Source organism: Terrabacter sp. MAHUQ-38 (assembly GCF_014518425.1).
GTDB lineage: Bacteria > Actinomycetota > Actinomycetes > Actinomycetales > Dermatophilaceae > Terrabacter.
The window spans coordinates 230,116-286,440 of sequence record NZ_JACVCU010000005.1; the positions used below are offsets into that span (position 1 = coordinate 230,116).

Genomic DNA, 56,325 nt, shown 5'->3' on the forward strand with positions numbered 1-56,325 from the left:
GGAGTCGCTGCAGCGACTCAACGGCTACAAGAACGTCCTGGCCCTCGTCGTGAACGTCGTCGCTGCGGCCGTCTTCGTGCTCTTCGCGCGTGAGCACATCGACTGGCTCATCGTGCTGCTCATCGGCGGTGGCGCCTTCCTGGGGGGCATCATCGGCGCCCGGATCGGGCGGCGCATCCCTCCGAACGCCCTGCGCGCCGTCATCATCGCGATCGGCCTCCTCGCGATCGTCAAGCTCGTCTGGTTCCCCTGAGGCAACCTCGCCCCCGGTCGCGACGGCACCGCGACGGCACCGCGACGGCACCGTGGCGGACGACGCTGCGGCCGGCACTACCCTGACGGACGTGCCGATCGAGATCACCGACCCCGCAGACCCGAGACTGGCCGACTACGTGTCGTTGACGGACGTGGTTCTGCGTCGGCGCACGGAGCCCGAGCGTGGCCTCTACATCGCCGAGAGCCAGAAGGTGATCCGGCGCGCGCTGCGGGCCGGGCACCGGCCGCGCTCCTATCTCATGGCGCGCCGGTGGCTGGACGACCTGGCCGACATCGTCGCCGACGCCGAGGCCGCCCAGATCCCTGTCTACTACGGCGAGCACGACGTCATCGAACGACTGACCGGCTTCCACCTCCATCGTGGCGCGCTGGCCGCGATGCAGCGCCCCGTCCTGCCCGACGTGCGTTCCCTGCTCGAGGGCGCGCGCCGCGTCGTCGTCCTGGAGGACGTCGTCGACCACACGAACGTGGGAGCCGTCTTCCGTAGCGCGGCCGCACTCGGCGTTGACGCCGTCCTCATCACCCCGCGGTGCGCGGACCCGCTGTACCGTCGCTCGATCCGGGTCTCGATGGGCACGGTGTTCCAGGTGCCGTGGACTCGGATCGACCCGTGGCCCAAGGGGATCGACCTGCTGCACGAGGCCGGCCTCACAGTTGCAGCGATGGCGCTGTCGGACGACTCCGTGTCGCTGGACGCACTGGAGACCGAGCCGCCGGAGCGCCTTGCGCTCGTGGTCGGCACCGAGGGGGACGGCCTGTCGCATCGCACCGTTGCGGATGCGGACCTGACGCTGCGCATCCCGATGGCCGGCGGCGTGGACTCCCTCAACGTCGCGGCGGCGAGTGCCGTCGCCATGTGGGCGCTCCGCGCGCGCTGAACCCACCCGGGGGAGGGCTCAGGGTCGGACGAGTCGGTCGAGGAGCCGTTGCAGCTCGGTGGCGGGATCGTCGCACAGCCCGCCGTGCACGGGGCCCGGCTGCACGACCGTCGACCGTGGTGCGATGATCCAGCCGAAGCGCTGGCCCGGCTTGTCGAGGGTGGGCAGCCCTCGCCCGGTCTCGCCGCGGCACACCGCCCGTACGCGCTCGAGCATCGAGCGCACACCGTCGAGGTCGCACGTCGGGGCCAGCGCCGCGGCGCGCGACTCGTCGAGCTCCCACGCCGCGTCGAGGAACCCGGCGTCCTGTGAGTAGAGCACGACGCCGACGTTGATGAACTCCTCACGGTCCACGCGTGGCACGAGCCGTAGGAGGACGTACTGGTACCCGTTCACGCGGCGACTCCCATCGGTACCCACGTGAGGGGCCCGTCGAGACGCGCGCGCAGCATCTCGGCGTATGCCGTGCGCACCGCGCGTGCGTCGGCGAGGAAGGGCGTCGGTTCGATCCACTCATCCGGCACGTCCGCCAGGACCGATGCGACTGCCTCGGGGGTCACGAGTGCGGCGAGCTCGTCGTGGCGACGGCCGACGTCACCGGCGACGTCACGCAGGACGTGCCTGCTCGCGTCGAACGGCTGCGCCGCGAACCGTTCGGGAGCGGGTGCCTTGCCCGGCCACGAGTGGTGGAAGTAGAGCGCGGCGCCGTGGTCGATGGTCCACGTGCGGCCGTGCCAGACCAGCAGGTTCGGGTTGGACCAGGTGCGGTCTACGTTGGCCGTCAGGGCGTCGAGCCAGATGATCCGTTCGGCGAGGTCGGCGTCCGGCGGGCGTGACCCGTCGTAGCCGAGTGAGCCGGGCAGGAAGTCGACGCCGAGGTTGGTGCCGACGGAGGCCGTGAGCAGGTCCTGGACCTCCTCGTCGGCCTCGTACTTCGCGATGCGCGGGTCGAGCCGGACGACGGCCAGGTCCGGCACGGGCACCTCGAGCAGGCGGGCGATCCCGGCGACGACCACCTCGGCGACGAGGACCTTGAGCCCCTGGCCGGCGCCGCGGAACTTGAGGACGTACGTCCCGTCGTCGTCCGCCTCGACGATGCCCGGCAGCGAGCCACCCTCCTTGAGCGGCGTCACGTAGCGGGTGGCGGTCAGCTCGGGAAGCACGCGGTCAGCCTAGTGGCCGCTCCCGGTCGAGCACCGTGGCCCGGCCCCACAGCCTGCCGAGCAGCGTCGCCGTCGCCCCGTAGAGACACGCGAACGCCACGAGCGGCCACCACGCGAGCCCGGTCGCGGGCAGCACGATCGCGCCGAGCGCCGCGGCGGCCACCATGCCGGCGTTGTAGACGACGTCGTACGCCGAGAAGGCGCGTCCGAGGAGGTGGTCGTCGACGTGCGCCTGCATGAGGGAGTCGACGGTGATCTTGACGCACTGCGATGTGAACGAGACGACGAACGCCACCGCGATGATGCTCCACGGCGTGAGGAACGGGCCCAGCACCGCGCAGACGAGCGCCCCGATCGCAAGCATGCGGCCGGCATACGGCACGGCGGTGAGGCGGGGCGCGAGCCACGGTGTGACGAAGGCGGCCGAGGCGAAGCCCACGGCGGAGGCGCCGGCCGCGATGCCGAAGCCCACCGGCCCGTGTCCGCCCTCGAAAGGACCACGGAAGAGCAGCAGCGTCTGGAGCAGCAGGAACCCGAAGGGGAGCCGGGTCACGAACACCAGCACGAGCAGCAGGCGCGCCTTGCGCGGCAGGGTGCGGACCGCCTCGACGAGGCCCGCCACGACGGACCGTGAGATCTGGCCCAGCGATGGTGCCCCGCTCGTGTCGTCGGGCCCGATGAGAGGTAGACGCGTCGCCGCCCAGGCGGCGACGAGCACGCCGCACACCGCGAGGAGCACGTCGACGACGTCGCTGCCGCCGAGGGCGCGCACGCCCGTGCCGACGGCTCCGCCCAGAAGGTACGCGAGCGAACCGCAGGTCGGCGCAACGGAGTTCGCGCTGACCAGCTGGTCCCGCGTCACGACGTGCGGCATCGCGGCAGCGAGGCCGGCGAGGATGAAGCGGTTGACGGAGAACACGAGCAGGACGAGCGCGAAGAAGGCCGGGCCCGTCTCCGCGCCGGTGACCAGTCCCGTGACGCCGAGGATCGCCGCCGCCCGGACGAGCTGGCTGACGACGAGGACCCGGCGACGGGGCCAGCGGTCGAGCAGCACTCCGACGAAGGGACCGAGGGCCGTGTAGGGGAGCAGGACGATCGCGAACGCGATGGCGATGCCGCGCGCGTCAGCCGCCTTCTCGGGGTTGAAGAGCACGTGGCTGGCCAGTGCGACCTGGAAGATGCCGTCGCTGAACGACGACGTGACGCGGCTGACGAACAGGCGCCGGAATCCGCGGCCCCGGAGCAGGGTCCACAGGGCGCGCAGGAAGGTCACGCGGCACAGCGTACGGTCAGGCAGTCCGCGCGAGGGAGGAGGGCGTCAGCGGGCCAGGCGTCCGATGAGGGCCGCGGCGCAGACGATCCCGGCGACCGCACTGCCGACGAGGACTCCGGCGTCGACCCAGTAGTTCGTCGGCGTGCCGAGCAGCAGCCCGCGCAGGGCGGACACCTCGTAGGTGAGGGGGTTGACGTGGCTGATGACCTTGAGCCAGCCCGGCATCATCTCGATGGGGTACAGCGCGTTCGAGGCGAAGAAGAGCGGCATGGTGATGGCCTGCCCGATACCCATGAGCCGGTCGCGGCGCAGGGCGACGCCGGCGATGCTGAGCGACAGGCAGGAGAAGAACGCCGCACCGAGCATGACGACGACCAAGACACCGAGCAGCCGCAGCGGGTTCCACGTCAGGGCGACTCCCATGACGGCGGCGACGACGATGACGATGACGGCCTGAGCCACGGACCGGACTCCCGCCGCGAACGCCTTGCCGGCCACAAGAGCGGCACGCGGCGTCGGCGTCACCAGCAGCTTCGTCAGCACGCCGGCATCGCGCTCCCAGATGATCTGGATGCCGTAGAAGATCGCGACGAACAGGGCCGACTGCGCGATGACCCCCGGCGCGAGGAAGTCGAGGTACGGGATGTCGCCCGTCGGGATGGCTCTGACCCGGCTGAAGGTGGTGCCGAAGATGACGAGCCAGAGGACCGGCTGGACGGCGCGGGTGACGAGCTCGCTGCGGTCGTGGCGAAGCTTCTGCAGCTCGACGAGGCAGAACGTGCCGATGCGCGCGACGAGCAGCCCGGCCCGCGAGCGGGTCTGCCGGTCAGCCCAGACGGCGGGCGGTTCGACGCGTGGCTCGGACACCGCGCAGGCCTCCCTTCTCGGCGTCGGCCTCGTCGAGGGTCTCGCCGGTGTGGTGCCGGAAGACGTCCTCCAGGGTTGCGTGGACGCCCGCCGCCGCCTTGAGGTCGTCGGGCGCGCCGAGGGCACGCAGGGCGCCCTTGTGCATGAGCGCGACGCGGTCGCAGAGCGCGTCGGCCTCCTCCAAGTAGTGCGTCGTGAGCAGGACCGTCATGTCGTGGTCCCTCTGCATCTGCGCGACCCGACGCCACACGCTGTCACGCGCGACGGGGTCGAGCCCCACGGTCGGCTCGTCCAGCACGAGCAGCGCCGGGCGGTTGACGAGTGCCTGCGCGAGCTCGAGACGGCGGACCATCCCCCCGGAGTACGTCGACGCGAGCCGCGACTGGTCGCCGCGGAGGTTGACCATGTCGAGCACCTCGTCGACGCGTGCGTTCCGCTCGCGCCGCGGCACGTCGAAGAGCCGGGCGAACCACTCGACGTTCTCGCGGCCCGTCAAGTCACCCTCGATCGAGAGCTGCTGCGGCACGTAGCCGATCAGGCGCCGCACCAGCATGGCGTGGGTGCGCACGGAGCGCCCGAAGATCGCGACGTCGCCGGCCTGGAGCGGCAGCAAGGTGTTGAGCAGGCGGATCGTGGTCGTCTTGCCGGCGCCGTTGGGCCCGAGCAACCCGAAGCACTCACCCGGCTCGATCGCCAGGGCCAGGTCGTCGACCGCGCGGTGCGACCCGAAGCTGTAGGACAGCCCTCGGATGTCGACGGCCGACGTCACGGCCGCATCACCGGCTCGGGCTCGGCACGCGGCCCTGACCCATCGGACTCGTGGACGACGGCGTCGGTCGGCTCAAGCAGGTCGGCGGCGATGCGGGCGATCGTCGGGAGGGCCGCCGCAAGGCGTGAGCGCTCCGCACTGGTGAGGCCCGCCAGCGCGCTCGCGGTCGCCTGGGCGCGTCGGTCCCGCCACTGCTCGAGCCCGCTCCGGGCCGACGGGGTCAGGTCCAGCCTGGCCACCCTGCGGTCCTGGTCGTCGCGCTCGCGCTCGAGCACCCCGAGTGCGAGGAGCTGCCCGACGAGCGTCGAGACCGTGTTGGGAGCGAGGCCCAGCACGCGTGCCGCCTCGGCGACCGCGACGCCGGGGTTGCGTCGCACGACGCGCACCAGCTCCAGCTGCGCACCTGAGAGCGCCAGCTCGGGCAGGGGAGCGCCCACGAGACGCCGCGACCGGCGCCGGAGCAGCCCGATCACGTCGTAGAGGTCGTCGGCCAGGTCCACCACGCTGTCATCGTCCACGCTCGAAGATTACGTCTGTCGCAGAGGTGTGGCTAGCTGCGAGACCGATTCGGCAGACGTCCAGCCGCGGCCGCGCGCGTGGTGCGACCTCAGGGAACGAGAAGACCCCCGGGCTCCTGACCTGCAGGAACCCGGGGGTCTCGTGGTGTCGAGGGGGGGACTTGAACCCCCACGCCCGTTAAGGGCACTAGCACCTCAAGCTAGCGCGTCTGCCATTCCGCCACCCCGACAAGGTGTGCAAAGGGCTCCTGGGAAACCCTTGCGGCGAGGCGAAACGTTAGCACGGAGGCCGACCAAAAGACCAAACGGCAGGTCCTGCCGGCCCAGCCCTGCGACCGCCCCGCACGGACGACGGGCGGCCGTGGCGGCATACGCTGATCCGCATGAGCCACGACGACGCAGACCGGTCCGTGAACCCCGCACCGACCCCGGAGGACGAGGTAGCGCGGATCTGCGCCGAGCTCATCCGCATCGACTCGTCCAACTACGGGGACGGGTCCGGCCCGGGGGAGCGCAAAGCGGCCGAGTACGTCATGAACGAGCTCGCCGAGGTCGGCCTCGAGGGCACCCTTCTCGAGAGCGAGCCGGGCCGCGCCACTGTCGTCGTGCGGCTGGAAGGGAAGGACTCGTCCCGACCCGGGCTCGCCGTCCACGGCCACCTCGACGTCGTCCCGGCGAATGCGGCCGACTGGCAGGTCGACCCGTTCGCTGCCGAGGAGCGCGACGGCTGCATCTGGGGTCGGGGTGCGGTCGACATGAAGGACATGGACGCCATGATCCTTGCGAACATCCGACACTTCGCCCGCTGCGGCACGAAGCCCGCGCGCGACACGACCTTCGTGTTCTTCGCCGACGAGGAGGCCGGCGGCACGTTCGGCAGCCACTGGCTCGTCGACCACCACCCGCATTGGTTCGAGGGCGTCACCGAGGCGATCAGCGAGGTCGGCGGCTTCAGCGTCACGGTGCCGACAGCCCAGGGTGACCAGCGCGCGTACCTCCTCCAGACCGCCGAGAAGGGCATCGCCTGGCTGCGTCTGCACGCCCACGGTCGTGCCGGGCACGGCTCGGTCCCGAACGACGAGAACGCGATCGTCCGCCTCGCGGCCGCGATCGGCCGGATCGCCGCCCACGAGTGGCCGCGCGAGTACATCGCGTCGGTGCGCGAGCTGCTCGACTCGCTCGGCACGATGAGCGGCATCTCCTCCGCGGGCGATGACCTCGAGCCCCTCCTCGCGGCCCTCGGCGGTGCCCAGGGCTTCGTGCGCGGCACGCTGCGCGACACCGCCAACGTGACGATGCTCGAGTCGGGGTACAAGCACAACGTGATCCCACAGTCCGCGACGGCTGCCGTCGACTGCCGCTTCCTGCCGGGCCACGAGGACGTCCTCATGGACACGATCCGAGAGCTCGCCGGCGAGCACGTCGAGGTCGAGGTCGTCCACCGCGACGTCGCCCTGGAGGCGCCCTTCTCGGGCGACCTCGTGGAGGCGATGAAGCAGTCGCTGCTGCGCGAGGACCCGACCGCAGCCGTCCTGCCGTACTGCCTCTCCGGGGGCACCGACAACAAGGCGCTCGGTCGTCTGGGCATCAACGGCTACGGCTTCGCCCCCCTTCGCCTGCCTGCCGACCTGGACTTCGCGCCGATGTTCCACGGCATCGACGAGCGCGTCCCGGTCGACTCGCTGCGCTTCGGGGCGCGGGTGCTCCGCGACTTCCTGCGAACCTGCTGACCAGCCCGGCCGGCGTCAGGCCGTGCGTTCGACGCGCATGATCCTGCGGCGCAGCCACATCCGCCGCACCCCGCCCTCGTAGATCACGGTCCGGGCGAGCTCCCAGCGGCCGTACTCGGCGTGCTCACGCACCGCCTGCCGCGCCTGGGCCTTGGACGTGTGGCGGTCGAACGTCAGGACCCGGTACTCGTAATCCGTCATCGCGATCCATTCTGGCACCAACCGTGACAGCAAAGAGACCGTATGCCGTGTGTCGGCGTCAGGTCGTCACGGTACCGTCGAGGCGTCATCCGACCGCCGCCGCCAACCGCCAGGTGCTGCGGCGCGTCGTGCAGGGGGAACCGCCTGGCCCAGCCCGGCGTCGAGGGCCCAGGAGGTCACACACATGAAATGGAACATCCGCCGTACCGCGGCAGCGGTCATCGTCCTTCCGGCCGTGCTCGGCATCGCCGCCTGCGGGAAGAGCGAGACCCCCGCCCCCGCGGGCCAGACCCAGTCCAGCGGCGCCACCACGACGAGCGAGGCCCCGGCTGCCGGACAGCCGTACAAGGACAAGGCGTCGTTCGTCGCCGCGATGAAGGCCGCCGGCAAGAATGCGACGACGGCGCACGTCACGATGGCCATGGACGCCGCCGGCCAGAAGATCAACATCAGCGGTGACACCAAGGTCGACGCGAACAACCCGGCCATGAAGATGAGCATGGACATGGGCTCGTCCATGAAGCTCGACATGATCCTCGTCGGGAAGAAGGTCTACATGAAGGGCTTCCCCGGCATCGCCGCCGGGAAGTGGGCCGTCATCGACAGCAACTCCACGATGGGCAAGCAGCTCTCCGAGGCGCTCGACCAGGCCGACCCGACCAAGATGTACGACCAGTTCGGGGCAGCCCTCACCGACGTGAAGTACGTGGGCGAGGACACCGTCGACGGGGTCAAGGCGTACAAGTACGACCTGACGCTCGACACCAAGGCGATGGCCGACCAGCTGCCCACCGACAGCGGCACCAAGCTGCCCGACACGATCCTCTACACCGCGTGGCTCGACGAGAAGGACCAGCTGCGCAAGGTCACCTTCAAGCTGTCGGGGGTCACGGCGGAGATGACGATGAGCAAGTACGGCGAGCCCGTCGACATCACCGCTCCCGCGGCTGCCGACACCGTCAAGGCGCCGATGTGACGCACCCCGTCCGGCGCGGGTGAACGACCCGCCAACCACGCGTGAACGGTCCCGCAGCGAGCTCGGCTCGCTGCGGGACCGCCACGTTCCGTGGGCGTTTCGCCGTGCCCAATCGGTTCTCTGGTTCGCGTGGGTCGACTACGGTCGATACATGACCGTGGACCCGCGCTCCGCCCTCGAGCAGCTCATCGCCGCCCTCGAGCGCCACTTCGAGGCCGCGAACGCGAGCCGAGACCCAGACCACCCGATGGTGATGGCGGCCGCGCAGGACCTCGCGGAGGCCTTCGACGACTACGACGAGGCGCTCTACGAGGCGACCGAGGTCGCGACCCCGCTCGCGATCTACGGCGACGACTTCGACGGCCACGAGGACGAGGACGGCACGGAGGGGCGCGTCTACGCCGGGCTCGACTCCGACGACTACGTCGAGGACGACGACGAGGACGACGAGGACGACGAGGACGACGAGGACTACGACGACGAGGACGACGACGACGAGGACGACGAGGACGACGAGGACGACGAGGACGACGACATCGACTTCGACGACGACGTCACCGACGGAGCCGGCGCCCGCACCTGAGAGCCGGCTCGTCAGGCGGAGACGTCGTCCAGGGCCGCCACGATCTCCGCCGGCAGCAACAGCTCGAGGCTCGCGAGGGCTGACCGCAGCTGCGCCGAGGTGCGCGCACCGACGATCGGGGCCGCCACGCCCGGGCGGTCACGGACCCATGCGAGCGCGACCTCTGCGGGCTTGGCCCCGAGGCCGCGCGCGGCCATCGTGACCGCATCGGTCACGCGCGTCGTGTGCTCGTCGAGGAATCGCTCGGCGAAGCCGGGGAAGTCGGGCGAGGCCGCCCTCGACCCCGACGGGATGCCGTTGCGGTACTTGCCCGTCAGCACGCCGCGTCCCAATGGCGACCACGGCAGCAGCCCGAAGCCCAGGGCCGTCGCGGCCGGGGCGACCTCGTCCTCGGGGTCACGGCGTACGAGCGAGTACTCGATCTCGTTGGCCACCAAGGGGATCCGCGCCGACTCGAGCAGGCTGAAGGCGCGCGCCGACTGCCACCCGGAGTAGTTGGACACCCCTACGTAGCGGGCCCGGCCCGACGTCGCCGCCCACTCGAGAGCGGACAGCGTCTCGGAGAGCGGAACCTCGTCCGACCACGTGTGCACGAGCCACAGGTCGACGTGGTCGGTGCCGAGGCGGCGCAGCGACGTGTCGAGCTGGGCCATGAGTCCGCGTCGTGACACGTCGACACGCCGCTCGCCCCCGGCCCGGGAGATCCCGGCCTTCGTGCAGATGACGATGTCATCCCGGGGGATCGTGCCGTCGAGCAGGCCACCGAGGATCGTCTCGGCGTCGCCGCCGCCGTAGCCGTATGCCGTGTCGACGAGGTTGCCGCCCGCCTGCACGAAGGCGCGCAGGTGGTCACCGGCCTCGTGACGGTCCACGGCGTTGCCCCACAGCATGGTCCCGAGGGCGAGCGGTGTGACCGTGAGACCGGACGAGCCGAGACGCCTGCGCATGCCCCGAACGGTAGTGGCCCATGTCGCGTCTCGCGCCGCCGCCACGTCGGTCGGGGCGCCGATAGCCTGCGCTCCATGAGGATCGGCGTGAATCTCGGCTACTGGGGACGTGGAACGACGGGGCCTGACCAGGTCGCGGTGGCGCAGGCCGCCGACCGGCTGGGCTACGACAGCGTGTGGGTGGCGGAGGCGTACGGCTCCGACAGTCCGTCGATGCTCGCCTGGGTCGGAGCGCTCACCGAGCACGTCGGCCTCGGCTCGGCGGTGATGCAGATCCCTGCCCGCACGCCGGCGATGACGGCGATGACGGCGGCGACCATCGACACGATGTCCGGTGGGCGTTTCCGGCTCGGACTCGGGGTGTCGGGCCCGCAGGTCAGCGAGGGTTGGCACGGCGTGCCGTTCCGCAGCCCGCTGGCCCGTACTCGCGACTACGTCGAGATCGTGCGGGCCGCGGTGCGCCGCGACACGGTGAGCCATGCCGGTCCCCACTACCCGCTGCCATTGCCCGGAGGCCCCGGCAAGGCGCTCAAGCTGTCGGCGCGGCCCGTGCGGCCCGACATCCCCGTCTACCTCGCCGCCGTGGGGCCGAAGAACCTCGAGCTCACCGGTGAGATCGCGGACGGCTGGCTCGCGATCTTCTTCAGCCCCGACCACGCAGCAGACCTGCTCTCGACGCTCGAGACGGGTCGACGCCGCGGGGCGCGAGGACCTGTCGACGACCCGATGGCCGGTTTCGACGTCGTCGCCACGACCCCGGTCGTCCTCGTGGAGGACGTCGAGGATGCCGCGAACCACGTGCGCGACTACTGCGCCCTCTACATCGGCGGCATGGGCTCGCGTGAGCAGAACTTCTACAACCAGCTCGCGTGCCGGATGGGGTTCGAGGAGGACGCCGCGCGCATCCAGGACCTCTACCTCGCCGGTCGCCACCGCGAGGCGGCAGCGGCGGTGCCACTCGAGTTCATCGACGAGACGGCGCTGCTCGGCTCGCCGGAACGTGTTGCGAAGCGTCTCGGTCGCTACGAGGCCGCCGGCGTCACGACACTCGCGGTCGCGGTCGGCGGGGGTATGACCCGCGACCAGGCGCTCACCACCCTGCAGGTCGTGGCGAGCATCGGGGGCCTCCGGCCTCCCAGCGAACGGTCCGGATAGGGTGCGACATTGTGCCGAGTGGCCGCGGACCCGTCGGGGGAGCGGCCGGTCCCGTCCCCCGCGCAGAAGGCTCACCTGACCCATGCCTGACCTCAGCTACCTCGACGCCGTCATCCTCGGCGTCGTCGAAGGTCTGACCGAGTACCTCCCGGTCTCGTCGACCGGCCACCTGACCATCACGGAGAAGCTGCTGGGGCTCGAGGTGAGCGACCTCGCCGTGACGGCGTACACGGCCGTCATCCAGCTCGGCGCCATCGCGGCGACGCTCCTCTACTTCTTCAAGGACATCGTGCGCTTCGCCGCCGCGTGGTTCCGCGGTCTCCTGAGCCCGGATGCCCGGGAGGACCCCGACTACGGGCTCGCATGGGCCGTCGTCATCGGCTCCCTCCCGGTCGGCGTCGTCGGCTTCGTCGGACGTGACCTCATCTCGGGGCCGCTGCGCAGCCTGTGGGTCGTCGCCGGCGCGCTGGTCGCGTGGAGCGTTGTCATGGTCGCGGCCGAGCGGGTGCACACGCGCTACGAGCGCCGTGGCGAGCTGCGTGGCGAGCACTCGGTGAAGCCCGTCGACGGCATCGTGCTCGGCCTCGTCCAGTGCTTCTCGCTCGTCCCCGGCGTGTCACGCTCGGGCGCGACGATCTCCGCCGGCATCGCCCGCGGCATCGACCGGGTCACGGCCACCCGCCTCAGCTTCTTCCTCGCCATTCCCGCGCTCACGGCCGCCGGGCTCTTCCAGGCGGCCGAGGAGAAGGACGGACTCTCCGCACTCGGCATCGGCCCGGTGGCCGTGGGCCTCGTCGTCGCCTTCGTCGTCGCGTACGCGTCGATCGCGTGGCTGCTGAGGTTCGTCGCGAGCAACAGCCTGCTGCCGTTCGTCTGGTACCGCGTCGTCCTGGGTGTGGTGCTCGCCGGCGTCCTCGCCGCCAACCTCATCACCGCGACCTGACTCTCGGGCACCGGCCGCGGCGCTACAGCCAGCCGGACCGCTTGAAGGCGCGGTAGAGCCCGACGCAGGCCGAGGCCATGACGGCGAGCACGAGGAAGTAGCCGTACTGGAACTCGCCGCTGCCGACGTGGATGCTCGCCGTCAGCTCCGGCATGTGCTCGAAGTTCATCCCGTAGATGCCGGCGATCATCGTCGGCACGGCCGCGATGGCGACCCAGGCCGAGATCCGGCGCATGTCGGCGTTCTGCTTGACCGACACGCTCGCCAGGTGCGCGGAGAGGACATCCGTGAGCAACCGGTCGTAGGACTCGACGTGGTCGTTGATGAGACGCAGGTGGTCGGCGACGTCGCGGAAGAACGGCATGATCTCGTCGGCCAGTGCGCGTCCGCGACCGCGCTCCATGAACTGGGCCAGCGTGTCGGCGAGCGGCTGGCTCGCCCTCCGGAACTCGAGCACCTCACGCTTGAGCCGGTAGATGGTGTTCGCGTCGCCGCCCAGCTCGGAGGCGAAGACCTCCTCCTCGATCTGCTCGAGGTCCTTGCGGACCTCACGGTCGACGACGAGGTAGTTGTCGACGACCGAGTCCATGACGGCGTGCAGCACGGTCATCGGGCCGTGGTCGAGCCGGGCGGCGTCGCCCTCGAGCCGCTGGCGCACGCCTGCGAGCGGGTTGCCCTCCCCGTGGCGCACGGTGACGACGAAATGGTCGCCGATGAAGAGCATCACCTCGCCCGTGACGATGTCGCTCGTGGCATCGACGTAGCGCAGCGTCTTGAGCACGACGAACGTCGACGTCTCGTACTGCTCGATCTTCGCGCGCTGATGCCCGTTGACGGCGTCCTCGACGGCGAGCGGGTGCAGGTGCAGCTCCTCGTTGACGAGGTCGAACTCCTCGTCCGTGGGGTCCTTGAGGCCGATCCACAGGAACCCGTCCTGGGCCAGCCGGAGCACGTCGAGCTCGTCGCTGAGGTCGCCGCATCCCTGGCGTCGGCCGTTGCGGTAGATGGCCTTGTCCACGATCACACCCCCTACTTCACCACGCCCGGCTGGGAGCCGTCGGTTGCTGCCCGTCGACGCGGCGGATGCCGCCCGGCCGGGCTCCGCGTCTAGGCTGGCGGCCGTGCCCACCGTGATCTTCGTGCGCCACGGCCGCTCGAGCGCCAACACAGCCGGCACTCTCGCCGGCTGGATGCCCGGCGTCTTCCTCGACGAGACGGGCGAGGCGCAGGCTGCCGCCGTCGGCCACCGGCTCGCCTCAGCCGTCCTGCCGATCGCCGAGGTCGTCAGCTCCCCGCTCGACCGGTGCCTGCAGACCGCCGACCTGCTCGCCGCCCCGCTCCCGGAGCACGTGCGCCGCAGCGTGCACGCCGGCCTCGGAGAGTGCCACTACGGCGCGTGGACCGGGCGCCCGATCGCCGAGCTGGCGAAGGAGGAGCTCTGGAAGGTCGTGCAGGACCGGCCCAGCGAGGCGCGCTTCCCCGACTCGGCGGCATACCCTGCGGAGTCGATGGTGGAGATGCAGGACCGCGCCCTGCGCGCCGTCCGCGAGATCGACGAGCGGATCCTCGCGGCGCACGGCAAGGACGCCGTCTGGGTGGCCGTCTCGCACGGCGACGTGATCAAGTCGATCCTGTCGCACGCCACGGGAGCACACCTCGACGACTTCCAGCGGATCAACGTCGACCCCGCCTCCGTCAGCGTCGTGCGCTACACGAGCCGCAAGCCGTTCGTGCTGCGGCTCAACGACGTCGGGGGCGACCTCGGCGGGCTGCGGCCGCCCGAGAGGCCCACGGCAGAGGAAGGCGACGCCGTCGTCGGCGGCGGCGCCGGCACGTCCGAGACGCCGGACGTCGTCGGATAGGGTCGACGCATGACGGTCCAGGACTTCGATCCCGCTGACCGGTTCGTCACCGGGACGGTCGGCCCCGCCGGCCAGCGGGCCTTCTACCTGCAGGCGATCTCGGGCCCCGTCGTCGTCACCGTCGCGGTCGAGAAGCAGCAGGTCTCCATCCTCGCCGACCGCATCAACGACGTGCTCGACCAGCTCGCGCCCGCCGCTGCCGTCGAGCCCGGCGAGCCCGGGGGAGCCCCGGAGGACACCGACCCCCTCCAGACGCCGTTCGACGAGGACTGGCGCGTGCAGACGCTGTCGCTCGCCTGGGACGAGGACCGGCAGAAGCTCGTCATCGAGTGCCACGACCACGACCCGGACGAGGTCGACGAGGACACCGACGAGGTCGGCCCGCTCGCACGCAACTCGATCCGCGTGGCGCTGGGCCCGGCGGACGCACGTGCCTTCGCGCGACGCACCAGCGCGCTCGTCGCCGCCGGGCGCCCGCCGTGCCCGTTCTGCGGCAACCCGCTCGACCCCACGGGCCACATCTGCCCGCGGGCCAATGGCTACAAGCGCTGACGCGACCCCGTCGCCGGTCGACCTGACCGGCGAGATCGAGATCCTCGGCCGCATCACCGACTCCTCGAACCTCGCGGTCGTCGCGCGGGTCTCGACACTGCCCGGTGGCCACGTCATCTACAAGCCGGTTCGGGGCGAGCGGCCCCTCTGGGACTTCCCGGACGGCACCCTGGCCGGCCGCGAGGTGGCCGCCTGTGTCGTCTCCGAGCTGGGCGGCTGGGACGTCGTGCCTCCCACGGTGATGCGCGACGGCCCACTGGGCCCGGGGTCGGTGCAGCTGTGGATCGGTGACCCGTTCGACCCCGTGGCCGACGACGTCGTCGTGGACCTCGTGCCCGAGGGGCGCACGCCCGACGGCTGGCGAGCCGTCTTCGACGGCGAGACCCCGGGAGGGGCCGTGACCGTCGTCCACTCCGGCGCCGACGACGTGCGCTCGCTCGTCGTCCTCGACGCGGCGCTCAACAACTCCGACCGCAAGGGGTCGCACTGCCTGCGCGACGGCACCGGGCGGCTGTGGGCCATCGACCACGGGGTGACCTTCTCGCCGACCCCGAAGCTGCGCACGGTGCTGTGGGGTTGGGCGGGGGAGCCCCTCGCCGAGGCCGACGTCGCTCGCCTCACGCGGCTGCGGCGCGCGCTGGCCGAGGACGCGTCCCGCGACCGCCTGCTCGCGCTGCTTCCCGAGGCCGACGTCGACGCCCTCGGGGCCCGGGTCGCCCGGCTCCTCGCCGAGGGCGTGCATCCCTTCCCGAGCCACGACTGGCCGGCGGTGCCCTGGCCGCCCCTCTGACCACGCCGCTGACCGGTCGAAACCTGCGTCCCCACGCCGGGATAGAGTCTGCGCGTGAGAAGCTGGCCGATGCCGTTCATCCCGCAGGTTCCCGGCACTGCACCCGAGGTGCGGGTCCGTGACACGGCATCGGGAGAGCTCGTCCCGGCCGCGCGCAGCGAGGTCGTCACCCTCTACGTCTGCGGCATCACGCCGTACGACGCGACGCACCTCGGTCACGCCGCCACGTACGTCACCTTCGACCTGCTCGGGCGGGTCCTGCGCGACAGCGGCCACGTCGTCCGATACGTCCAGAACATCACCGACATCGACGACCCGCTGCTCGAGCGGGCCGACCGGGACGGCATCGACTGGCGTGACCTCGCGACGCGCGAGATCGCGCTCTTCCGCGAGGACATGACGGCCCTGGCGGTCATCCCGCCCGACGAGTACCTCGGTGCCGTCGAGAGCATCCCGACGTTCGTCGGACCCATCGAGAAGCTCGTCGCCGACGGCTTCGCGTATGCGGTGCCGGCTCCCGACGCGTCACGACAGGGTGCGCACGACTACTACTTCGACGTCTCGATGGACCCGCGTTTCGGGACCGTCAGCCACCTCGACGAGGCGGCCATGCTCGAGGTCTTCGAGGAGCGCGGCGGCGATCCCGGCCGCGAGGGCAAGCGCAACCGGCTCGACGCCCTGCTGTGGCGCGCCCACCGGGAGGGCGAGCCCGCGTGGGACGGCGGCTCGCTGGGGTCCGGGCGGCCCGGCTGGCACATCGAGTGCTCGTGCCTCGCCCTCGACCACCTCGGGGTCCCCGTCGACGTGCAGGGCGGTGGCACCGACCTCATCTTCCCGCACCACGAGATGAGCGCCGCCCACGGCCGCGCGGTCAGCGGCTCGCCCTCCTTCGCCGGTGCCTTCGTGCACCAGGGCATGGTCGGGCTCGACGGCGAGAAGATGAGCAAGAGCAAGGGCAACCTCGTCCTCGTCTCACAGCTGCGCCGCGAGGGCGTGGACCCGATGGCGATCCGCCTGGCCCTCCTCTCACGCCACCACTCGCAGGACTGGATCTGGGACGACGACCAGCTCATGCTCGCGCAGCAGCGGCTCGAGACGTGGCGAAAGTCCTTGTCCGGCAACGGCGGCCCCGTCGCAGACCAGACCGTCGACGACATCCGCGCCGCCCTCGCCGACGACCTCGACAGCCCGCGGGCGATCGAGGCGATCGACCGGTGGGCGAGCCAGGCGTTGACGCGCGGCGGTGACGACCCGGGCGCACCGGGCGTCCTCGGGAGGGCTCTCGACTCGCTGCTCGGGATCCGCATCTAGGTCTGCGGCGCCCGAAGGCCCCCTCGCACCACTGACGGCCCGTGGGACGGGCCACACGGCATACGACCTCGGTGCAGGGTCAGCGGCCGGTCTGGTCGTCGTCGCGGCCGCGCAGGTAGCGCTCGAACTCGCGCGCGATGGCGTCGCCGCTCGCCTCGGGCAGCTCGGCGGTGTCCTGGGCCTCCTCGAGCGACTGGACGTACTCGGCGACCTCCTCGTCGGACTGCGCGAGCTCGTCGACCCCACGCTCCCAGGCACGGGCGTTCTCCTCGAGCTCGCCGTGCGGCACCGTGACGCCGAGCAGCGACTCGATGCGGCGCAGCAGGCTCAACGTCGCCTTCGGGGAGGGCGCCGCGCCGGCGTAGTGCGGGACCGCCGCCCATGCCGACACGGTGGGGATGCCGGCGTCGGTGGCGGTGTGGCTCAGCACGCCGACGATGCCCGTGGGGCCCTCGTAGCGTGAGGCCTCGACGTCGAAGCGGTGGATCGCCGCCTCGTCGTCGGCCGTGGCCGTGACGGGGATCGGCCGGGTGTGCGGCACGTCGGCGAGCAGGGCGCCGATGGTGAGGACGGTCGTCACGCCGAGCTGCTCGGCGAGCTCGAGAAGCTCGATGGAGAAGGCGCGCCAGCGCATGGACGGCTCGATGCCCTGCACGAGGACGACGTCGCGCTCGAAGCCGGTCTCGGTGGCCACGAGGATGCGCGTCGTCGGCCAGGTGAGCATGCGCCGGCCGTCCTCGAGCGAGACACGAGGACGGTTGACCTGGAAGTCGTAGTACTCCTCGGGGTCGAAGGCCGCGACGACCTCTGCGTCCCAGACCTCCGCGAGGTGACGGACGGCACTCGTGGCCGCCTCGCCCGCGTCGTTCCAGCCCTCGAAGGCAGCGATGAGCACCGGATCGTTCAGCTCCGGCACGTCCTCGAACTCCAGCACGTCGACTCCTTCACCGTGGGTGCCCTCGCACCCACCCCTTCAGCCTAGGACCTGCGGGTCGCGGCGCGTCGCAGTTGCCCCGCGGGACACCGTGAGGTGACCGGAGTGCGGGCGGCGACGCGCTCGGCGCGTGGGGTCCGTAGAATCGGGCCGGTCCCGTCACACGGCACCTCGTGCCGCCGAGAGGAGCCACGTTGTCCCTGTCGCCGCAACAGCGACCCGACGCCACCGAGAGCCTGACCACGACCCTCGGTCAGCGCATCATGATCCTCGACGGCGCCATGGGCACGGCGATCCAGCGTGACCGTCCCGATGAGGCCGGCTACCGCGGCGAGCGCTTCGCGGACTGGCCGACCGACGTACAGGGCAACAACGACCTGCTCACGCTGACGTCGCCCGAGATCATCGCCGGCATCCACCGCGAGTACCTCGAGTCCGGCGCCGACATCATCGAGACCAACACGTTCAACTCCACCGCCATCTCCCTCGCCGACTACGGCATGGAGGAGCTCGCCTACGAGCTGAACTTCGAGGCGGCCGCCCTCGCCCGGCGCGAGGCCGACGCGATGACCGAACGCACCCCCGACCGGCCGCGCTACGTCGCGGGCGCGCTCGGGCCGACGACGCGTACGGCCTCCATCTCGCCCGACGTCAACGACCCCGGGGCGCGCAACGTCACCTACGACCAGCTCGTTGCCGCCTACCTGGAGGCGGCGCGCGGCCTCGTCGACGGCGGCAGCGACCTCATCTTCATCGAGACGATCTTCGATACGCTCAACGCCAAGGCCGCGATCTTCGCGGTCGAGACGCTCTTCGAGGAGCAGGGCCGCCGCTGGCCCGTCGTCGTGTCGGGCACGATCACCGACGCGTCCGGGCGCACGCTGTCGGGCCAGGTGACCGAGGCGTTCTGGGACTCCATCCGGCACGTGTCGCCGCTCGCCGTCGGGCTCAACTGCGCACTGGGCGCCAAGGAGATGCGGCCGTACATCGCCGAGATGGCCCGTCTCGCAGACTCGTTCGTGTCGTGCTACCCGAACGCCGGCCTGCCCAACGCGTTCGGTGAGTACGACGAGGCGCCCGACGAGACGGCCGCGATCATCGCCGAGTTCGCCGACGCCGGGCTCGTCAACCTCGTCGGCGGCTGCTGCGGCACGACACCCGAGCACATCGCCGCGATCGCCAAGGCGGTCGACGGCAAGGAGCGGCGGACGTTCGGCGAGCTCGCACCCGCGATGCGGCTCTCCGGCCTCGAGCCCTTCGCGATCACCGATGACAGCCTCTTCGTCAACATCGGCGAACGCACCAACATCACCGGTTCGGCCAGGTTCCGCAAGCTCATCAAGGACGGCGACTACGACACGGCGCTCTCCGTCGCGGCCCAGCAGGTCGAGAGCGGTGCCCAGGTCATCGACGTCAACATGGACGAGGGCATGATCGATGGGGTCGCGGCCATGGACCGCTTCCTCAAGCTCGTCGCGAGCGAGCCGGACATCAGTCGGGTGCCCGTCATGGTGGACTCCTCGAAGTGGGAGGTCATCGAGGCCGGCCTCAAGTGCGTCCAGGGCAAGGCCATCGTCAACTCGATCTCCCTCAAGGAGGGCGAGGAGGCGTTCGTCGAGCACGCCCGCCTCGTGCGCAAGTACGGCGCCGCCGCAGTCGTCATGGCCTTCGACGAGGACGGACAGGCCGACTCCCTCGAGCGCCGCAAGGAGATCTGCTCACGGGCGTACCGCATCCTCACGCAGGACGTCGGCTTCCCCGCCGAGGACATCATCTTCGACCCCAACGTCTTCGCCGTCGCGACCGGCATCGAGGAGCACGCGTCGTACGGTCTCGACTTCATCCAGGCGACACGGTGGATCAAGGAGAACCTCCCCGGCGCGAAGGTCTCCGGCGGCATCTCCAACGTGTCGTTCAGCTTCCGGGGCAACAACCCCGTGCGCGAGGCGATCCACGCCGTCTTCCTGTACCACGCGATCGCGGCCGGCCTCGACATGGGCATCGTCAACGCCGGAGCGCTCGCCGTCTACGACGAGGTCGACCCCGAGCTGCGCGAACGCATCGAGGACGTCGTGCTCAACCGTCGGCCGGATGCTGCCGAGCGCCTGCTCGAGATCGCCGAGGAGTACAACAAGACAGGGCAGGCCGCCGAGGTGAGCGAGGAGGAGTGGCGTGCCCTTCCGCTCGGCGAGCGGATCACGCACTCGCTGGTGAAGGGCATCGACGCGCACGTCGAGGCCGACACCGAGCTGCTGCGTGCGGAGATCGCGGAGCGTGGCGGCCGACCCATCGAGGTCATCGAGGGGCCGCTCATGGACGGCATGAACGTCGTCGGCGACCTCTTCGGGTCCGGAAAGATGTTCCTGCCGCAGGTCGTCAAGAGCGCGCGCGTCATGAAGAAGGCCGTCGCCTACCTCATCCCGTTCATCGAGGAGGAGAAGGCCAAGGACCCTGAGCTGGCGAAGCAGAAGGACACCAACGGCACGATCGTCATGGCGACGGTCAAGGGCGACGTCCACGACATCGGCAAGAACATCGTCGGCGTGGTGCTCCAGTGCAACAACTACGAGGTCATCGACCTCGGCGTCATGGTGCCCGCCCAGAAGATCCTCGACGCGGCCAGGGAGCACGACGCCGACATCATCGGCCTGTCCGGCCTCATCACGCCATCGCTCGACGAGATGGTCGGCTTCGCCGCCGAGATGCAGCGTCAGGGCCTGACCATCCCGCTCCTCATCGGCGGCGCGACGACGTCGCGGGCGCACACGGCCGTCAAGGTCGACCAGCGCTACGACGGCCCCGTGGTGTGGGTCAAGGACGCGTCGCGCTCGGTCCCGACCGCGGCCGCGCTCCTCAGCGACGAGCTGCGCCCGAAGCTCATGGCCAAGGTCAAGGAGGACTACGACGCGCTGCGTGCTCGCCACGCGACCAAGCACGACCGACCGATGGTCCCGCTCGCGCAGGCCCGTGAGCGGCGCACCGAGATCGACTGGTCCGGCTACCGGCCGCCGCACCCGCACCTGCTCCTCCAGCAGGACCGCGACGTCTCGTCCATCACCCGGTCACGCCGGGCGTCCCAGCACGTCAAGGTGTTCCGTGACTATCCGCTCGGCGAGCTCCGCCGCTACATCGACTGGCAGCCGTTCTTCAACGCGTGGGAGATGAAGGGCAGCTTCCCCGACGTCCTCAACAACCCGGCCAGCGGCCAGGCCGCGCGCAAGCTCTACGACGACGCGCAGGCGATGCTCGACCGCATCGTCGAGGAGCGGTGGCTGCAGGCCAACGGTGTCATCGGCTTCTTCCCCGCCAACTCCGTCGGAGACGACACCGAGGTCTACCTCGACGACGAGCGCACCGAGCCCGTCGCGGTGCTCCACCACCTGCGTCAGCAGGGCGACCACCGCGCCGGCGTGCCCAACCGCTCGCTCGCCGACTACGTCGCCCCGAAGGGCACGAAAGACTGGATCGGCGGATTCGCCGTGACCGCCGGACTCGGCGGCGCCGAACGGGTCGCCGCGTTCAAGTCCGCCCTCGACGACTACAACGCGATCCTCCTCGAGTCGCTCGCCGACCGGCTCGCGGAGGCCTTCGCGGAACGCCTCCACGAGCGGGTCCGCAAGGAGTTCTGGGGCTACGCGCCCGACGAGCACCTCGACAACGTCGCGCTCATCAAGGAGCAGTACGCCGGCATCCGACCGGCGCCGGGCTACCCGGCGTGCCCCGAGCACACGGAGAAGCAGACCCTGTGGCGCCTGCTCGACGTCGAGAACAACACCGGCATCACGCTCACCGAGAGCATGGCCATGGCGCCCGGTGCCTCGGTCTCGGGGTGGTACTTCTCGCACCCGCAGTCCCAGTACTTCGTCGTCGGCCGCCTGGGCCGCGACCAGGTGCAGGACTACGCCGACCGCAAGGGCTGGACTCTCGCGGAGGCCGAGCGCTGGTTGTCCGCGAACCTCGCCTACGACCCGGAGGACTGACCCGGTGACCCTCTCGCAGACCGCCAGCCCCGACAGGGCCGTGCCCGCCTACCCGGCGGCCGTGCTCTGGGACATGGACGGCACGCTCGTCGACACCGAGCCGTACTGGATCGAGGCGGAGCACGAGCTCGTCGCAGCGCACGGCGGCGTGTGGAACGACGAGTTCGCCCACCAGCTCGTCGGCAACGCTCTGGAGGTCTCGGCGCAGCTCATCATCGACAAGTCCGGCATCGACCTGTCGGTGCCCGAGGTCATCGACGCGCTCCTGGTGCGCGTCATCGCGCACGTCGAGAAGCGCATCCCCTGGCGTCCCGGCGCACGCGAGCTGCTCGGCGAGCTCGGCGAGCTGGGCATCCCGTCGCTGCTCGTGACGATGTCGTGGCGCTCGCTGGCCGACACGGTCGTGCGCCAGCTGCCGGACGGAGCCTTTCATGCACTCGTCACCGGTGACGAGGTGAGCCACGGCAAGCCCCACCCCGAGCCCTACCTCGCAGCCGCCCGCCTCGTCGGTGCCGACCCCAGTGCGTGCGTCGCGATCGAGGACTCTCCGGCCGGCGTCCGATCAGCCACTGCGGCGGGCGTGCCGACCATCGCCATCCCGCACGTCGTACCGGTTCCTCAGATCGAGGGCGCGGTGCACATCGACACGCTCGCCGGGGTGGCCGCGGCCGACCTCACCACGATCGTGTCCGGCGTGCAGCCCGCTCGCTGAGCCGGTCGGTCACCGACGACCGTGGCGGCGTCCGCGACTGGAGCTCGAGCTGCCCTTGCCGCCCTTGCCGCCGGCGCGCTGTGTCCGGGACCGAGCGGCGTTTCGCGCCGTCCTCCCGGGACCGCCGCCGGACCCGGCACGCGGGGATGCCTGTGACCCGGGAGACGCGGAGCCGGACGGTGTGTCGCTGGACGACCCGCGCGAGCTGCGCTCGGTGCGACCGCGGACGATGCCGATGAACGCCTCGAGGCGCGGGTCGTCGTCATCGACGCGCCAGGCCAGCCCGATGTGTGACGGTGCCACGCCGGTGACCGGGCGATGCACGACGTCCTTGCGGTGGTGCAGGCGGGCGACCGACAGGGGGACGATGACGATGCCCGACCCGCTCGCGACGACCGAGATGGCCTGCTTGGTCGTCATCGGGGGCATCGACGTCGAGCGCTCCCGCGCCTCGGACGTCGCGACCCGAGCCCACTCGGGCACCTCCGCAGGGTCCTGGAGCAGCACCTCGTCGGACAGGTCCGCGACCCCCACCTCGTCGAACGCCGCCGCGGCGTGCTCCTTCGCCACGACGACGACAGGCATCTCATCGTAGAGCGGGATGACGTGCAGCCCGTCCTTGTCGACGGGGAGGCGGAGCAACGCCATCGAGGCAGTGCCCTCGCGCAGGTGCTTCAGCGCGTCGCCGTCGTCGACCGGGCCGGCGTCGACTGGCGAGTCCGGCATCCGGCGCGCCCAGACGCGAAGCCACTTGTCGGGCGTCACGCCGGGCACGAACTCGATACGGAACGCATCCGTCATGGGTGGGCCTTCGCGGTCGGGGCTGGTCGCTCCGAGGCTAGTCGACGCCCTGCGCTCCGGTCGTCACGGCGACCGCCGCGCACGGACCGCCGCGCACGGACCGCCGCCCCGGCCGCGGAGCGCGGACAGGGACGGCGGCCGGCGCGAGCACACGTGGACACGCCCTACCCTGATGGCATGAGCACGCCGAAACCGCAGACCATGAAGCCCCAGACGGCCGCGAAGAAGCTCGGCGTACTCCTGGCAGAGACACCTGAGGACTTCCGCGAGGGCGCCGTGAGCCGTGCCGAGCTCAACGCCCTGCAGGCGGACCCGCCCGAGTGGCTCGCGTCGCTGCGGCGCAACGGCCCGCACACGAGGCAGGAGACGGCTCGCCGGCTCGGCATCTCCGGCTCGGGGCTCGCGCGTGCCGGAGCAGGCGAGCACCTCACCACCGACGAGATCAGGACGCTCCTCGACGAGATGCCCCCGTGGCTCGTGGCCGAGCGCGACATCTTCGCGCAGGTCCGGGCGGAGGAGGCGCGGCTCAAGGCCCAGAAGGTCGAGCGCGACTGACCCGCAGGGCAGCCCGCCGGCTCAGCGGTGCTGGGCCGTCCACGCCCCGGCAGACGCGGCAGCGGCGATGAGGTCGGCCACCTCGAGATGTCCGTCGCGCACGAGCCCGGTGGTGACACGGACGTGTCCCTCGGAGCCGGGGACCGACTCGACGGAGAACGGGGAACCCGGCGTGACCGCGATGCCTTGGCTGGCGAGGCGCAGCACGGCCGCTGCCTCGTCGCGCACCGGGACCCAGATGTTGAGGCCGTCGGTGCCGGAGACAGCGATGCCGTGCTCGGCCAGACGCGTCACGACGAGCTCCCGGCGCCGGGCATACTCCGCCCGGGCGGACGCGATGCGCCGGACGCACTCCTCGTCCCGCAGGAGCCCCGCCAGCACGCGTTGCAGGAGCCTGCTCGTCCACCCCTGACCGAGCGCCCGGGCATGGCGGACCGGCGCGACCAGCGCCGAAGGCCCGCTGAGGGCCGCGATGCGCAGGTCGGGTCCGTGGGACTTGCTGAAGCTGCGGATGTGCAGGACCTGGTCGGGGATCCAGACCCCGAGACTGAGCGGTGCCGAGGTCGAGATCGGTCCGCTCGAGTCGTCCTCGACGACGACGCAGTCGTGACCTCGGAGCAGCCCGGCGAGACGTCGCGCGCGGGTCGGCGACATCGACACGCCCGTGGGGTTCTGCCCCCGAGGCTGGATGATGACGGCAGCCGGTCGGCGGGGAAGCAGGCTCTCGACCCGGTCGAGGTCGAGGCCGGTCTCGTCGAGGGGTACGCCGACCACCTCGACCCCGCGGTCCTCGAGCAGGTCGAGCAGGGGCGGGAAGCCGGGGCTCTCGACCACGACGAGGTCGCCCGGGCGCAGCAGGGCGCGCGTCACGAGGTCGAGCGCGTCCATGGCGCCGTCGACGACCAGCAGCTCCTCCGCCACGTAGGGCCAGTCCCGGGTCAGCTCCTCACGAAGTTCCTCGAGGACGGGGTCGTCGAGGTAGCTGGTGGGTGTCGCCGGTTCGTCGAGCCCCGAGAGCACAGCCCCCAGCGGCGGCAGCAGGAGACTGTCCGGGATGCCGGTCGACAGGTCGAGGCTGACCGGCGACTCGTGCCGCAGGGCCCGGGTGTAGCGCTCCCCTCCGCGAGTGGTGGGTGCCACGGTGGTGCCACGCCGCCCGTCGGAGCGGATGGTGCCCGACCGGGCGAGCAGCTGCCATGCGGCGCTGACGGTCGTGGGCGACATCATCAGCTCCTCCGCCACGCGACGGATCGGGGGAAGCTGGTCGCCGGGCAGCAGGGTCGCATCGCGGATGGCGCGCGAGACCGCCTGGGCCAGCCCCTTGGCGGTAGGCGCGTCGAGACGCTCTTCGATGGCGGAGATGACGGCGCGCATGTTCGTAACATAGCAATATGGGCTTTGTGTGGCATAGACCTGACACGTAATCTGGTCCGCATGACGACGCCTTCCCCGACGCCCATCGACCACTGGATCTCCGGCACGCGCGTTCCCGGCACGTCCGGACGCACCGCGCCCGTGTACGACCCCGCGACCGGCACCCAGACCGGCGAGGTTCCTCTCGCATCGAGGGGTGAGATCGACGACGCCGTCAAGACGGCCGTCGCGGCCGCACGCGAGTGGCGGACCTCCTCCCTGTCCAGGCGAGCCGCGGTCCTCTTCGCCTTCCGGGAGCTGCTCCACGCCGGTTCCGACGAGCTGGCCGCGATCATCACCGCCGAGCACGGCAAGGTGCTCTCCGATGCCGCAGGCGAGATCGCCCGCGGGCTCGAGAACGTCGAGTTCGCCACGGGGGTGCCGGCCCTGCTCAAGGGCGGCTTCTCCGAGCAGGCCGCGACGGGAGTCGACGTCTACAGCGTCCGCCAGCCGCTCGGCGTCGTCGCGGGCATCACGCCCTTCAACTTCCCGGCGATGGTGCCGCTCTGGATGTGCGCCAACGCCATCGCCTGCGGCAACGCCTTCATCCTCAAGCCCAGCGAGAAGGACCCCTCCGCCGCCCTCTTCCTCGCCGAGCTGTGGAAGCAGGCCGGTCTGCCCGACGGCATCTTCACGGTCGTCCACGGCGACAAGGAGGCCGTCGACGCGCTCCTCGACCACGACGACATCGCGGCCGTGAGCTTCGTGGGTTCGACGCCCATCGCGAAGTACATCTACGAGCGGGGAACCGCGAACGGCAAGCGGGTCCAGGCCCTCGGGGGCGCGAAGAACCACGCCCTCGTGCTGCCCGACGCCGACGTCGACATGGCCGCCGACGCCATCGTGTCCGCGGCATACGGCGCCGCTGGTGAGCGGTGCATGGCGCTGTCGGTGGCCGTGGCGGTCGGCGACGTCGGTGACGAGCTCGTCACCAAGATCTCCGAGCGCCTGCCGGCCCTCAAGGTCGGCCCCGGCGCCGAGGCCGACACCGCCATGGGCCCGCTCATCACGCGCGAGCATCGCGACAAGGTCGCAGGATACGTCGACGCCGGCGCTGAGGCGGGAGCCCGCGTCGTCGTCGACGGACGCACCGGCGACGTCCCGGCCGACGGCTTCTTCCTCGGCATGACGCTGCTCGACGACGTGACCCCCGACATGTCGGTCTACCGCGACGAGATATTCGGCCCCGTCCTCTCCGTCGTGCGCGTCACCACGTACGAGGAGGGGCTGGCGCTCATCAACGGCAACCAGTACGCCAACGGCACCACCATCTTCACGCGCGACGGAGGCGCAGCTCGCCGATTCCAGAACGAGGTCGAGGTCGGCATGGTCGGGATCAACGTGCCCATCCCCGTGCCGGTCGCCTACTACTCGTTCGGGGGCTGGAAGGACTCGCTCTTCGGCGACACTCACATGTACGGCCCCGAGGGCCTCAACTTCTACACGCGCGGGAAGGTCGTGACGCAGCGGTGGCCCGACCCCGCCACCTCCACGGTCGACCTCGGATTCCCGCGCACGCGCTGAGAGAGGAAGCACCCATGACCGACCTCGAGCACCGCACCGTCGTCAAGGACCGGCTCGACCAGATGAGCGAGGAGCAGGTCCGGGCGCTCGACCGCGCCCATGTCTTCCACTCGTGGTCAGCCCAGGGCCTCATCGACCCGCTGCCCATCGCCCGGGCCGAGGGCTCGTACTTCTGGGACTACGAGGGCAAGCGCTACCTCGACTTCAGCAGCCAGCTCGTCAACGTCAACATCGGCTACAACCACCCGAAGGTCGTCGCGGCGATCCAGGAACAGGCCGCGCGCCTCGCCACCATCGCGCCGTCGTTCGCCAACGACGCGCGCAGCGAGGCGGCGCGCCTCATCACGGAGGTCGCACCCGACGGGCTCTCCGCCGTCTTCTTCACCAACGGCGGCGCCGAGGCCAACGAGAACGCCATCCGTCTGGCGCGCCTGCACACCGGACGGCACAAGGTGCTCGCGACGTACCGCAGCTACCACGGGGCCACGGCCGGCTCGATCACCCTGACAGGCGACCCGCGTCGTTGGCCGTCCGAGCCGGGGCTCTCCGGCATCGTCCACTTCTGGGGGCCCTACACCTACCGCTCGGCCTTCCACTCGGAGAACGACGAGCAGGAGCGCGACCGAGCCCTCCAGCACCTGAGCGACACGATCATGGTCGAGGGAGCACACACGATCGCGGCGATCATCCTAGAGACGGTCGTCGGCACGAACGGCATCCTCGTGCCGCCGGACGGCTACCTCCAGGGCGTGCGCGACCTGTGCGACGAGCACGGCATCATGCTCATCGCCGACGAGGTCATGGCCGGATTCGGCCGCTGCGGTGAGTGGTTCGCCGTCGACCGCTGGGGCGTTCGACCGGACCTGATCACCTTCGCCAAGGGCGTCAACTCGGGCTACGTGCCGCTCGGTGGCGTCGTGATCTCCGACGAGATCCGCGCGACGTTCGACCGGCGGGCCTTTCCTGGCGGGCTCACCTACTCCGGACACCCGCTGGCCTGCGCGTCGGCCGTCGCCTCGATCAACGCCTTCCGCGACGAGGGGATCATCGAGAACGCCCGCACGCTCGGCTCCGACGTCATCGGGCCTCGTCTTCGCGAGATCGCGCAGAGGCACCCGAGCGTCGGCGATGTGCGAGGACTGGGCGTCTTCTGGGCCGTCGAGCTCGTCCGCGACCGTGAGACGCGCGAGCCGCTCGTGCCGTACAACGCTGCCGGCGAGGCCGCGCGACCGATGACGGCCTTCGCCGCGGCGTGCAAGCAGCGAGGGCTGTGGCCGTTCACGCACTTCAACCGCACGCACGTCGTGCCCCCGTGCACGACGACTGCTGCCGAGGTCGAGGAGGGACTGGCAGTGCTCGACGAGGCGCTCGACGTCGCGGACGAGTTCACGGCCTGACCGACGGCGCGGGTGAGGCGTATGCCGTCCGCCGGGCTCTTCGCGGCGCCCGCCGGTCGGCATACGTGGCCACGTCGGCCGCGCTCTCAGGCGTCGATCTCGACGAGCCCGGTGACCGCGGGGTCGACCGCCCGCTCGGCGGCGTCGTCCGGCAGCGGCGGGGGAGTGCCACCCCAGGCAGGGCACAGGGCACGGTGCTCGCACCAGTCGCAGAGGCGGCTCGGGCTGGGGCGCCAGTCGCCGGTCGTGGCGGCCCGCTCGATGGCCTGCCAGAGCGCCTTGACCTTGCGCTCGGTGCCGAGGAGGTCCTGCTCGTCGGGCTCGTAGGCGACGATCTCGCTGTTGCCGAGGTACACCAGCTGCAGCCGCTTCGGGATGACGCCCCGCTGACGCCACAGCACGAGCGCGTAGAACTTCATCTGGAACAGCGCCTTGGCCTCGAAGTGCTCGGACGGCGACCGGCCGGTCTTGTAGTCGACCACGCGCATCGCGCCGCCCGGGGCGACGTCGAGGCGGTCGACGTAGCCGCGCAGGACGAGGCCGTCGATCTCGGTCTCGACGTAGAGCTCGCGCTCCGCCGGCTCGAGACGGGTCGGGTCCTCGAGCCCGAACCAGGTCTGCAGCAGGGTCGACGCACCCGCGAACCACTCGTCGGTGCGGCCGTCGTGCTCGGCGAGCAGGTCGAGCATCGCGGGCTCCTGCTCGGCCAGGCGCTCCCACTCCTGCGGAACCAGCCCGACCGCCGCGTCGATGGTGCGCTCGGCCGCCGGGAGGTCGAAGAGCCGCTCGAGGACCGCGTGCACCAGCGTGCCCCGTGCCGTCGCCTGGGTGGGCGGCGAGGGCAGCTTGTCGATGACCCGGAAGCGGTAGAGCATCGGGCACGACATGAAGTCGGAGGCCCGACTCGGTGACAACGCGGAGACCATGGGGCGACTGTATGCCGCCGGGCCGACAGCACCCGGACGCCACCCACAGGTGCCCGCCCGGGCCGTCACCTCGGCGCCTCCGGCACAGGGCATAGGGTCGGCGCATGAGCACTCCCACCCGTCCGTCCGCGGCCCACGGGTGGCACATCGGCAGCCTGGCCGGGACCCCGGTCTACCTGGGCCGGTCGTGGCCGCTGATCGCCGTGCTCATCGTCGTCGTCTTCGGTCCCAACCTCGCCAGCCCCGACCGCGGTCCGTCCTACGGCTACCTGCTGGCCGCCGGGTATGCCGTCCTGCTCCTCGTCTCGGTGCTCGTCCACGAGGCCGCGCACGCCGTCGCGGCCCGTTGGCGTGGTCACCCGGTGAGCCGGATCGTCGCCGACGTCTGGGGCGGTCACACGGTCTACGACGCGACGCGCACCTCCCCGACGACAACCGCGATCGTCGCGGTCGTCGGGCCCCTGTCGAACCTCGCGCTCGCAGCTCTCGCCTGGGGCGTGCACGGTCTCACCTCCAACGAGACCGCTCAGACGCTCCTCGGCATCGTCGCGGTGGCCAACCTCCTCGTCGGGCTCTTCAACCTCCTGCCCGGCCTGCCGCTCGACGGGGGCCAGATCGTCAGCGCCCTCGTGTGGCGCGCCACCGGGAGCCGCGGACGCGGGCTCGTCGCAGCGGGCTGGCTCGGGCGGGTCATCGCGGTCGTCACGGTGGCCTGGTTCGCCCTGCGACCCCTGGTCGAGGGCAGGGCTCCCGATCTCTTCGACGTCGTCTGGCCGGTCGCCATCGCCTTCTTCCTCTGGCAGGGCGCCACCGGCGCCGTCAGAGCCGGCCACATCCACGTCGCGACGGCGGGGCATGCCCGCGACGTGCTCGAGCCGCTGTCGCTCGTCTCAGGCACGACCGCCCTGTCCGACGTCGACGCGGCGCTGTCCACGGGCGCCTGGGTCGCTGCTGCGGACCCTGCGGGATGGCCGCTCGGCGTCGTCGACGGTGAGTCTGCGGCTGCGGTGCCGCGGGAGGCGCGTGAACGCACCGCCATCGCCTCGGTCACCGTGGCGCAACCGGCGGCCTGGGTGGTCGCGCTGCCCGAGGATGCCGTGTTGACCGAGCTCATCCGGCTCATGAGCGAGCGCGGGCTGTCGCTCGCGGTCGTCGTCGACGAGCAGACGCGTGACGTGCTGGGGCTCGCGACCGCCGAACGGATCAATGCCGTCGTGGGTGCCGAGCTCGGCCGTCGAGGCCGCCGCTGACGCTCGGCTCTCGAGCCGGCCGAGGGACGGGAAATGCCTGTCCACACCCCCGGCGCCGCGCGCGTGGTCGTCCACAGCATGACCGGGCGTGGCTGCGTCCGCCGGCCGTGACGACGACCGTGGGATCCGAGCCCGACGGACGGGCAGGAGGGAGTCACCATGGGTGCGAGCCGGACTGACCCGACGAAGGAGGCCGACGCCGGCCGCAACGACGTGGCGCTGCGGGGTCGTCTGGCGGCCGAGGCAGACGAGCGCGAGCTGCCCAGCGGCGATCGCATCGCCCTGCTGCGGCTCGTCGTGCGGCGTGACGAGCCGCAGCGCCGCCGCCGCGACGGCGTCGACACCGCCAGACGAGCCACTGTCGACACGATCGACGTCGTCTGCTGGTCGGCTGCGACCCGCCGCACCGCAGCCCGCTTGCGAGAGGGTGACCAGGTCGAGGTCGAGGGGTCGCTTCGACGGCGCTTCTTCGGGGGGCCCAGCGGCCGACAGAGCCGCTACGAGGTCGAGGCTCGGGTGCTCCGGAGGGTGTCGGGAGCAGGCGCCGCCGACACCTAGACTGTGCTCCCATGACCGACACCGCCCCTTCCCACGTCACCGGTGCCGCCCACAACCGTCGCGGCGTCTTCGAGGTGGGGGAGCGGGTGCAGCTGACCGACCCGAAGGGTCGCCTGCACACCATCACGCTCGAGCCCGGTCGCGAGTTCCACACGCACCGTGGGTTCCTGCGTCACGACGACCTCATCGGCTCCCACGACGGCTCCGTCGTGACGAACACCGCCGGCGTCGAGTACCTCGCCCTGCGGCCGCTGCTCAGCGACTACGTCATGTCGATGCCGCGAGGTGCCGCAGTCGTCTACCCCAAGGACTCGGGCCAGATCGTCCAGATGGCCGACATCTTCCCGGGCGCAACGGTGGTCGAGGCGGGTGTCGGCAGCGGCGCCCTCTCCATGTCGCTGCTGCGCGCCATCGGCGAGAGCGGCCGACTGCTCTCCTTCGAACGCCGCGAGGACTTCGCGGACATCGCCCGGGGCAACGGCCGAGCGTTCTTCGGCGGCGACCACCCCGCGTGGACCGTGACCGTCGGTGACCTCGTCGAGTCGCTGCCCACCGCCGTCGAGCCGGGCTCCGTCGACCGCGTCGTGCTCGACATGCTGGCGCCGTGGGAGTGCCTCGACGCGGTGTCCGACGCGCTGATCCCGGGTGGCGTGCTGATCTGCTACGTCGCCACGACGACGCAGCTGAGCCGTGTCGCGGAGGGCATCCGCGCACACGGAGGGTTCACCGAGCCATCCGCCTGGGAGTCCCTGGTGCGCGGCTGGCACCTCGAGGGTCTCGCCGTGCGTCCGCAGCACCGCATGCACGGGCACACGGGGTTCCTCATCACGACCCGCCGCCTCGCCCCGGGTGTCGGCGCGCCCGAGCGCAAGCGGCGCCCCGCCAAGGGCGCCTACGGGGACGCCGCCGCGGCGGCTGCGGGCACCGCTCCCGACGGCCCTGCCGGAATCGACGGCCCGGCTGACGCACCCGCCGCCGCGGCGCGGTCAGTGGCTGCCGCCAGCGGGTCGACCGCGTCGACCGACATTCCTGCCGACGCGTGGACGCCCGAAGCGCTCGGCGAGAGGGTCAAGAGCGACAAGACAATCCGACGCGTCCGTCGATCAGTCACTGAAACGTCCGACGACAACGGCTGACGCGGGGTTAGGGTCGAATCGTCACTATGTGCGAGTGACGGATGAGGAGGCCGAGATGTCTGATGACGTCCGCAAGCCAGACCCTGAGGGTGCCGCCGGCACCGGAGTCCCCGGAGCGGGGGACCGTGAGCTCTCCGCCCTGCGTGACGAGGTCGAGTCGCTCCGCGAGACAGCGCGTAACTCGCCACAGCGCACGCGGGAGCTCGAGGCCCGCTTGGCGCATGTGCAGACGAGCCTGTCGACGTTGTCCTCACAGAACGAGCGCCTCGTGCGCACGCTCAAGGATGCGCGCGAGCAGATCATCACGCTGAAGAAGGAGGTCGACCGGCTCGCCCAGCCGCCGAGCACCTACGGGCTCGTCATCGACCCGCCCGACGACGGGGCGATCGACATCCTCACCGGCGGGCGCAAGATGCGCGTCGCGATCAGCCCGTCGGTCGACCAGGCCGAGCTCGGGCTCGGTCGTGAGGTGATGCTCAACGAGGCCCTCAACGTCGTGTCGGTACACGGCTACGAGCGCGTCGGCGAGGTCGTCACCGTCAAGGAGCGCATCGACCACGAACGCGTGGTCGTCGTGACCCACGGCGACGAGGAGCGGGTCTGTCGCATCGCGACGCCCCTGCTCGCGGAGCACATCCGCGTCGGTGACTCGCTGACGCTCGACCCGCGGTCCAACTTCGTCCACGAGCTGATCCCGAAGCTCGAGGTCGAGGAGCTCGTGCTCGAGGAGGTGCCCGACGTCGCCTACGAGGACATCGGCGGCCTCTCCGGCCAGATCGAGCAGATCCGTGACGCCATCGAGCTGCCGTTCCTGCACCCCGAGCTGTTCAAGGAGCACGCGCTCAAGCCTCCGAAGGGAGTGCTGCTCTACGGTCCACCCGGCTGCGGCAAGACCCTCATCGCCAAGGCGGTTGCGGCCTCGCTCGCGCGGCAGGTCGCGGCGCGCTCGGGCAAGCAGACCGAGAAGAGCTACTTCCTCAACATCAAGGGCCCCGAGCTGCTCAACAAGTACGTCGGCGAGACGGAGCGGCACATCCGGCTGATCTTCCAGCGTGCCCGGGAGAAGGCATCCGACGGCACGCCGGTCGTCGTCTTCTTCGACGAGATGGACTCGCTCTTCCGTACGCGCGGCTCGGGGGTCTCGAGCGACGTCGAGACGACGATCGTGCCGCAGCTGCTCGCCGAGATCGACGGCGTGGAGCGCCTCGACAACGTCATCGTCATCGGTGCCTCCAACCGTGAGGACATGATCGACCCGGCCATCCTGCGGCCCGGCCGCCTCGACGCGAAGATCAAGATCGAGCGTCCCGACGCCGAGAGCGCTCGCGACATCTTCAGCAAGTACCTGACTGTGACGCTGCCCCTGCACGAGCACGACCTCGCCGTCAACGGCCAGGACCGCGACGCCACCGTCGAGGCGATGATCACGGCCGCCGTCGAGCGGATGTACGCGGAGATGGAGGAGAACCGCTTCCTCGAGGTCACCTACCAGGGCGGTGACAAGGAGATCCTCTACTTCAAGGACTTCAACTCCGGCGCGATGATCCAGAACATCGTCGACCGGGCGAAGAAGCTAGCGATCAAGGACTTCCTGTCGACCGGCCAGAAGGGCATCCGCGTCGAGCACCTGCTGGCCAGCTGCGTCGACGAGTTCAAGGAGAACGAGGACCTGCCCAACACGACCAACCCCGACGACTGGGCGCGGATCAGTGGCAAGAAGGGCGAGCGGATCGTCTACATCCGCACGCTCATCAAGGGCAAGGACGGCACCGAGCCAGGCCGGTCCATCGCCACCGCCAACACCGGCCAGTACCTCTGAACCTCTGACGAGGTCGAGTGCCCGGGACCTCGTGTCCCGGGCACTCGGGCCGGGTGGAAGGTGCCTCCTCGACCGTGGGTGTCGAGTGGTCACTTCCCATCGGCTGACCGGTACGTCAGGTACGGGCGCTGAAGCGGCGGACGGCGTACGCCCCGAGCGCCCGCCAGCCGAGCAGGAACGCAGCGAGCACGAGAGACGCCACGACGATGAAGCTGGCGGCCGTGCCCGCGCCGACCGCATGACGCATGACCATGCCGACGACGAGCGTCGCGAACCACACCGTGACGCCGGGCGCCACGTCGACAGGCCAGGTGCGCCGCATGACGCGCACGACGAGCCAGCCCGTCGCGGTGCCCGCGAGGAACGGCACGGCTGTCGACAGGACGCCGACCACAGCGTTGGACTCGCCGTGGCTCGCCCGACCCACCACCGCGAAGACGATGATGAGCAGCACGTCGATCGCGAACGCGATCACGGGACTGCGCCACCACGCGACGGCGATCATGCCGGTGTGTCGAACGGGAGCTTCGCCTGCGGAGGTGCGTGCGTCGGGTCGACGCCCTCGAAGAGCGAGCTGACCGAACGGCCGTGGTGGATGCGGCTGATCGCCTCCGCGAACAGCGCGGACACCGAGCGGACCTTCAGCTCGGGCCACCCCTCGGGCGCCGGGACCGTGTCGGTCGTGACGACCTCGGTGACGAATGGATGGTCGCGCAGGCGCTCGACGGCCTTGCCCGCGAAGAGCCCGTGCGTGCACACGATGGCCGCCTCGGTGGATCCGGCGTCCTTGAGGCGGTCCATGAGCTCGAGCATCGAGCCGCCGGTCGCGATCTCGTCGTCGAGGATGATGGCGCGCCGACCCGCGACGTCGCCGACGATCGAGTCGATGACGACGCGGTCGTCGGAGACCCGCTGCTTCGAGCCCGCGGCGACCGGCAGCCCGAGCAACCGGGCGAACTGGGTGGCGACCTTCGCGTTGCCGAGGTCGGGGCTCACGACGATCGAGTTCGTGAGGTCGCTGTCGCGGAAGTGGTCGGCGAGCACCCCGATGGCCGTGAGGTGGTCGACGGGCGTCGAGAAGAACCCGTGCACCTGCGGCGCGTGCAGCGCCATGGTCAGGACGCGGTGGCACCCGGCCGTGGAGATCAAGTCGGCGACCAGGCGTCCGCCCAGCGAGATGCGCGACGCGTCCTTCTTGTCGGAGCGGGCGTAGGCGTAGTGCGGCATGACGGCCGTGATCTGGGCCGCGGAGGCGCCGCGGGCCGCGTCGATCATGAGGAGCAGCTCCATGAGGTGCTCCTGCGTCGGCGGCACGAGCGGCTGGACGATGTAGACGTCGCGCTGGCGGCAGTTCGCGAGCAGCTGCGCCTGGAGGCAGTCGTTGCTGAACCGCTTGATGTCGACGGGGGAGCGGGTCACCCCGAGGTGGCCGCAGATGCGGTCGGCGAGCGCGGGGTGCGCCGAGCCGCTGAACACGACGACATCGTTCACTTCGAGACCATCCCTCTCGAGACTCGCGTGCGTTCGCAGACTATCCGACCTTCCCGGGCCGTGCGTGCCGGGCGACCCAGTCGACGAGCTCCGCGCGCGCGGCCGCGCCGGACCGGGTGGCTCCGGGGAAGCTCAGGAAGCCGTGCGGGACACGCGGGTAGTTCGTGTGGCGCACCACGACCCCCGCGTCGCGCAGGGCCCGGGCGTACTCGGCGCCCTCGTCGCGGAGCGGGTCGAGGTCGGCGGTCTGAAGGAGCGTCGGCGGCAGACCGCTGAGGTCGCGAGCGTGCAGGGGCGAGACGAGCGGGTCGCGCACGTCGAGGGCGTCGTCGGCGTCGCCGAGGTAGTGGGCCAGGAACGCGTCCATGTCGACCCGCGTGAGGATCGGGGCATGCGCGTGCTGGGCCACGGACGCCGAGCTCATGGTCGCGTCGAGGGCGGGGTAGACGAGCGCCTCGTAGGTGATGTCGGCGCCCCCCTCGTCGCGCAGCACCTGGGCGGCGACGGCGGCGAGGTTGCCACCCGCGGAGTCGCCCGCCACGCCGAGGGCCGAGTGCCGGATGCCGGCTCCGGACGCGTCGGAGGCGGCCCACCGGACGGCGTCGACGCAGTCGTGGACGGCTTGGGGCGCCCGGTGCTCCGGGGCGAGGCGGTAGTCGACGTTGAGCACGGCGACCCGGGCTCGGTGGGCCACCCAGGCGCAGATGGGGTCATATCCGCGGGTGTTGCCGAGCACCCACCCGCCGCCGTGGAACCACAGCATCGCGGGCAGGGTCTCGCCGTCGGTGTGTCGTGGGCGGTAGGTGCGCACGTCGACGCGGTGGCCGTCGCGGGCTTCGAAGCTCGTGCCGGAGATCTCCACCGCGGCCGGCACCGGACCCGTGACCCACGTGAACGGCGCCCTCGCGGGGGCGAACCATGCTCTGCTGCGGGCGATCTCGTCAGCTGACTGCATCCGTTCGGCGCCGCGCGACCGGCTGAGCGCACGGACGAGCAGCTTGGTCCGCAGAGGCATGTCCCATGAGTCGGGGGTCGTCACGGGCGCCAGTCTGGCACTCGGCGCCCCGACTACCTCGGCGTGCCACGGGTGTGCGTACGGTGCCGCTGCAGCAATTCGGAGGTGGCCTCAGGCAGGATTGGCCCATGCCCGGCAAGTCGGAGCGGACGCGGAGCCCCACAGGAGGGCCCCCGACCACCCACGCCGCGCAGCCTGACGACACCACGGGGGAGACCATGCGCCGAACGGCGGAGGACGTGCACGAGAGCGAGGAGCGCGAGGTCCACGACGACCTCGCCGAGCCCTCGAGCGAGGAGCGCGAGACGACACGCGCGACGGGGACGAGAGACACACGCACCGGGGAGACGGCAGACCCGACAGACCGGGCAGACACGAGCGAAGGGTCGGGCTACGGCCCCGCCTCGGGCGTCGGTGGCTCGCTCGACGTCGACATCGTGGAGCCGCCGATCCCGGAGCGCGTGCGGCGCCCGGTCGACGGCGTACGCCTCGCCGCGGCGGTTCTGGTCCTCGTCGTCGGACTCGTCGTGGCCGACCTCGCCGCGGACACGCGGGGCGCCGTCGAGCAGGATCTCACCGAGGCGACGAGCGGTCTGCCGCGCCTGGTGCTCACCCTGCTGGGCTGGATGAGCGGCATCGGCGTGCTGCTGCTGCCGATCGGTGTGGGGGCCGACCTGCTCGCGCGGCGTCGCCCGATGCAGCTGATCCAGGCGCTCGGTGCCGCGGTCGTCGCCGGCATCCTCGTCATCGTCCTGGCCGTCCTCGTCCAGTCGGGCAACGGGGGGTTCGTCACGGACGTCCTGACCCGTCCCACACCGACCGGCCGGACCGGGCCTCTCGACATCGTCATCGTCTCGATGGTGGCGCTGCTCACCGTGGCCGACATCTCCGGCCGCAAGTGGATCTCGCCGATCGCCACCGGTGTGGTCATAGCCACCCTCGTCACGACGCTCCTCTCGGGCGCGATGACGCTGGCGGCGCTCGCCTGCTCCCTGCTCGTCGGCTGGATCGTCGGGCTCGCGTTCCGCCTCAGTTTCGGGGTCACCTCGACCCGCCCACCCGCGACGGAGGTGGCCGCCGTGCTCGTCGCGGGCGGCATCCCCCTGACGCGGCTCGAGCTCATCGACGCCAACGACGCCGGCGACCGGAGGTATGCCGGCACGACGCCTGAGGGACCCCTCGACGTCCACGTCGTCGACCGCGACACGTTCGGGCTCGCGTCCGGGCGTCGTCTGCTGCGCGTCCTGCGCCTGCGCAGCGGCTTCACCCGTCCGCCCGCCCTGACCCTGCGCTCCGAGATCGAGCACCGCACCCTCATGGGGCTCGCGCTGCACGACGCCGGCATCGGCGCACCACGCCCCGTCGCGGTCTCAGAGGTCGGCCCGTTCTCGGCCGTCATCGCCTACGTCGAGCCGGTGGGGTCGCCGGTCGCCGACCTCGGCGACCGCCTGGACGACGCCCAGCTCGCGGGCATCTGGCGACTGGCCGCCACACTGCACCAGCGGCGCATCGTGCACCGCCACCTCAGCCCCTCGACGGTGCTCGTCACCGACCAGGGCCGGGTGTCCCTGGCGAGCCTCGGCAGCGGCGACGTCGCCGCCGACGACATCAGCCTGCGCATCGACCTCGCGCAGCTGCTGACGACGGTGGCCCTCGCGGTCGGCCCCGAGCGGACCGTGGACTCGGCCGTCGCCGCGCTCGGCGAGGACGCGGTCCTGCGGGCCGTCCCGGTGCTCCAACCCGTCGCGCTCAGCCCCGACACGCGCGCGGCACTCAACCAGTCGAAGTCCGTCATGGGAGAGCTGCGCGAGCTGCTCGTGGCCCTGCGCCCCCGGGAAGAAGCCGTCGAACCCGTCCAGCTGCGGCGCATCTCGGCGCGCGGCGTGGTCACGATCATCGGTGGCGGCATCGCCGGCTACCTGCTGCTGACCCAGCTCGCCCAGGTCGACATCGGCCAGGTCGTCAGCACCGCCGACTGGCGGTGGGCCGCGCTGCTCGCCGCCTTCGCGGCCGCGACCTTCGCCGGAGCCTCGCTCGCCCTCGCTGGTGCCGTGCAGATCCGGCTGAGGTTCATCCGGACCTACATGACGCAGCTCGCGGTCGCCTTCAGCGGACTGGTCGCGCCCGCCGCAGTCGGCAACATCGCGCTCAACACCCGCTACCTCCAGAAGTCCGGGCTGCCGCCGACGATCGCCGGAGCCAGCGTCGGCGTCGCCCAGGTGGCCCAGTTCTGCTCGTACTTCGTACTGCTCGTCATCTCGGGCGTACTCGCGGGCACCGGGCCGGCCGTGTCGTTCAGCCCCTCGCCCGTCCTCGTCGCGGGCATCCTCGTCGTCGTGATCCTCGCGCTCGGCCTGCTTGCCGTACCCGGCATCAGGGGACTGCTCTTCGACCGCGTGCTGCCGCAGGTGAGGTCGGCCGTGCCACAGGTGCTCGCCGTGCTCCAACACCCGAAGAAGCTGACCCAGCTCCTCGGAGGCGCCCTGCTGCTCGACGTGTCGTTCGTCGCCGCACTCGTGTGCGCGACGAAGGCCTTCGGAGCGGGCGCGTCGATCGCAGCCATCGCCGTCGTGTACTTCGCGGGTGCCATCGTCGGCTCGGCGGTCCCGACCCCCGGTGGCCTGGGCGGCATCGAGGCGGCCATGTCCTTCGGTCTCATCTCGATCGGCGTCGACAGCGGGACCGCGGTCTCCTCCGTGCTGCTCTACCGCCTCGCGACGTACTGGCTGCCGATCCCGTTCGGCTGGTTCTCGCTCAACCGCCTCCAGAAGGTGGGGGCCATCTAGCCGCGCCACGCGGCATACGGCATACGACGCACCTTCGGCGCCGAACGGGCGCGGACCGGCGATCAGGGCTGTGGCCGCGACGGTTATCGTCGGGCCATGACGGTGCGGCGGATCATGGGGCTCGAGACCGAGTACGGGATCTCGGTGCCCGGCGACCCGATGGCCAACCCGATGTTCCTCTCCGGGCAGGTCGTCAGCGTGTATGCGGCCGCCCAGGGGATCCGCTCCAACCAGTCGAGCTGGGACTACGCCTTCGAGGACCCGCTGCGCGACGCGCGTGGCTGGCAGCTCGACCGGCAGACCGCCGACCCGAGCCAGCTGACCGACATCGAGGACCCGACCCTCGCCAACGTCGTGCTCACCAACGGCGCCCGCTACTACGTCGACCACGCGCACCCCGAGTACAGCTCACCCGAGGTCACGCTGCCCCGTGACGCGGTGACCTGGGACCGCGCGGGAGACGCGATCGCCCTCGAGTCCGTGCGCCTGCTCGCGGCGCGCCCGGGTCAGCCACCGGTCAACCTCTACAAGAACAACGCCGACGGCAAGGGCCAGTCCTACGGCACGCACGAGAACTACCTCATGCCGCGCCGCACGGCCTTCCCCGACATCGTCCGCCACCTCATCCCCTTCTTCGTGACCCGCCAGGTCGTCTGTGGCGCGGGCCGGGTCGGCCTCGGGGTCGACAGCAGGGGAGTGGGCTACCAGCTCTCCCAACGCGCCGACTTCTTCGAGACCGAGGTCGGCCTGGAGACGACCCTCAAGCGGCCGATCATCAACACGCGCGACGAGCCGCACGCCGTCGCCGACCGCTACCGCCGCCTCCACGTCATCATCGGGGACGCCAACCACCTCGACGTCGCGTCGCTGCTCAAGACCGGCACGACCTCGCTGGTGCTCGGCATGATCGAGGACGGCCACCTGAGCGCGGACTGGTCGATCCGCCGTCCGGTCGCCGCGCTCCAGTCGATCTCCCACGATCCCGGCCTCACCGCGACGGTAGAGCTCGTCGACGGCCGCACGATGACCGCGCTCGACGTCCAGTGGATGTACCTCGAGGCGGCCCGGGCGTGGCTCGACCGACGCGGCTCCGACCCCGAGCCCGAGGCCACGGCAGAGGTCATGACGCTGTGGGAGGACGTCCTGACCCGCCTCGGCGATGACGTCATGTCGTGCGCGCCGATGCTCGACTGGGTGGCCAAGCTGAAGCTCCTCGAGGGCTACCGGGCTCGCGACGGACTCGCGTGGGACGACCACCGTCTGTCCGCGATCGACATCCAGTGGGCCGACGTCCGGCCCGAGAAGGGTCTCGTGCACCGCCTCCGCGACCGCGGGATGCTCCTCGACCTGGTGACACCCGAGGAGATCAAGGCTGCCCAGACGACGCCTCCGGAGGACACCAGGGCCTGGTTCCGTGGCGAGTGCGTCCGGCGCTTCACCCAGCAGGTCTTCTCCGCGAGCTGGGACTCCGTCGTGTTCGACGTGCCGGGACGCGCCAGCCTGCAACGTGTGCCGATCCTCGAGCCGGAGCGCGGGACCCGGGCGCAGGTCGGCGCCCTCCTCGAGCAGAGCGCCGACGTCGTGGAGCTGCTTCGGGGCCTCGCCACGCCCGACTAGCCGGCGCGACCGCCGGACCGCGCGGGTACCGTGACGGCGCGAGTCCAGCCTGGACTCAGGTGACCGACCGCGTATGCGTGTCCACCGTGGGCTGTGGTGCTCGGAGCGCGAGGTGGCAACGGGTTAGGGTCAGGGCAAGAGGTCTTTCACGTCTGGGAGGTAGCCATGCCAGGTCAGGAGCACGCCAAGCCGCAGCGTCGTGACGAGGAGCCCCCGGAGTCTCCGGAGCCCCCTCCCACCCCTGCCGGGGCGGCTGTCAAGGAGGGCCTGTCCGACGACATCGACAGCGTCCTCGACGAGATCGACGGCGTCCTCGAGTCGAACGCCGAGGAGTTCGTCCGCGGGTTCGTCCAGAAGGGCGGCCAGTGACCCACCCCGCCTCGGGGCGACCTCGGCGCCTCGACGATGCCTTCCTCACGGCCGGATCGTCGTCCTTCACCGAGTTCGTCTCCGCCTACCGCCCCGAGCTGCTCCCCGCCGGCCGGCGCCTGCCCTCCGGGGCGAGCATCGAGGCTCCGCACGGCACGACGATCGTCTCGCTCCTCTTCCAGGACGGGGTCGTCATGGCGGGTGACCGGCGCGCCACGATGGGCAACGTCATCGCCAACCGCGACATGGAGAAGGTCTTCGCGGCCGACGACTACAGCCTCATCGGGATCGCCGGCACCGCCGGCATCGCGATCGAGCTCGTCCGGCTCTACCAGGTCGAGCTCGAGCACTACGAGAAGATCGAGGGCGCGATCATGTCGCTCGAGGGCAAGGCCAACCGGCTCGCCTCGATGATCCGCGGCAACCTCGCCCTCGCCATGCAGGGACTGACGGTCGTGCCGACGTATGCCGGCTTCGACCTCGAGACCGCCACGGGTCGGATCTACTCCTACGACGTCACGGGCGGCTGCTACCAGGAGAACGGCCACCACTCGTCGGGGTCGGGCTCCGTCTTCGCGCGCGGGGCCCTGAAGAAGCTGTGGCGCCCCGGGCTCGACGAGCAGCAGGCCGTCGCGATCGCCGTCGAGGCGCTCTACGACGCCGCCGACGACGACTCCGCGACCGGCGGCCCCGACCTCGGTCGCCAGATCTGGCCGACCGTCGCCGTCGTCGACCACTTCGGTGCGAAGTTCGTCGGCCAGGACGTCCTCGAGGACCACGTCCAGCGCATCGTGGCGGCGCGCCGTGACAACCCGGGAGGTGCCCGATGAGCATGCCGTTCTACGTCCCGCCCGAGCAGGTCATGAAGGACCGGGCGGACTTCGCGCGCAAGGGAATTGCCCGTGGCCGGTCGGTCATCGTCATCGGTTACGACCGCGGCATCGCCTTCGTGGCCGAGAACCCCTCCCGTGCCCTGCACAAGGTCTCGGAGATCTACGACCGCATCGCCTTCGCGGCGGTCGGCCGCTACAACGAGTTCGAGAGCCTGCGCGTCGCCGGCATCCGCTACGCCGACCTCCGGGGCTACTCCTACGACCGCACCGACGTCACCGCGCGGGCCCTGGCCAACACGTACGCGCAGACCCTGGGGGCCGTCTTCACCCAGGAGTCGAAGCCCTTCGAGATCGAGATCGTCGTGGCGGAGGTGGGCGCCGACAGCGATGCGGACCAGATCTTCCGGCTCACCTACGACGGGTCGGTCGCCGACGAGCAGGGCTTCGTCGCCATGGGTGGCGCGAGCGACGCCGCCGAGGAACGGCTCGGCACGGCCTGGCGTCCCGGCATGACCCTGAGCGAGGTCCTGCGCCTCGCCGTCGACGTGCTCGATGCCGGCGACAACGGCGAGCGGCGTGCTCTCGACGCCGCCCAGCTCGAGGTGGCCGTGCTCGACCGTGACCGGCCGCGTCGGTCGTTCCGCCGCGTCGTGGGACCGCTGTTGACCAGGCTGCTCGGCGAGCGGTCGGAGGTGACCGACGTTCCGGCCCCCGCCCTGGGCGCCGAGCCGGGGTCGCAGCCCGACGCCGGGACGGACGGGGCTGTGCCGGGCACGCCGCCCGGCGGGCCGTCTTCCTGACGCCTGCTCCCGGGACCCTAGCGTCCCCGTGAGCGAGGGTGCTGCGCTGTGGAGGCCAGTGGCGTCCGTGTGACCACACGACGGAGGCCGCCCACCGGTCGGTGAGCGGCCTCCGTGGCGCGCGGAAACCCTGGGCGGTCAGCGACGCTGGGAGGCGACCTTCTGTCCCGACGCGTTGCGCTGGTAGTACGACGACTCGTCGGAGCCGTACGACGAGGCATCGGCGTCAGCGGCATCGGACTGCTCGCCCTGCTGACCCTGTTCGCCCTGCTCAGCGGCCTCCGCCGCCGGCTGCTCGTCGGACTCCGAGGGGGCGTCCTCGTCGGACCCGGCCGCATCGGCCTCCGGCTCGGCGTCGGCCGCCTGCTCGGCCTGTGCGGGCTCGGCGGGCGCGGGCTGGGCCTCGGCCACCGGCGCCGGCTGCGCGGGCTTGTCGGGGGCACCGAGCGAGTCCATGAGCGCGCCGCCACCGAGGGTGGCGAGCATCTGACGGACGTTGCCGAGCTGTGCGGTGATGCTGTCGCGCTGGGCCGTCGCGGCCGCGAGCTCGCGGTCGGACTCCTCCCGCAGGCGCGACGCGTGGTCGCGGGCCTCGGACACGATCTGGTCGGCCTGCGCCTGGGCGGTCTCGAGCAGCCGCTCGGCCCTGGCGCGCATCTCGTGCGCGTCGTGCTCCGCCCGCTCGGTCAGCTGGCGCAGGCGCGACTCGCTCTCGTTGAGGGCGGCCTCCTGCTGCTGGCGGCGCGCCTCGAACTCCGCGTCGGCCGACTCACGGCGCGCGGCGAGCTTGAGCTCGAGCTCTGCGGAGGCGGTCGACGCCCTGAGGCGGTGGGCCTCGTACTCGGCCGCGGCCTCCTGGCGCTGCGCCGCCGTGACGCTCTGTGCCTCGGCGACGACGGCCTGTGCCTCCCGGTTGGCCTGCGCGATGATCCGCACCGCCTCCTCGTCGGCGCGGGCGCGGGCCTGCTCGGCGTACGTCGCGGTCGTCGACTTGAGGTCGGCGGCGGCCCGGTGGGCGCGGTCGCGGATCTCGTCGGCCTCGGCGGCCGCACGGGTCCGCATCTCGCCGGCCTCCTGGTCGGCGAGCGACAGGATCTGGCCGATGCGCTCACCGAGGTCGGCGAACGTCTGGGCGGGCGCCGGCGCACTGTTCTTCTTGAGGTCGGCCATCACACGCGACTGCTGCCCGAGCTGTCCCCGCAGGTCGGTCAGGGCGGCGTTGAGCTTGGTCAGCTCGACGCTGCGCTCGGCCGCGTCCTTCTTGGCCGCCTGGAGAGTACGGTTCTGCGACTCGATGAAGGCGTCAACCTCTTCGGGCTCGTAGCCGCGTCGGGAGAACTTGAAGTGTGGTCTGTCGATCATTTCCGTCCAATGCAGGGAGGTGGAGGGGTACGGCGGAGGGGACAGCCGTCATTGTGACAGCCGCACCTGACTGACTATCACAGAGATCGGCATGTCGGACTACCCGTCGGGACGAGGTCGTGACCGGTCCGTGAACAGCGAGCCGCGCCGAGTGACAACGACCGCCGACGGTGCGGGCGTCGCGCCGCCTAGAGTTGGTTCATGGAGCGGCGGATCTTCGGGATCGAGAACGAGTACGGCGTCACCTGCACGACGCAGGGCCAGCGCCGTCTGACTCCCGACGAGGTCGCCCGGTACCTTTTCCGCCGCGTCGTCGCGTGGGGTCGGTCGAGCAACGTCTTCCTGGGCAACGGTGCCCGCCTCTACCTCGACGTCGGCTCACACCCCGAGTACGCCACGGCCGAGTGCGACTCGGTGCGCGAGCTCGTCATCCAGGACAAGGCCGGGGAGCGCATCCTCGAGGGCCTCGTGGAGGACGCCCAGGGGCGCCTTCGCGACGACGGCGTCGAGGGCGAGATCTTCGTCTTCAAGAACAACACCGACTCGGCGGGCAACTCCTACGGCTGCCACGAGAACTACCTCTACGGCCGCACGGGCGACTTCCAGCGCGTGTCCGACATGTTCATCCCGTTCCTGATCAGCCGCCAGATCACGTGCGGTGCCGGCAAGGTCGTCGCGACGGCGCACGGCGCCAGCTTCGCGGTCAGCCAGCGCGCCGACCACATCTGGGAGGGCGTGTCGTCAGCGACGACGCGCAGCCGCCCGATCATCAACACTCGTGACGAGCCGCACGCCGACGCCGAGAAGTACCGTCGCCTGCACGTCATCGTCGGCGACTCCAACATGTCCGAGACGACGAACCTGCTCAAGGTCGGCAGCGCCGACCTCGTGCTGCGGATGATCGAGTCCGGGGTCGTGATGCGAGACCTGTCCATGGAGAACCCCATCCGCGCCATCCGCACCATGAGCCACGACCCGACGGGCCGTGCCACCGTGCGGCTCGCCAACGGGCGCGAGCTGTCCGCCCTGGACATGCAGCGCGAGTACCTCGACAAGGCCATCGAGTACGTCGACCGGGAGGGCATGGACAGCCCCGACACGAAGCAGGTCATCGACCTGTGGGGGAGGGCGCTCGACGCCATCGGCAAGGGCGACCTGGACGCGATCGACACCGAGATCGACTGGGTCATCAAGTACCGACTCATCGAGCGCTACCGTGAGCGCCACGGGCTGGCGCTGACCGAAGCGCGCGTCCAGCAGCTCGACCTCGCCTACCACGACATCAACCGCCGCCGGGGCCTGTTCTACCTGCTCCAGCGGCACGGCCGGACGGCCCGGGTCGCGTCAGACGTCGAGATCTTCGAGGCGAAGGTGCGCCCGCCGCAGTCCACCCGGGCCAAGCTGCGCGGCGACTTCATCCGCGCCGCGCAGGCCCACGGCCGGGACTTCACGGTCGACTGGGTGCACCTCAAGCTCAACGACCAGGCGCAGAGGACGGTGCTCTGCAAGGACCCGTTCCGCGCGGTCGACGAGCGAGTCGAGCGCCTGATGGAGACGATCGACCGCTCGCCGTCGATCCAGCGACCCCTCTGAGCCGAGCCCGGCGGCCGCCGGCGCCGGGCTCCGGGTGGCCCCGGAGGACCAGGCGGCCCACCACGGGAACCTGTCAGTGCGCTGTGTGTCGCCCACATGGGAGGGCGTTACAGTGGCTGCGCTTTGCCCTGCGGGACCTCCACCACCCGCCCGCCCCGACCGGAAAGTCATCCCTGTGCGTCCCAACCGCCCGGCCGCTCGCACGGCCCTCGCCCTGATCGCTGCCCTCGGGCTCACGACCGTCGCCGCCTGCGGCAGCACCCCCAGCGGCTCGTCGGGCCCGGCCACCACCGCACCGGCATCCGTCGCCCTCAAGAGCGTGACCGCCACCGGCGCCGTCGACCTCACGACCGCTCCCAAGATCTCGCTCGGCAAGACCCCGATCAGCTCCAAGACCGTCGAGCACAAGGTGCTGACGCCGGGCACGGGCAAGGCCGCGACCAAGGCCGACACCGTGCGGCTGCGCGCACAGATCTACAACGGCACCAGCGGCAAGCTCATCGACGACGGCTACGCCAAGGGTCGGGCCGAGGAGGGCTACCGCCTCGGGCGCACCGACATCGTGGCCGGCTTCACCGAGGGCCTCGTGGGGGCCACGAAGGGCGGCCGGATCGCGTTCACCATTCCGCCGGACAAGGGCTTCGGCGCGGCCGGCAACGACCAGCTCGGCGTCAAGGGCACCGACACGATCGTGGTCGTGGCCGACATCGCCGACGTGCACACGCCGCTGAAGCAGGTCGACGGCACGCAGTCCGCGGCACCCGCCGGCCTTCCCACCGTCCAGTTCAAGAACGGTCCGACGAAGGCGCCCACCGTCACCGTCCCGAAGTCGGCGGCTCCGACGACGACGCAGCAGGCGACGCTCGTCCAGGGCACCGGCGCGACCGTGCAGAAGGGCCAGACCATCAACGCCCAGTACCACGGCGTCCTCTGGAAGGACGGCAGCGTCTTCGACTCCTCGTGGCAGCGCGGGACGGCCGCCGACTTCCCGATCGGCGTCGGTGGCGTCATCCCCGGTTGGGACAACACCCTGGTGGGCAAGAAGGTGGGCAGCCGGGTGCTGCTCGTCATCCCGCCGAAGGACGGCTACGGCACCAAGGGCAGCCCCCCGAAGATCTCCGGCACCGACACCCTCGTCTTCGTCGTCGACATCCTCGACGCGTACTGACCGACAGCCACAACGAAACGGAGCACGCAGCATGGCACTCGACCCCAACCGCACCAAGCCCGAGATCGACTTCCCGGAGGGTGACGCACCCGCCGACCTCGTCGTCGAGGACCTCATCGAGGGCGACGGCCGCGAGGCCAAGGCCGGCGACACGGTCAGCGCCCACTACGTCGGCGTCGCCCACTCCACGGGGGAGGAGTTCGACTCGTCATGGAACCGTGGCAACCCGCTCGACTTCCGCCTCGGCGTCGGCATGGTCATCCCCGGCTGGGACAAGGGCATCGAGGGCATGAAGGTCGGAGGCCGCCGCAAGCTGACCATTCCGGCCCACCTCGCCTACGGCGACCGTGGTGCGGGCGCGGCGATCGGCCCGGGAGAGACGCTCATCTTCGTCGTCGACCTCGACGACGTGCGCTGAGGTCAGCGACCACGCTCGAGCAACCGGGCGGCATACCGCCCCGCGACGGCCGCGCCGAGGAACCCGGCGCGGTCGTCGTCGTATCCGCGCCCCATCGTCCGCAGCGGCACCGGGGCCGCACGGAGCGCCGCGTCGAGCCCGTCGCACGCCACCTCGTGCAGGGTGAGTCGGCCACCGGTCGAGTCGCACAGCTCGCGCGCCTGGTGCAGCACCCGCTCGCCCACCTCCCCGTCGAGCAACGGCACCGGCACGGCGGCCGGCACGAGCGCCACGCGACCGTATGCCGTGTGGCTGTGGTGCGAGACGCCGCGGTGCCGTTCGCGCGGGTCGGCCTCCGAGATCCGCAGTGAGCACACGGGGCGGCCGCCGAGCGTGCCGGCCGCGTTGACCGCCTCGCCGGCCGACGTGCCCGAGAAGCCCCAGCGCGTGCCGGTGCCGAGGTTGCCGGGACCCTGGGACACGACGACGAGATCGGCGCCGACGACGTGCCGGGCGGCGAGCAGGCCGGTGTGCACGTTGACCGCCTCGAGGTCCCCGCCGAACGACTGGCCGACGGTGACCGACGCCGCGAGCCAGCCCGACGCACGCAGTCCGGCGACCGTGCGGGAGAAGTCGATCGGGAGGGCTCCGCCGTCGGTCATGACGTAGGCGACGCGGAGGCTCGGGTCGTACTCGCGGATCCCGGCCAGGATCGCCGGGAGGGCTGAGTGGAGGTCGGCGACGACCACGGGCAGCTCGGCCAGGTCGTCGGCGTCAGCCAGCAGCGCGTGGTGCTCGCTGTCCTGCTCGTCGACGCCCAGCACCATGGTCTGGCTCGGGGTGTAGCGAGCCTTGACGAGGTGTCCGGCGACGGACGCGACGTCGACGGGGTGGGGCACGGCGTCGGGGGCGGCGACGACCATTGCGAGCCCGCCCGTGCCGAGGCCCCGCTCCAGCGCTGTCGTGTTGAGCAGCACCTCGGTGCCTGCGTCGAGGGTGCCGACGACGTCGACGTAGCCGAGGGCCCGGATCACGTCGCGGTCGCCCTTGCCGTCGCCTTCGTCCACGCGGACGGCGTACTCGACCGCGCCCGCCCAGCGCTCGAGAGCCTCGACGACGACACCCCGGCGCCACTGGATCATGTCGTGACCCTATCGATCGCATGTTCGGGTAGCGTCGGACTGCCCGCCCGCGCCGCCCGCGCATGCCCACAGGAAGGTCTCGATGAGCCCTGCGTCTGCCTCCTCCGAGAAGACCGAACGGCTGCTCAACCTCATCCTCGCGCTGAAGTCGGCACGCCGTCCCGTCTCGAAGCAGAAGATCCGCGAGTCCCTGCCGGCCTATGCCCAGGCGAGCTCCGACGAGGCGTTCGACCGGATGTTCGAGCGCGACAAGGACGAGCTGCGCGAGATGGGCATCCCGATCTCGACGACGGTCATCGACGTCCTGTTCGACGACGAGGTGGGCTACCGCATCGACTCGAACGAGACGACGCTGCCGGCCATCTCCTTCGAGCCCGACGAGGTCGCCGCCCTCGCCCTGGCCGCCCGTGCCTGGTCGACGGCGTCCATCTCGGGGGCCGCCTCCGCCGGCCTGCGCAAGCTGCGGCTGTCGGGTGTCGAGATCGACGAGTCGATGGCTGCCGGCGCAGAGCCGCGCATCCGCACGAAGGAGCCCGCGTTCGAAGCCGTGCACGCTGCCGTTTCGGCGCTGCAGCCGATCACCTTCGACTACCGCCGCAACGACGGCGAGCTCTCGACGCGCCACGTCCAGCCGTGGGCCCTGAAGAACTGGCACGGCCGCTGGTACCTCACCGGGTACGACGTCGACCGCGGCGACGAGCGTGCCTTCCGCCTCAGCCGGTTCGAGGGGCAGGTCCGCAAGAAGGGCCGGGCCGGCACCTACGCCGTCCCGGCCGACCACGTGCCCGAGGTGGCCCTCGAGGGCCAGCCGGCCGAACCGGAGGGGGTCGCGGTCGTGCGAGTGCGTCACGGGCGGGGGCTCACGCTGCGTCGCTACGCCCAGCGCACGACGGAGCTCGACGAACGGTGGGCCGAGGTCGAGGTGCCCTACCGCCGGGGCACGACCGAGCGCGACGTCGCGGCCCTGGGCAGACACGCCGTGGCCGTCTCGCCGCCGGAGCTCGTCGAAGGCGTCCGTTCGGCGCTGCTCGCGGTGCTCGGCACGCATGCCTCGGTCCGGAGCGGGAGCGACACGAAGGGGGCGACCAGGTGAGTGGCGCACGTCGGACCGCACCACGTCGACCGGCGGAGACGGCGACCCAGCGGCTGGGGCGGCTGCTCGACATGGTCCCGTGGTTGCTCCAGCACCGGGGCACCCCCATCGCCGACGCCGCCCGCGAGTTCGGTGTCACCGAGGACCAGATCGTCGAGGACCTCGAGCTGCTCTTCGTCTGCGGCACGCCGGGCTACGGTCACGCAGAGCTCATCGACGCGCAGTGGGACAGCGGGCACATCTACCTCGACAACGCCGACGACATCGCTGCGCCCATGCGCCTGAGCAGGGACGAGGCCGTCACCCTCACGGCGGGGTTGCAGGCCCTCGGCTCGACGCTCGTCGGCTCCGACGTCGCCGAGCGCACCCTCGCCAAGATCCGTGATGCTGCGGGCACCTCGGTCGGTGCGCCCACGGGCCGCATCGACCTCGACCTCGACGACGGCAGCCAGCACGCGGCGATGGCAACGCTCAAGGACGCCTTCTCGCGCGGTCGCCGCGTGCACCTGCGTTACTACGTGGCGACCCGCGACGAGTCGACGGAGCGCGACGTCGACATCATGCGAATCCTCAACCTCGACTCGCAGTGGTACGTCGAGGGGTACTGCCACCGCGCCGAGGACGTGCGACTGTTCCGGCTCGACCGCATCGAGGATGCTTCCGTGCTCGACGTGGACGGCACACCGCCCGAGGGCGCTCGACCACGAGACCTCGACGACGTCTTCGTCCCGGGCGAGAACGACGTCACCGTCGTGCTCGAGGCGAGCCGGTGGGCGGCGTGGATCGCCGACTACTACCCCAACGAGGGCGTCGAGCGACGGTCCGACGGTTCGCTCCGGGTCACCCTCAAGGTCGCCGACCCCGCCCTCGTGCGCCGGCTCGTCCTCCGGGTCGGTGGAGAGGCGCGCGTCGTTGACCCGCCCGAGCTCGTCGACGCCGTGGCCGAGGAGACGCGGGCCGCTCTCGCCGCGTACGACGAAGCCGGCTGAACCCGCACGTCCGGGCCCCGGGTGGCGCGCCTGACGGCATCCGGACAGCGCGTCCCACATGCCGGTCACATCGCCGACTCATGGCCACCGCACAGGTCACGTTCACCGGGCGCACGTATGCTGGACACCTGCAGCATCGAGGCTGCATCCTGACGGCCCGACACCGGGTCGGCTTTCCACGAGGAGACATCACCATGCCCAACCTGGGTGCCCCCGAACTCATCATCATCGCGGTCGTGCTCATCGCACTGTTCGGATGGAAGAAGCTCCCCGACATGGCGCGCAGCCTCGGTCGCTCCGCCCGCGTGTTCAAGTCCGAGGTCGACGAGCTGAAGAAGGACGGCAAGCCGGTCCCGAGCGACGCCTCCGACACCACGGTCAAGGGTGACGTCATCGACGCCGAGGCGGAGCGCCGCGCCGCGGACGCCCGGGTGGCCGACGCCGAGCGTCGCGCCGCCGAGGCCCGCGCCGAGGCCGACCGCCTGCGCGCTGGCAACCCGTCCGCCACGCCCACGAGCAGCACCGAGAGCGACATCCGTCGCGACACGACGCTCTGAGCGCGCGACCGACGACCGTCGTCGACGCACCCGTGCACGGACACACCTGAATGCCTTCTCTCCGACGCCAACGTGACCCCGAGGGGCGGATGTCGCTCGGCGACCACCTCCGCGAGCTGCGCAACCGCATCACCATCAGTGCGATCGCCATCGTGGTCGGCGGCGTCGTCGGCTGGATCTACTACGGGCAGGTCATCGACGCCCTGACGCGGCCCCTCAGGCAGCTGCAGGTCGGGCGCGAGGGCGTGGTCAACATCAACTTCGCGAACATGACCGACGCGTTCGCGCTCCAGCTGACGACCTCGCTCTCCGTGGGCCTGATCATCGCGTCTCCGATCTGGCTCTTCCAGATCTGGGGCTTTATCGTCCCGGGCCTGACGAGCAAGGAGAAGCTCGTTGCCCGGCTCTTCGTCGTGGCCGCCGTGCCGCTCTTCCTTGCGGGCTGCTTCTTCGCGTTCGTCATGGTCCCGAAGGCCGTGGCGGTGCTGCTCGGCTTCACGCCCGACGGTGCCTACAACCTGCAGGACGGCTCGCAGTACCTCAACTTCGTCCTGAAGTTCATCGTCGCCTTCGGCTGTGCGTTCCTGCTGCCGGTCTTCCTCGTCGCTCTCAACCTGGTCGGCGTGCTCTCCGCGAGCGCGATGCTCAAGGGCTGGCGCCCGGCAGTGATGATCATCCTGGTCTTCGCGGCGATCATGACTCCGACGCCCGACGCCTACACCATGCTCTTCCTCGCCAGCCCGATGGTGCTGCTCTACTTCGCGTCGGTGGGCCTCGCGTTCCTGTTCGACCGCCGCAAGGAGGAGCACAAGCCGGACTGGCTGGACGTCCCCGACGACCAGGCCTCGTCCCTGTAGCGTTCGGGTGTGTCCCAGCGTGTCGCCCTGATCGTCAACCCCACCTCCGGGAAGGGCGTGGGGCGCGAGATCGGCGCCCAGACCCGCCGCCTGCTGCGCGAGGCCGGCCACGACGTCCTCGACGTCTCGGGCGAGAGCTACGAGCAGGCCAGGGACCAGGCGGCCGCGGCGGTGGCCGACGGCGTCCAGACGGTCGTCGTCGTCGGCGGCGACGGCATGGTGCACCTCGGCGTCAACGCCTGCGCCGACACATCGGCCCGGCTGGCGGTCGTCGCGGCCGGCACCGGCAACGACTTCGCCCGCAACCTGTGCCTGCCCATCCGTGACGCGCAGTCCTCTGTCGCCCTGTTGGCCTCCGGGCAGACGCGTGCGATCGACCTCGGCCGGGTCAGCCACGGGGTGGCGGGGGAGAAGTGGTTCGGCGGTGTGCTGGGTGCCGGCTTCGACGCCATCGTCAACGAGCGTGCCCGGCGGATGAGGTGGCCCTCGGGCCAGCTGCGCTACACCCTCGCCGTGCTGCGCGAGCTGCCCGTCTTCCGTCCCATCCCGTATGTCGTCGAGCTCGACGGGCACCGGCTGGAGACCCGTGCGATGTTGGTTGCCGTGGCCAACACGTCCTCGTTCGGCGGAGGCATGCGGGTCTGCCCGGACGCCGACGTGGCGGACGGACTCTTCGACGTGATGGTCGTCCACGCGCTGTCGGTCGCCGCCTTCCTTCGCGTCTTCCCGAAGGTCTACTCCGGCACGCACACCACCCATCCGGCCGTCGAGATCCATCGCGCCCGGCGAGTTCGCTTGGAGGCGAGCGGTATCCACTCACAAGCCGACGGCGAGGCATTCGCCGAGCTCCCGATCGACGCCGAGGTGGTCCCCGGCGCACTGCGTCTCGTCGTACCTGCGGGGGTGGCCGCATGATCGCCTCGTGGCCGCGCCTGGCGGAGTTCGCGGCGCAGTTCGACTTCCCGCTCGACGACTTCCAGATCGAGGCCTGCCGGGCCGTGGAGGAGGGCCGCGGCGTGCTGGTGGCCGCCCCCACGGGGGCGGGCAAGACGATCGTCGGTGAGTTCGCCGTCCACCTCGCCCTCGCGACCGGGCGCAAGGCGTTCTACACGACACCCATCAAGGCCCTGTCGAACCAGAAGTACACCGACCTCGTGCGCCGTCACGGCGCGGACCAGGTCGGCCTGCTCACCGGCGACGCCTCGATCAACGGCGAGGCGCCCATCGTCGTCATGACGACCGAGGTGCTGCGCAACATGATGTATGCCGGCTCGACCACGTTGCTTGGTCTCGGCTGGGTCGTCATGGACGAGGTCCACTACCTCGCCGACCGGTTCCGCGGGGCCGTGTGGGAGGAGGTCATCATCCATCTGCCGCCCGACGTCAGCGTGGTGTCGCTGTCGGCGACGGTGAGCAACGCCGAGGAGTTCGGGGCCTGGCTCGACGAGGTGCGCGGCGACACCGAGGTCATCGTCTCCGAGCACCGGCCGGTGCCGCTCTGGCAGCACATGATGGTGGGTCAGACGCTCTTCGACCTGTTCGTCGAGGAACGCGACGCGCGCGACGACGAACACGTCGCCGCTGCTCCGGGCCGATACTCGGTTAGCGTCAACCCCGACCTCGTCCACGCGATCCGCGGCACCGAGGGCCGGGGTGCGTGGGACTCCCACTGGGTCAGCAACCGCGGCGGCCGTGACAAGGGCAGGTCGAAGACGCGAAACGGCCGTGGCCGCGACGACTGGGGTGGCCGGGGCCGGCGGGGGAGCGACTCCTCGGGGGGTCGCGGACCCGGCGGCGGCGACGGTGGGCGTGGCTTCGCCCGCGGCGGGCGCCCCGGGGGCGGGGCCACTCGGGCGGAGGTCATCGAGCGGCTCGAGCGCGAGGGACTGCTCCCCGCGATCACCTTCATCTTCAGTCGTGCCGGCTGCGACGCCGCGGTCGGCCAGCTCCTCGCGAGCGGGATGCGCCTGGTCCCCGAGTCGGAGGGCGAGGCCAACCGGCGCGTCGTCGAGGAACGCATCCAGGGGCTCGCCGAGGAGGACCTCTCGGTGCTCGGCTACTGGGACTTCGTCGACGGCATCTCGCGGGGCTTCGCCGCTCACCACGCAGGCATGCTGCCGACCTTCCGCGAGATCGTCGAGGAGCTCTTCACCGCGGGCCGCATCCGCGCGGTCTTCGCGACCGAGACGCTCGCCCTCGGCATCAACATGCCGGCGCGCACCGTCGTGCTCGAGAAGCTCGTGAAGTTCAACGGCGAGAACCACGTGGACATCTCCCCGGCCGAGTACACCCAGCTGACGGGTCGTGCCGGGCGGCGCGGCATCGACATCGAAGGCCACGCCGTCGTCATCTGGAACCGTGGCCTGGACCCTGCCGGCGTGGCAGGCCTCGCCTCGACGCGCACGTACCCGCTGCGCTCCAGCTTCCGCCCGACGTACAACATGGCGGTCAACCTCGTCCGGCAGTTCGGCCGCGAGACGGCGCGCGAGATCCTCGAGACGTCGTTCGCGCAGTTCCAGGCCGACCGGGCCGTCGTCGGGTTCGTGCGCACCATCCGGCGCAACGAAGAGGCGCTGGCCGGCTACGCCGAGCAGATGACGTGCCACCTCGGCGACTTCACCGAGTACGCCGCGATCCGCAACGAGATCCGCACCGTCGAGAAGGAGGAGGCCAAGGCCCGCTCCGCGTCGGTGCGCGCCGCGGCGGCGATCTCGCTCGAGTCGCTCAAGCTCGGCGACATCGTGCGCATCCCCGCCGGTCGGCACAGCGGGCTCGCCGTCGTCGTGCTGCCCAACCGCGGCGGCAGGGGAGAGGCGCCCTCGCCCTCGGTCGTCACCGAGGACCACCAGCTGCGCCGGCTGACGCTGCACGACGTGCCCACCCCCGTCGAGCCCCTGGGGTCGATGCGGGTGCCGAAGCAGTTCAACGCCCGCAACCCCAAGGCGCGGCGCGACCTCGCCGCGACGCTTCGGGCGAGGATGCCACACGACCCGCCGCCGCGACGGCGGGGCGCCGAGCCGGACCCGGACGACCAGCGTCTCGACGAGCTGCGGCGGCAGCTGAAAGCACACCCGTGCCACCGCTGTCCCGACCGCGAGAACCATGCGCGGTGGGCCGAGCGCTGGTGGCGGCTTCGGCGTGAGACCGACGGCCTGCAGCGCAAGGTCGACGGACGCACGAACTCCGTCGCCAAGACCTTCGACAGGATCTGCGACCTGCTCGTCGAGATGGGGTACCTCGGCGAGGGCGGGCAGACCGTGACCGCAGAAGGCGACCGGCTGCGTCAGCTGTACACCGAGAAGGACCTGCTCGCCGCCGAGTGCCTGCGCGTCGGCGCCTGGCGACGCCTCGACGCGCCGTCGCTCGCCGCGATCGTGTCGACGCTGGTGCACGAGCCGCGGCGCGAGGAGGGGGGGCTCGCCCCGAGGTGGCCCAACGACGACGTCCGTGAGGCGTACGACGGGATGGTCGACATCTGGTCCGACCTCGAGGACGCCGAGGGCGCCCTGGCGCTCCCGCGCACCGGTATGCCGGACGGCGGCATCGCGTGGGCCGTGCACCGCTGGGCGAGCGGCCAGCGTCTCGAGGACGTCCTGCGCGGGACGGATCTCGCCGCCGGTGACTTCGTGCGACGGTGCAAGCAGGTCATCGACCTGCTCGGACAGCTGACCGACGCGGCCGACCGCGATCTCGCCGCGACGGCGCGCAAGGCGAGCGACGGCGTGCTGCGCGGCGTCGTCGCCGCCGACCGCCTCGACTGACGCCTGCGACGTGCGACGGGACGGGCGGCACGAGTCGTCGTTTCCGGAGGGGCTCCGCTAGACTTCCCGCACCGTCGACGTTTTTGGTGCTCGTGTTCTCACACGCTCGCAGGAACGACCAGCGAGCGCAGTTTCTTCAGGTTTGAAGTGTTGCGTCGTCTGACGACACGGGGACTCCCGTCCGGGTGTCCCCATCTCTCAACCTGAAGGAGCCAGTCATGGCGCAGGGTACTGTCAAGTGGTTCAACTCGGAGAAGGGCTTCGGCTTCATCGCCCCGACCGAGGGTCCCGATGTCTTCGTGCACTACTCGGAGATCACCGGTAACGGTTACCGGAGCCTCGAGGAGAACCAGGCCGTCGAGTTCGACATCGAGCAGGGCCCCAAGGGTCCGCAGGCGATGCGGGTTCGCGCGATCTGAGCCCACGGGCCAGAAGCACAGCCGTACGACAGAGGCCGGTCCCGTGTGGGACCGGCCTTCGTCGTACCCGGCGCAGGCGCAGCGTCGCGAGCCCGACCTGTGGGGTCGGGATGCGCCGCGTCCAGCGTCAGCTCAGAGGTGGGTCAGCCGCTCGAAGGGGCTGTTGACGCGCACCAGGCCGGACTCGAAGCGCAGAGTCACCGACGCGCCGCTGGTAGCGACGACGACACCCAGGCCGTGCCGCATGTGCGACACGCGGTCACCGACCGCGAAGGTC

54 protein-coding genes and 1 tRNA gene (2 of these 55 cut by a window edge) are annotated in these 56,325 nt (G+C 71.1%); 35 read left to right on the plus strand and 20 right to left on the minus strand.

Features of this window, described 5'->3' with window-relative positions; all coding sequences use genetic code 11:
• Together H9I49_RS19085 and H9I49_RS19090 are read left to right on the plus strand one after the other, a co-directional pair.
• Window positions 1-253 carry the 3' portion of a sulfite exporter TauE/SafE family protein gene (locus tag H9I49_RS19085; protein WP_188031973.1) on the plus strand. Its footprint begins 518 nt before the window's first position, so 253 of the gene's 771 nt are visible here — the last part of the coding sequence; its start codon lies off the left edge, out of view; it ends in the stop codon at window positions 251-253.
• Window positions 254-344: 91 nt separating this feature from the next.
• Complete coding sequence (locus H9I49_RS19090) at window positions 345-1,154, plus strand: RNA methyltransferase (protein ID WP_188031974.1); 810 nt, start codon at window positions 345-347, stop codon at window positions 1,152-1,154.
• A gap of 18 nt (window positions 1,155-1,172) precedes the next feature.
• Here H9I49_RS19090 and H9I49_RS19095 read toward each other — a convergent pair whose 3' ends face one another.
• From H9I49_RS19095 to H9I49_RS19125, 7 genes are all read right to left on the minus strand, one after another.
• Entirely contained in the window at window positions 1,173-1,550 is a 378-nt protein-coding gene (locus tag H9I49_RS19095; protein ID WP_188031975.1) for a DUF3037 domain-containing protein, read from the minus strand.
• Window positions 1,547-2,317, minus strand: coding sequence for a HipA family kinase (locus tag H9I49_RS19100; RefSeq protein ID WP_188031976.1), 771 nt, complete (start codon window positions 2,315-2,317; stop codon window positions 1,547-1,549). The genes H9I49_RS19095 and H9I49_RS19100 overlap by 4 nt, the downstream gene beginning before the upstream one ends.
• Window positions 2,318-2,321: 4 nt before the next feature.
• Window positions 2,322-3,590, minus strand: coding sequence for an MFS transporter (locus H9I49_RS19105; protein ID WP_188031977.1), 1,269 nt, complete (start codon window positions 3,588-3,590; stop codon window positions 2,322-2,324).
• A gap of 45 nt (window positions 3,591-3,635) precedes the next feature.
• Complete coding sequence (locus H9I49_RS19110) at window positions 3,636-4,457, minus strand: ABC transporter permease (protein WP_188031978.1); 822 nt, start codon at window positions 4,455-4,457, stop codon at window positions 3,636-3,638.
• Window positions 4,417-5,226, minus strand: a complete 810-nt coding sequence (locus H9I49_RS19115) for an ATP-binding cassette domain-containing protein (protein ID WP_188031979.1) — start codon at window positions 5,224-5,226, stop codon at window positions 4,417-4,419. The genes H9I49_RS19110 and H9I49_RS19115 overlap by 41 nt, the downstream gene beginning before the upstream one ends.
• Complete coding sequence (locus H9I49_RS19120) at window positions 5,223-5,744, minus strand: MarR family transcriptional regulator (RefSeq protein ID WP_188031980.1); 522 nt, start codon at window positions 5,742-5,744, stop codon at window positions 5,223-5,225. The genes H9I49_RS19115 and H9I49_RS19120 overlap by 4 nt, the downstream gene beginning before the upstream one ends.
• 143 nt (window positions 5,745-5,887) lie before the next feature.
• Window positions 5,888-5,974 (minus strand) — tRNA-Leu (locus H9I49_RS19125).
• Window positions 5,975-6,127: 153 nt separating this feature from the next.
• On the opposite strand from H9I49_RS19125, the gene H9I49_RS19130 reads away from it, so the two are divergent.
• Window positions 6,128-7,474, plus strand: a complete 1,347-nt coding sequence (locus H9I49_RS19130) for a M20/M25/M40 family metallo-hydrolase (RefSeq protein WP_188031981.1) — start codon at window positions 6,128-6,130, stop codon at window positions 7,472-7,474.
• Between the two features lie 15 nt (window positions 7,475-7,489).
• Here H9I49_RS19130 and H9I49_RS19135 read toward each other — a convergent pair whose 3' ends face one another.
• Window positions 7,490-7,675 (minus strand): DUF5703 family protein, encoded by a 186-nt coding sequence (locus tag H9I49_RS19135; RefSeq protein WP_188031982.1) that lies wholly within the window; start codon window positions 7,673-7,675, stop codon window positions 7,490-7,492.
• Between the two features lie 184 nt (window positions 7,676-7,859).
• Here H9I49_RS19135 and H9I49_RS19140 point away from each other — a divergent pair, with 184 nt between their 5' ends.
• The gene (locus tag H9I49_RS19140) at window positions 7,860-8,651 is read left to right on the plus strand and encodes an LppX_LprAFG lipoprotein (RefSeq protein WP_188031983.1); all 792 of its coding nucleotides are present in this window, start codon (window positions 7,860-7,862) and stop codon (window positions 8,649-8,651) included.
• Window positions 8,652-8,802: 151 nt separating this feature from the next.
• Window positions 8,803-9,234: a hypothetical protein gene (locus H9I49_RS19145; RefSeq protein WP_188031984.1), complete on the plus strand. Its 432-nt coding sequence runs from the start codon at window positions 8,803-8,805 to the stop codon at window positions 9,232-9,234.
• 11 nt (window positions 9,235-9,245) lie between these two features.
• Here H9I49_RS19145 and H9I49_RS19150 read toward each other — a convergent pair whose 3' ends face one another.
• Entirely contained in the window at window positions 9,246-10,181 is a 936-nt protein-coding gene (locus H9I49_RS19150) for an aldo/keto reductase (RefSeq protein ID WP_188031985.1), read from the minus strand.
• A 75-nt stretch (window positions 10,182-10,256) separates the two neighbouring features.
• Between H9I49_RS19150 and H9I49_RS19155 the strand changes: the two genes are divergently transcribed.
• On the plus strand, window positions 10,257-11,336 hold the full coding sequence (locus H9I49_RS19155; RefSeq protein ID WP_188031986.1) for an LLM class F420-dependent oxidoreductase: 1,080 nt from the start codon (window positions 10,257-10,259) through the stop codon (window positions 11,334-11,336).
• Window positions 11,337-11,418: 82 nt separating this feature from the next.
• On the plus strand, window positions 11,419-12,279 hold the full coding sequence (locus H9I49_RS19160) for an undecaprenyl-diphosphate phosphatase (protein WP_188031987.1): 861 nt from the start codon (window positions 11,419-11,421) through the stop codon (window positions 12,277-12,279).
• A gap of 22 nt (window positions 12,280-12,301) precedes the next feature.
• On the opposite strand, the gene corA is transcribed toward H9I49_RS19160, so the two are convergent.
• Window positions 12,302-13,303, minus strand: a complete 1,002-nt coding sequence (gene corA / locus H9I49_RS19165; protein WP_188031988.1) for a magnesium/cobalt transporter CorA — start codon at window positions 13,301-13,303, stop codon at window positions 12,302-12,304.
• A 97-nt stretch (window positions 13,304-13,400) separates the two neighbouring features.
• Between corA and H9I49_RS19170 the strand changes: the two genes are divergently transcribed.
• From H9I49_RS19170 to mshC, 4 genes are read left to right on the plus strand one after another with little or no spacing between them, the layout of a single operon-like run.
• Window positions 13,401-14,141: an MSMEG_4193 family putative phosphomutase gene (locus tag H9I49_RS19170; RefSeq protein ID WP_188031989.1), complete on the plus strand. Its 741-nt coding sequence runs from the start codon at window positions 13,401-13,403 to the stop codon at window positions 14,139-14,141.
• A 9-nt stretch (window positions 14,142-14,150) separates the two neighbouring features.
• Window positions 14,151-14,693, plus strand: coding sequence for a DUF3090 domain-containing protein (locus tag H9I49_RS19175; RefSeq protein ID WP_188031990.1), 543 nt, complete (start codon window positions 14,151-14,153; stop codon window positions 14,691-14,693).
• Window positions 14,677-15,483, plus strand: a complete 807-nt coding sequence (locus H9I49_RS19180) for an SCO1664 family protein (protein WP_188031991.1) — start codon at window positions 14,677-14,679, stop codon at window positions 15,481-15,483. The genes H9I49_RS19175 and H9I49_RS19180 overlap by 17 nt, the downstream gene beginning before the upstream one ends.
• 54 nt (window positions 15,484-15,537) lie before the next feature.
• Entirely contained in the window at window positions 15,538-16,794 is a 1,257-nt protein-coding gene (gene mshC, locus H9I49_RS19185) for a cysteine--1-D-myo-inosityl 2-amino-2-deoxy-alpha-D-glucopyranoside ligase (RefSeq protein ID WP_370587661.1), read from the plus strand.
• 79 nt (window positions 16,795-16,873) lie between these two features.
• Here the strand turns inward: mshC and H9I49_RS19190 are convergent, their stop codons facing one another.
• Window positions 16,874-17,728, minus strand: a complete 855-nt coding sequence (locus H9I49_RS19190) for a PAC2 family protein (RefSeq protein WP_188031992.1) — start codon at window positions 17,726-17,728, stop codon at window positions 16,874-16,876.
• A gap of 200 nt (window positions 17,729-17,928) precedes the next feature.
• On the opposite strand from H9I49_RS19190, the gene metH reads away from it, so the two are divergent.
• Together metH and H9I49_RS19200 are read left to right on the plus strand one after the other, a co-directional pair.
• Window positions 17,929-21,708 carry a methionine synthase gene (metH, locus tag H9I49_RS19195; RefSeq protein ID WP_370587682.1) on the plus strand — a complete coding sequence of 1,260 codons (3,780 nt, stop codon included), beginning with the start codon at window positions 17,929-17,931 and terminating at the stop codon, window positions 21,706-21,708.
• 4 nt (window positions 21,709-21,712) lie between these two features.
• Window positions 21,713-22,420 (plus strand): HAD family hydrolase, encoded by a 708-nt coding sequence (locus H9I49_RS19200; protein ID WP_370587662.1) that lies wholly within the window; start codon window positions 21,713-21,715, stop codon window positions 22,418-22,420.
• Between the two features lie 9 nt (window positions 22,421-22,429).
• On the opposite strand, the gene H9I49_RS19205 is transcribed toward H9I49_RS19200, so the two are convergent.
• Window positions 22,430-23,221 carry a LysR substrate-binding domain-containing protein gene (locus tag H9I49_RS19205; RefSeq protein WP_188031994.1) on the minus strand — a complete coding sequence of 264 codons (792 nt, stop codon included), beginning with the start codon at window positions 23,219-23,221 and terminating at the stop codon, window positions 22,430-22,432.
• A gap of 177 nt (window positions 23,222-23,398) precedes the next feature.
• Here H9I49_RS19205 and H9I49_RS19210 point away from each other — a divergent pair, with 177 nt between their 5' ends.
• The gene (locus tag H9I49_RS19210; RefSeq protein ID WP_188031995.1) at window positions 23,399-23,776 is read left to right on the plus strand and encodes a DUF5997 family protein; all 378 of its coding nucleotides are present in this window, start codon (window positions 23,399-23,401) and stop codon (window positions 23,774-23,776) included.
• A gap of 21 nt (window positions 23,777-23,797) precedes the next feature.
• On the opposite strand, the gene H9I49_RS19215 is transcribed toward H9I49_RS19210, so the two are convergent.
• Entirely contained in the window at window positions 23,798-25,150 is a 1,353-nt protein-coding gene (locus tag H9I49_RS19215; RefSeq protein WP_188031996.1) for a PLP-dependent aminotransferase family protein, read from the minus strand.
• A 60-nt stretch (window positions 25,151-25,210) separates the two neighbouring features.
• On the opposite strand from H9I49_RS19215, the gene H9I49_RS19220 reads away from it, so the two are divergent.
• Window positions 25,211-26,713, plus strand: coding sequence for a CoA-acylating methylmalonate-semialdehyde dehydrogenase (locus H9I49_RS19220; RefSeq protein ID WP_188031997.1), 1,503 nt, complete (start codon window positions 25,211-25,213; stop codon window positions 26,711-26,713).
• Between the two features lie 14 nt (window positions 26,714-26,727).
• Complete coding sequence (locus H9I49_RS19225; protein ID WP_223128922.1) at window positions 26,728-28,110, plus strand: aspartate aminotransferase family protein; 1,383 nt, start codon at window positions 26,728-26,730, stop codon at window positions 28,108-28,110.
• Between the two features lie 86 nt (window positions 28,111-28,196).
• On the opposite strand, the gene H9I49_RS19230 is transcribed toward H9I49_RS19225, so the two are convergent.
• The gene (locus H9I49_RS19230) at window positions 28,197-29,036 is read right to left on the minus strand and encodes a PD-(D/E)XK nuclease family protein (protein ID WP_188031998.1); all 840 of its coding nucleotides are present in this window, start codon (window positions 29,034-29,036) and stop codon (window positions 28,197-28,199) included.
• Window positions 29,037-29,140: 104 nt separating this feature from the next.
• Between H9I49_RS19230 and H9I49_RS19235 the strand changes: the two genes are divergently transcribed.
• The 4 genes from H9I49_RS19235 to arc all read left to right on the plus strand — a co-directional run bounded on the left by H9I49_RS19235 (window position 29,141) and on the right by arc (window position 33,799).
• Complete coding sequence (locus H9I49_RS19235; protein WP_188031999.1) at window positions 29,141-30,286, plus strand: site-2 protease family protein; 1,146 nt, start codon at window positions 29,141-29,143, stop codon at window positions 30,284-30,286.
• A gap of 159 nt (window positions 30,287-30,445) precedes the next feature.
• Window positions 30,446-30,844, plus strand: a complete 399-nt coding sequence (locus tag H9I49_RS19240) for a single-stranded DNA-binding protein (protein ID WP_188032000.1) — start codon at window positions 30,446-30,448, stop codon at window positions 30,842-30,844.
• Between the two features lie 11 nt (window positions 30,845-30,855).
• Window positions 30,856-31,980, plus strand: a complete 1,125-nt coding sequence (locus H9I49_RS19245; protein WP_188032001.1) for a tRNA (adenine-N1)-methyltransferase — start codon at window positions 30,856-30,858, stop codon at window positions 31,978-31,980.
• Between the two features lie 55 nt (window positions 31,981-32,035).
• Window positions 32,036-33,799, plus strand: a complete 1,764-nt coding sequence (gene arc, locus H9I49_RS19250; RefSeq protein WP_188032002.1) for a proteasome ATPase — start codon at window positions 32,036-32,038, stop codon at window positions 33,797-33,799.
• Between the two features lie 115 nt (window positions 33,800-33,914).
• Here arc and H9I49_RS19255 read toward each other — a convergent pair whose 3' ends face one another.
• The 3 genes from H9I49_RS19255 to H9I49_RS19265 are packed head-to-tail and all read right to left on the minus strand — an operon-like array spanning window position 33,915 to window position 36,329.
• Window positions 33,915-34,304, minus strand: coding sequence for a DUF3054 domain-containing protein (locus H9I49_RS19255; protein WP_188032003.1), 390 nt, complete (start codon window positions 34,302-34,304; stop codon window positions 33,915-33,917).
• Complete coding sequence (locus H9I49_RS19260; protein ID WP_188032004.1) at window positions 34,301-35,290, minus strand: ribose-phosphate pyrophosphokinase; 990 nt, start codon at window positions 35,288-35,290, stop codon at window positions 34,301-34,303. The genes H9I49_RS19255 and H9I49_RS19260 overlap by 4 nt, the downstream gene beginning before the upstream one ends.
• 40 nt (window positions 35,291-35,330) lie before the next feature.
• Window positions 35,331-36,329: an alpha/beta hydrolase gene (locus H9I49_RS19265; protein WP_188032005.1), complete on the minus strand. Its 999-nt coding sequence runs from the start codon at window positions 36,327-36,329 to the stop codon at window positions 35,331-35,333.
• A gap of 104 nt (window positions 36,330-36,433) precedes the next feature.
• Here H9I49_RS19265 and H9I49_RS19270 point away from each other — a divergent pair, with 104 nt between their 5' ends.
• The 5 genes from H9I49_RS19270 (at window position 36,434) to prcA (ending at window position 42,710) form a co-directional block, all read left to right on the plus strand.
• Complete coding sequence (locus H9I49_RS19270) at window positions 36,434-39,091, plus strand: lysylphosphatidylglycerol synthase transmembrane domain-containing protein (RefSeq protein WP_188032006.1); 2,658 nt, start codon at window positions 36,434-36,436, stop codon at window positions 39,089-39,091.
• A 96-nt stretch (window positions 39,092-39,187) separates the two neighbouring features.
• Window positions 39,188-40,708, plus strand: coding sequence for a depupylase/deamidase Dop (dop, locus tag H9I49_RS19275; protein ID WP_223128923.1), 1,521 nt, complete (start codon window positions 39,188-39,190; stop codon window positions 40,706-40,708).
• Window positions 40,709-40,873: 165 nt separating this feature from the next.
• On the plus strand, window positions 40,874-41,077 hold the full coding sequence (locus H9I49_RS19280) for a ubiquitin-like protein Pup (protein ID WP_188032007.1): 204 nt from the start codon (window positions 40,874-40,876) through the stop codon (window positions 41,075-41,077).
• Window positions 41,074-41,907, plus strand: coding sequence for a proteasome subunit beta (gene prcB, locus H9I49_RS19285; protein WP_188032008.1), 834 nt, complete (start codon window positions 41,074-41,076; stop codon window positions 41,905-41,907). The genes H9I49_RS19280 and prcB overlap by 4 nt, the downstream gene beginning before the upstream one ends.
• A complete protein-coding gene (gene prcA, locus H9I49_RS19290) occupies window positions 41,904-42,710 on the plus strand; it encodes a proteasome subunit alpha (RefSeq protein WP_188032009.1) in 807 nt (268 codons plus the stop codon). The genes prcB and prcA overlap by 4 nt, the downstream gene beginning before the upstream one ends.
• 138 nt (window positions 42,711-42,848) lie before the next feature.
• Here the strand turns inward: prcA and H9I49_RS19295 are convergent, their stop codons facing one another.
• Window positions 42,849-44,072 (minus strand): hypothetical protein, encoded by a 1,224-nt coding sequence (locus H9I49_RS19295; RefSeq protein ID WP_188032010.1) that lies wholly within the window; start codon window positions 44,070-44,072, stop codon window positions 42,849-42,851.
• Between the two features lie 201 nt (window positions 44,073-44,273).
• Between H9I49_RS19295 and pafA the strand changes: the two genes are divergently transcribed.
• From pafA to H9I49_RS19310, 3 genes are all read left to right on the plus strand, one after another.
• A complete protein-coding gene (gene pafA / locus H9I49_RS19300; protein WP_188032011.1) occupies window positions 44,274-45,665 on the plus strand; it encodes a Pup--protein ligase in 1,392 nt (463 codons plus the stop codon).
• Between the two features lie 175 nt (window positions 45,666-45,840).
• Entirely contained in the window at window positions 45,841-46,833 is a 993-nt protein-coding gene (locus H9I49_RS19305; protein WP_188032012.1) for an FKBP-type peptidyl-prolyl cis-trans isomerase, read from the plus strand.
• 31 nt (window positions 46,834-46,864) lie between these two features.
• On the plus strand, window positions 46,865-47,251 hold the full coding sequence (locus tag H9I49_RS19310; RefSeq protein ID WP_188032013.1) for an FKBP-type peptidyl-prolyl cis-trans isomerase: 387 nt from the start codon (window positions 46,865-46,867) through the stop codon (window positions 47,249-47,251).
• Between the two features lie 2 nt (window positions 47,252-47,253).
• Here the strand turns inward: H9I49_RS19310 and H9I49_RS19315 are convergent, their stop codons facing one another.
• Window positions 47,254-48,372, minus strand: a complete 1,119-nt coding sequence (locus H9I49_RS19315) for a DUF3866 family protein (RefSeq protein ID WP_188032014.1) — start codon at window positions 48,370-48,372, stop codon at window positions 47,254-47,256.
• A gap of 82 nt (window positions 48,373-48,454) precedes the next feature.
• Here H9I49_RS19315 and H9I49_RS19320 point away from each other — a divergent pair, with 82 nt between their 5' ends.
• The 7 genes from H9I49_RS19320 to H9I49_RS19350 all read left to right on the plus strand — a co-directional run bounded on the left by H9I49_RS19320 (window position 48,455) and on the right by H9I49_RS19350 (window position 56,048).
• The gene (locus H9I49_RS19320) at window positions 48,455-49,465 is read left to right on the plus strand and encodes a YafY family protein (RefSeq protein WP_188032015.1); all 1,011 of its coding nucleotides are present in this window, start codon (window positions 48,455-48,457) and stop codon (window positions 49,463-49,465) included.
• Complete coding sequence (locus H9I49_RS19325) at window positions 49,462-50,454, plus strand: WYL domain-containing protein (RefSeq protein WP_188032016.1); 993 nt, start codon at window positions 49,462-49,464, stop codon at window positions 50,452-50,454. Before H9I49_RS19320 ends, H9I49_RS19325 begins: the two co-directional genes overlap by 4 nt.
• Window positions 50,455-50,648: 194 nt before the next feature.
• Window positions 50,649-51,011 (plus strand): Sec-independent protein translocase subunit TatA, encoded by a 363-nt coding sequence (gene tatA / locus H9I49_RS19330; protein ID WP_188032017.1) that lies wholly within the window; start codon window positions 50,649-50,651, stop codon window positions 51,009-51,011.
• Between the two features lie 50 nt (window positions 51,012-51,061).
• A complete protein-coding gene (tatC, locus tag H9I49_RS19335; RefSeq protein ID WP_255524104.1) occupies window positions 51,062-51,868 on the plus strand; it encodes a twin-arginine translocase subunit TatC in 807 nt (268 codons plus the stop codon).
• A 9-nt stretch (window positions 51,869-51,877) separates the two neighbouring features.
• A complete protein-coding gene (locus tag H9I49_RS19340) occupies window positions 51,878-52,783 on the plus strand; it encodes a YegS/Rv2252/BmrU family lipid kinase (protein WP_188032018.1) in 906 nt (301 codons plus the stop codon).
• Window positions 52,780-55,629, plus strand: a complete 2,850-nt coding sequence (locus tag H9I49_RS19345; RefSeq protein WP_188032019.1) for an RNA helicase — start codon at window positions 52,780-52,782, stop codon at window positions 55,627-55,629. The genes H9I49_RS19340 and H9I49_RS19345 overlap by 4 nt, the downstream gene beginning before the upstream one ends.
• Window positions 55,630-55,847: 218 nt before the next feature.
• Window positions 55,848-56,048 carry a cold-shock protein gene (locus H9I49_RS19350; protein ID WP_188032020.1) on the plus strand — a complete coding sequence of 67 codons (201 nt, stop codon included), beginning with the start codon at window positions 55,848-55,850 and terminating at the stop codon, window positions 56,046-56,048.
• 132 nt (window positions 56,049-56,180) lie between these two features.
• Here H9I49_RS19350 and H9I49_RS19355 read toward each other — a convergent pair whose 3' ends face one another.
• A protein-coding gene (locus H9I49_RS19355; protein ID WP_188032021.1) for a hypothetical protein crosses the window boundary here: on the minus strand, window positions 56,181-56,325 show its 3' portion. It continues 80 nt past the right edge of the window; 145 of the gene's 225 nt are visible here — the last part of the coding sequence; its start codon lies off the right edge, out of view — the gene reads right to left on this strand; it ends in the stop codon at window positions 56,181-56,183.

Excerpts from the sequence above, each read along its gene's own strand:
- H9I49_RS19130 (WP_188031981.1), top strand. The coding sequence starts at position 6,128 with ATGAGCCACGACGACGCAGACCGGTCCGTGAACCCCGCACCGACCCCG.
- H9I49_RS19135 (WP_188031982.1), bottom strand. The coding sequence starts at position 7,675 with ATGACGGATTACGAGTACCGGGTCCTGACGTTCGACCGCCACACGTCC.
- H9I49_RS19295 (WP_188032010.1), bottom strand. The coding sequence starts at position 44,072 with ATGATCGACAGACCACACTTCAAGTTCTCCCGACGCGGCTACGAGCCC.
- H9I49_RS19160 (WP_188031987.1), top strand. The coding sequence starts at position 11,419 with ATGCCTGACCTCAGCTACCTCGACGCCGTCATCCTCGGCGTCGTCGAA.
- H9I49_RS19230 (WP_188031998.1), bottom strand. The coding sequence starts at position 29,036 with ATGGTCTCCGCGTTGTCACCGAGTCGGGCCTCCGACTTCATGTCGTGC.
- H9I49_RS19320 (WP_188032015.1), top strand. The coding sequence starts at position 48,455 with ATGAGCCCTGCGTCTGCCTCCTCCGAGAAGACCGAACGGCTGCTCAAC.
- H9I49_RS19140 (WP_188031983.1), top strand. The coding sequence starts at position 7,860 with ATGAAATGGAACATCCGCCGTACCGCGGCAGCGGTCATCGTCCTTCCG.
- H9I49_RS19255 (WP_188032003.1), bottom strand. The coding sequence starts at position 34,304 with ATGATCGCCGTCGCGTGGTGGCGCAGTCCCGTGATCGCGTTCGCGATC.
- tatC (WP_255524104.1), top strand. The coding sequence starts at position 51,062 with ATGCCTTCTCTCCGACGCCAACGTGACCCCGAGGGGCGGATGTCGCTC.
- H9I49_RS19270 (WP_188032006.1), top strand. The coding sequence starts at position 36,434 with ATGCCCGGCAAGTCGGAGCGGACGCGGAGCCCCACAGGAGGGCCCCCG.
- H9I49_RS19310 (WP_188032013.1), top strand. The coding sequence starts at position 46,865 with ATGGCACTCGACCCCAACCGCACCAAGCCCGAGATCGACTTCCCGGAG.
- tatA (WP_188032017.1), top strand. The coding sequence starts at position 50,649 with ATGCCCAACCTGGGTGCCCCCGAACTCATCATCATCGCGGTCGTGCTC.
- H9I49_RS19280 (WP_188032007.1), top strand. The coding sequence starts at position 40,874 with ATGCCAGGTCAGGAGCACGCCAAGCCGCAGCGTCGTGACGAGGAGCCC.
- H9I49_RS19345 (WP_188032019.1), top strand. The coding sequence starts at position 52,780 with ATGATCGCCTCGTGGCCGCGCCTGGCGGAGTTCGCGGCGCAGTTCGAC.
- pafA (WP_188032011.1), top strand. The coding sequence starts at position 44,274 with ATGGAGCGGCGGATCTTCGGGATCGAGAACGAGTACGGCGTCACCTGC.
- arc (WP_188032002.1), top strand. The coding sequence starts at position 32,036 with ATGTCTGATGACGTCCGCAAGCCAGACCCTGAGGGTGCCGCCGGCACC.
- H9I49_RS19235 (WP_188031999.1), top strand. The coding sequence starts at position 29,141 with ATGAGCACTCCCACCCGTCCGTCCGCGGCCCACGGGTGGCACATCGGC.
- H9I49_RS19315 (WP_188032014.1), bottom strand. The coding sequence starts at position 48,372 with ATGATCCAGTGGCGCCGGGGTGTCGTCGTCGAGGCTCTCGAGCGCTGG.
- H9I49_RS19180 (WP_188031991.1), top strand. The coding sequence starts at position 14,677 with ATGGCTACAAGCGCTGACGCGACCCCGTCGCCGGTCGACCTGACCGGC.
- H9I49_RS19225 (WP_223128922.1), top strand. The coding sequence starts at position 26,728 with ATGACCGACCTCGAGCACCGCACCGTCGTCAAGGACCGGCTCGACCAG.
- H9I49_RS19155 (WP_188031986.1), top strand. The coding sequence starts at position 10,257 with ATGAGGATCGGCGTGAATCTCGGCTACTGGGGACGTGGAACGACGGGG.
- prcA (WP_188032009.1), top strand. The coding sequence starts at position 41,904 with ATGAGCATGCCGTTCTACGTCCCGCCCGAGCAGGTCATGAAGGACCGG.
- H9I49_RS19150 (WP_188031985.1), bottom strand. The coding sequence starts at position 10,181 with ATGCGCAGGCGTCTCGGCTCGTCCGGTCTCACGGTCACACCGCTCGCC.
- H9I49_RS19145 (WP_188031984.1), top strand. The coding sequence starts at position 8,803 with ATGACCGTGGACCCGCGCTCCGCCCTCGAGCAGCTCATCGCCGCCCTC.
- H9I49_RS19240 (WP_188032000.1), top strand. The coding sequence starts at position 30,446 with ATGGGTGCGAGCCGGACTGACCCGACGAAGGAGGCCGACGCCGGCCGC.
- H9I49_RS19175 (WP_188031990.1), top strand. The coding sequence starts at position 14,151 with ATGACGGTCCAGGACTTCGATCCCGCTGACCGGTTCGTCACCGGGACG.
- H9I49_RS19220 (WP_188031997.1), top strand. The coding sequence starts at position 25,211 with ATGACGACGCCTTCCCCGACGCCCATCGACCACTGGATCTCCGGCACG.
- H9I49_RS19245 (WP_188032001.1), top strand. The coding sequence starts at position 30,856 with ATGACCGACACCGCCCCTTCCCACGTCACCGGTGCCGCCCACAACCGT.
- dop (WP_223128923.1), top strand. The coding sequence starts at position 39,188 with ATGACGGTGCGGCGGATCATGGGGCTCGAGACCGAGTACGGGATCTCG.
- H9I49_RS19215 (WP_188031996.1), bottom strand. The coding sequence starts at position 25,150 with ATGCGCGCCGTCATCTCCGCCATCGAAGAGCGTCTCGACGCGCCTACC.
- H9I49_RS19350 (WP_188032020.1), top strand. The coding sequence starts at position 55,848 with ATGGCGCAGGGTACTGTCAAGTGGTTCAACTCGGAGAAGGGCTTCGGC.
- H9I49_RS19210 (WP_188031995.1), top strand. The coding sequence starts at position 23,399 with ATGAGCACGCCGAAACCGCAGACCATGAAGCCCCAGACGGCCGCGAAG.
- H9I49_RS19205 (WP_188031994.1), bottom strand. The coding sequence starts at position 23,221 with ATGACGGATGCGTTCCGTATCGAGTTCGTGCCCGGCGTGACGCCCGAC.